Genomic DNA, 55,061 nt, shown 5'->3' with positions numbered 1-55,061 from the left:
GCGTGTTGTGCCTGCAGGACGACGTGGCCGACCACACGCTGAAGATGCTGCGTGGTGCCATGGCCGAGTGCCGCATGGGCAACCCGGGCCGCCTCACCACCGATATCGGGCCGGTGATCGACGCGGAAGCCAAAGCGAATATTGAAAACCACATTCAAGCCATGCGTGCCAAAGGCCGTCCGGTGTTCCAGGCCGTGCGCGAGAACAGCGAAGATGCCCGCGAGTGGCAGACCGGCACCTTTGTGCCGCCTACGCTTATCGAACTGGCAAGCTTCGACGAGCTGAAAAAAGAGGTCTTCGGCCCGGTCCTGCACGTGGTGCGTTACAACCGTAACAACCTGAATGCATTGATTGAGCAGATCAACGCCTCCGGCTATGGCCTGACGCTCGGCGTGCATACCCGTATCGACGAAACCATCGCCCAGGTCACCGGCAGCGCCAAAGTGGGCAACCTGTACGTCAACCGCAACATGGTTGGCGCGGTCGTGGGCGTGCAGCCGTTCGGCGGCGAGGGGCTCTCCGGCACCGGTCCTAAAGCGGGTGGCCCGCTCTATCTGTACCGTCTGCTGGCGAACCGTCCTGAGCGCGCGCTGGGCGTGACGCTGGCACGCCAGGACGCGGACTATCCGGTGGATGTCCAGCTGAAAACCGTGCTGACGCAGCCGCTGGAAGCACTCATCACCTGGGCGGAAAAACGTACTGAGCTGCGCGCTGTCGCACAGCAGTACGGCGAGCTGGCGCAGGCTGGCACGCAGCGTCTGCTGCCGGGTCCTACCGGCGAACGCAACACCTGGACGCTGATGCCGCGTGAACGCGTGCTGTGCGTGGCGGATAACGAACAGGATGCGCTGGTTCAGCTGGCCGCCGCGATGGCAACAGGTTGTGAAGTGCTGTGGCCGGAAGACGGTCTGCACCGCGATCTGGCGAAGCAACTGCCGAAAGCGGTTTCTGCCCGCATTCACTTTGCGAAGCCTGATGCCCTGCTTGCGCAGCCGTTTGACGCGGTTATCTACCACGGTGATTCCGATCAGCTGCGCGAACTGTGCGAGCAGGTTGCGGCCCGCAGCGGGGCGATTGTTTCGGTGCAGGGCTTCGCCCGCGGTGAAACCAACCTGCTGCTGGAGCGCCTGTACGTGGAGCGTTCGCTCAGCGTCAACACCGCGGCAGCGGGCGGTAACGCCAGCCTGATGACAATCGGGTAATCGTGTACACTCTCCCCGGTGACGCTACGCTAACCGGGGCTACAACTTCACCTTAGGCCGGATAAGCACAGCGCATCCGGCTTTTTTACACGGAGGGGATGATGAAAAGAGTATTTCTCGCAGGCGCCGCCCTGCTGCTGAGCGCCAGCGCGCTGGCCGACGAGTGCGACAACGCCACTACGCAGCTTGAACTGAATACCTGTAGCGCGCAGCAGTACCAGGCCGCTGATAAAAAGCTCAACCAGACTTATCAGTCCGCCATTAAGCGTGCGGCGGCCCCACAGCGTGACCTGCTGAAAAAGGCGCAGCAGGCGTGGATCGCCCTGCGCGATGCGGATTGCAATTTTATCGGTTCTGGTACCGAGGGAGGCAGCGTGCAGCCTATGATCATTAGTCAGTGCCTGACGGAGAAAACCGTGGAACGCGAGGCGTTTCTGGCCTCGCTGATGCAGTGTGAAGAGGGCAACTTAAGCTGTCCCCTCACCCCATAGGGGCGAGGGATAAAAGACAGCACAGAACAGTCCCCTCTCCCCGTGGGAGAGGGTTAGGGAGAGGGAAACTAGCGCACGCGGATCCCTTCAATAATCATCCGCTGCACGTTTTCGAGAGTGCTCTGGAAAAACGCTTCGTCCTGCAGCGTCTTTCCGGTTACCGCTTCAACCTGGGCCGCAAAGTCAGCGTAGTGCTGGGTGGCGGCCCAAATCATAAAGATCAGATGCTGCGGATCGACAGGTGCCAGTTTGCCGCTGGCGACCCACCCGGCGATGATCGCGGATTTATCGTCCACCAGCTGTTTTAAATCCCCCGTCAGCTCTGCCTTCAGCAGCGGCGCGCCCTGCAGCATCTCCAGACAGAACAGCCGGGATGCCTGCGGATAATCACGGGACACCTCCAGCTTCAGGCGAATGTACTCTTTGATCGCCACCAGCGGGGCGAACTCCTGACGAAAGGCCTTTAGCGGCGCCAGCCAGATATCCAGGATCTGCTGCATTACTGCCACATACAGCGCCTCTTTCGACGGGTAATAGTAGAGCAGATTGGTTTTGGACACCCCGGCCTGCTCCGCCACCTGTTCCAGGCGCGTGCCGTGAATGCCGAACTGTGAAAAGGTCTCCAGCGCCGCACTGAGGATGGCGTGCTTTTTGGCGCTCACCGCCTGCGAACGTTTACCTGCTGTTTTCACTGCGCCTTGTGTCATCCCGCTCTCCTTATTCTGCGTTGCCAACAGCATAGCAAAACCCCCGCCTCGCCACGACATTCTGCACTCCCATCGCGCATGAATGCCTGTTTTGTGTGCAATGTTTTTGACCAGTTAGTCCACTTTTGTCACGTTCAATTCATCAACCATTGATTAACACATTAATAACAAAGCCATTTTGAAAACTGGCACTCCCTTTGCAAAACCCTGTTCACCTGCAACGTAGTGAAGAGAGGTTCGTGATGAAAATTGGCGTATTTGTACCCATCGGCAACAACGGCTGGCTTATCTCGACCACTGCCCCGCAATACATGCCGACCTTTGAGCTGAACAAAGCCATCGTGCAAAAAGCGGAGCACTACCATTTCGACTTTGCACTTTCGATGATCAAGCTGCGCGGCTTTGGCGGCAAAACCGAATTCTGGGATCACAATCTGGAGTCCTTCACCCTGATGGCGGGCCTGGCGGCGGTGACGTCACGGATTCAGATCTACGCCACCGCCGCCACGCTCACCCTGCCGCCAGCCATTGTCGCGCGGATGGCCTCCACCATCGACTCCATCTCCGGGGGGCGCTTTGGCGTCAATCTGGTCACCGGCTGGCAAAAACCGGAGTACGACCAGATGGGGCTCTGGCCGGGAGATGAGTACTTCTCGCGCCGCTATGAGTACCTTACCGAATACGTGCAGGTGCTGCGCGATCTGTGGGGTACCGGCAAGAGCGATTTCAAAGGTGACTACTTCACCATGCATGACTGTCGCGTCAGCCCGCAGCCTTCTGCGCCAATGAAGGTGATCTGCGCCGGGCAGAGCGACGCGGGAATGGCGTTCTCGGCAAAATACGCCGACTTCAATTTCTGTTTCGGTAAAGGCGTCAACACCCCCGCCGCCTTCGCCCCAACCGCCGCACGCATGAAAGAGGCCGCCGACAAAACCGGCCGTGATGTGGGCTCTTACGTGCTGTTTATGGTCATTGCCGACGAAACCGATGAGGCCGCGCGCGCCAAATGGGAGCGTTATAAGGACGGGGCCGACGACGAGGCCCTGAGCTGGCTCACCGAACAGAGCCAGAAAGATACCCGTTCCGGCGCGGACACCAACGTGCGCCAGATGGCCGACCCGACCTCTGCCGTCAATATCAACATGGGCACGCTCGTCGGCTCGTATGCCAGCGTTGCCAGAATGCTCGACGAAGTGGCCGCCGTTCCCGGCGCGGAAGGTGTTCTGCTGACCTTCGACGATTTCCTCACCGGTGTGGAGACCTTCGGCGAGCGCATTCAGCCGCTGATGCAGTGCCGCGCCCACATTCCTGCCATCACCAAGGAGGTGGCGTAATGACAACCCTTAATGCCCGTCCGGAAGCCATCACCTTTTCTGCACCGCAGAGCGCGCTGATTGTAGTGGATATGCAAAACGCCTACGCCAGCCCCGGCGGTTATCTGGATCTGGCGGGGTTTGACGTCTCCGCCACCCGGCCGGTAATTGAGAACATCAAAACCGCCGTCGCCGCCGCACGCGCCGCCGGGATGCTCATCATCTGGTTTCAGAACGGCTGGGACGATCAATACGTGGAAGCCGGTGGCCCCGGCTCGCCCAATTTTCACAAATCGAACGCCCTGAAAACCATGCGCAAACGGCCCGAACTGCAGGGCAAGTTGCTGGCTAAAGGTGGCTGGGATTATCAGCTGGTGGATGAACTGGTGCCGGAGGCAGGCGATATCGTGCTGCCCAAACCGCGCTACAGCGGCTTTTTCAACACGCCACTCGACAGCCTGCTGCGCAGCCGGGGCATTCGTCATCTGGTCTTTACCGGCATTGCCACCAATGTCTGCGTGGAGTCGACCCTGCGCGACGGCTTCTTCCTCGAGTATTTCGGCGTGGTACTGGAAGACGCCACTCATCAGGCGGGGCCGGAATTTGCCCAGAAAGCGGCGCTGTTCAATATCGAAACCTTTTTTGGCTGGGTCAGTAACGTCGCCGATTTTTGCGACGCCCTGAACCCGCCGCTCGCCCGTATCGCCTGAGGAGACATACGATGCCGAAATCCGTGATTATTCCACCGGGCACCAGCACGCCGATTGCGCCGTTTGTCCCCGGCACGCTCGCCGATGGCGTGGTGTACGTCTCTGGCACCCTGCCGTTTGATAAAGACAACAACGTGGTGTTTATCAACGACCCAAAGGCGCAAACGCGCCACGTGCTGGAGACGATCAAGACCGTGATCGAAACCGCGGGTGGCACGATGGAGGATGTGACGTTCAACAGCATCTTTATCACCGACTGGAAAAACTACGCCGCGATTAACGAGATCTACGCGGAGTTCTTCCCCGGCGATAAGCCGGCCCGCTTCTGCATTCAGTGCGGGCTGGTAAAGCCGGACGCGCTGGTTGAAATCGCCACCGTTGCGCACATTGGAAAGTGAGGCTGCCATGAAGCTCTCCGTCTCACCGCCCCCGTTTGACGGCGCGCCCGTCGTGGTGCTGATTGCCGGACTCGGCGGGGGCGGCAGCTACTGGTTACCCCAGCTAGCCGCGCTGGAACAGGAGTATCAGGTGGTCAGTTACGACCAGCGTGGCACCGGCAATAACCCTGACACCCTGCCGGAAGAGTACACCCTGGCGCAGATGGCCGGTGAGCTGGCACAGGCGCTGACCGCGTTCGGCATCACCCGCTACTGTGTGGTCGGCCATGCGCTGGGGGCGCTGATCGGCCTGCAACTGGCGCTCGACCACCCCGATGCCCTCACGGCGCTGGTGTGCGTCAACGGCTGGCTGACGCTGAATGCCCATACCCGACGCTGCTTTCAGATCCGCGAACGGCTGCTGCATGCCGGTGGCGCGCAGGCGTGGGTAGAGGCGCAGCCGCTGTTTCTCTATCCGGCAGACTGGATGGCCGCCCGCGCACCGCGTCTGGAGGCAGAAGAAGCACTGGCGCTGGCGCACTTTCAGGGCAAAAACAATCTGCTGCGCAGGCTGAACGCGCTGAAAAAGGCCGATTTTAGCCGCCATGCCGCCCGCATCGCCTGCCCGGTACACCTTATCTGTTCCGCCGATGACCTGCTGGTGCCCTCTGTCTGCTCGTCTGAGCTGCAGGCGGCGCTCCCGCACAGCCACAGCGTGGTGATGCGCCAGGGCGGTCATGCCTGCAACGTCACCGAGCCGGAAACGTTTAATACCCTGCTGCTGAACGGGCTTGCCAGCCTGCTGCACAGCCATGAACCCGCTTTATAAGGAGTTTCGATGAGCGAAGCCATTACCTCTGCCGCGCTGGATTCACTGTTCACCGGCGCACGCACCCACAACGGCTGGCTGGACATACCGGTCAGCGACGAGACGCTGCGCGAGATCTACGACCTGATGAAATGGGGGCCTACCTCCGCTAACTGTTCCCCGGCCCGTATTGTGTTTGTGCGCAGCGCAGAGGGTAAAGAGAAGCTGCGCCCCGCACTCTCCAGCGGCAACCTGGAGAAAACCCTCACCGCACCGGTCACCGCGATTGTGGCGTGGGACACGGAATTTTATGAGCGTCTGCCTGAACTGTTCCCGCACGGGGATGCGAAGAGCTGGTTTACCACCAGCCCCGCGCACGCTGAAGAGACCGCCTTTCGCAACAGCTCCATGCAGGCCGCTTATCTCATTTTTGCCTGTCGCGCCCTGGGGCTGGACACCGGCCCGATGTCCGGTTTTGACCGGCAAAAAGTCGACGAAGCCTTTTTCACCGGCACGCTGCTGAAAAGCAATCTGCTGATCAATATCGGCTATGGCGATGTGGGCAAACTCTACGGCCGTCTGCCGCGCCTGGCCTTTGAAGATGCCTGCGGGCTGGCGTAAGGAGCCATCATGACGACACCCGATAAACAAACCTTTCGCGATGCCATGGCCTGTGTGGGCGCGGCGGTCAATATCATCACCACCGACGGCCCTGCTGGCAGAGCGGGCTTCACCGCCAGCGCCGTATGCAGCGTCACCGACTCGCCCCCGACGCTATTGGTGTGTCTTAACCGCGGCGCGTCCGTCTGGCCGACGTTTAGCGAAAACCGCACCCTGTGCGTCAACACCCTGAGCGCCGGACAGGAGCCACTCTCCAACCTGTTTGGCGGCAAAACGCCGATGGAGGATCGGTTTGCCGCTGCCCGCTGGCAGACGGGCGAGACGGGCTGCCCGCGTCTGGAGGAGGCGCTGGCCTCGTTTGATTGCCGTATCAGCCAGGTGGTCAGCGTCGGCACCCACGACATTCTGTTTTGCGACATCCTGTCCATTATCCGCCACCCCGCCCCGCAGGGGCTGGTGTGGTTTGACCGCGGCTACCACGCGCTTATGCGACCCGCCTGTTAACCCTTCTTAAGGAAGCAGCTCATGGCAATGTTCGGATTTCCCCACTGGCAGTTGAAATCGACCTCTACAGAACCTGGCGTGGTCGCGCCGGATGAACGGCTCCCGCTCGGGCAAACCCTGGTGATGGGCGTCCAGCACGCGGTCGCCATGTTTGGCGCAACGGTGCTGATGCCGATGCTGATGGGCCTTGATCCCAATCTCTCCATTCTGATGTCGGGTATTGGCACCCTGCTGTTCTTTTTTGTCACCGGCGGGCGCGTGCCCAGCTATCTGGGCTCCAGCGCCGCCTTTGTCGGCGTGGTCATCGCCACCACCGGGTTTAACGGTCAGGGGATCAACCCCAACCTCAGCGTCGCCCTCGGCGGCATTATCGCCTGTGGTCTGGTCTATACCCTGATTGGCGTCGTGGTGATGAAGATCGGAACCCGCTGGATCGAGCGAATGATGCCGCCAGTGGTTACCGGCGCGGTGGTGATGGCGATTGGCCTGAACCTGGCGCCAATTGCCGTGAAGAGTGTCTCCGGCTCGCCGTTTGAGAGCTGGATGGCGGTGATCACCGTGCTGTGTATCGTTCTGGTGGCGGTATTCACCCGCGGCATGGTCCAGCGTCTGCTGATTCTGGTCGGGCTGATTGTGGCCTGTCTGATCTACGCCCTGCTGGCCAATGTCTTTGGTTTCGGCAAGCCTGTCGACTTTACCCTGCTCCATCAGGCTGCCTGGTTCGGTCTGCCGCAGATCACGTCGCCAACCTTTAACACGCAGGCCATGATGCTTATCGCCCCTGTCGCGGTGATCCTGGTGGCGGAGAACTTAGGGCATCTGAAGGCCGTGGCGGGCATGACCGGGCGCAGTATGGATCCGTATATGGGGCGCGCGTTTGTCGGGGATGGCCTGGCGACGATGCTCTCCGGGTCGGTGGGCGGCAGCGGTGTCACCACCTACGCCGAGAACATTGGCGTGATGGCGGTAACGAAAGTCTACTCCACGCTGGTGTTCGTGGCGGCGGCGGTCATGGCGATGCTGCTCGGCTTCTCACCAAAATTTGGTGCGCTGATCCACACCATTCCCTCGCCGGTCATCGGCGGCGCATCAATTGTGGTGTTCGGGTTGATTGCCGTGGCGGGAGCGCGCATCTGGGTACAGCATCGCGTCGATCTCAGCCAGAACAGTAACCTGATTATGGTGGCGGTCACGCTGGTGCTGGGTGCAGGTGATTTTGCCCTGACGCTGGGCGGATTTACGGTTGGCGGGATTGGTACGGCGACCTTTGGGGCGATTCTGCTTAATGCCCTGCTGAGCCGCCGGAAAGGGGATGAAGCGCAAGGGGAAGCCATCACCCCCTCCACCTGATATAAAGGCCCCTTACTTGCCGGGTGACGCTGCGCTTACCCGGCAATCGCCTTACGTCGTTTTTTGAGCTTTAGCTCACTCACCAGCACCCCAACAACGATAAACGCCGCGCCGACCAGCGCCAGCAGCGGTAAGCGCTCTCCGGCAATGCGTCCAAAAATCCCCGCCCAGACCGGTTCACCGGTGTAGATCACCGTCGCCCGCGTCGGCGACACGCTGCGCTGTGCCCAGTTCATGGTCACCTGAATAATGGCGCTGAAAATACCCAGCCCCAGCGCCACCACCACCAGCCCGGCAGACATCGGCGGAACCGACTCCCCTGCCGGAACCATCGTCGCGAACGCCACCAGCGACGCCGTGGCAAGCTGTACCACCGTGACGCGCTTAACGTCGACCTTCCCGGCCCAGGCGCTGATGAGGATAATTTCCGCGGCAATCGCAATGGCTCCCACCAGGGTAATGATCTCGCCCGGCCCCAGTGCCAGCAGGTTATTTTCCGGCCCGGCCAGCAAAATCAGGCCGATGAACGCCAGGACAATGCCGATGCAGGACATCACACCCGGCAGGCGTCCCAGACACAGCCATTGCAGTAACGGCACCAGCGGCACATACATGGCGGTGATAAAGGCCGATTTACTGCTGGAGATTGACTGTAACCCCCACGTCTGCAGGCTATACCCCATGGCGATCGCCACGCCAATCGCCACCCCGGCCTTGAGCTCCTGCAGGGTCAGCCCGCGCAGGGTTTTCAACGAGATCAACCCCACGGCAATCGCTGCCGTCGCAAAGCGCAGGCCGACAAAGAAGAACGGATCGCTCAGGGTGACCGCATACTGGACGGCGAGAAAGGTTCCGCCCCAGAACATGGTGATCAGAATGAGGATCGCTTCCTGAGGTTTGACGGAGAAGGTAAAACGAGAAACAGACATGAGGCACCAGAACGTAGAATGAAGGGACTAGTGTGCGATGCCTTTGATTGCAGTTCAATGTTACAGAAATAAAAAAACCGCCGGGAGAACCCGGCGGCAGAGGTCTTTCAACCCGGCGACTTACTTATTGCCGCCATGGCTGTTTTTACCCCCTTTTTTGCCAGCCTCAGATGCGCGCTGAGGGTCATTTTTAAAATTACCCCCGCTATGCTGGCCACCTTTACGGCCTGCTTCTGATGCTCTTTCACGATCTTCGGCGAAATTACCTGAACCACCACGATGGTTTGCCATCTCTAACCTCCAGTATGTGAAACATTAGACATCATATTGCATTCAGTAAAAGAGGATTCTTTCACCTCGCGGCTAAAGGACAGCGCCTTTATCTGTGCCGCGTGAAACTAAGCTTAGTGGACTGAGGGTATCCGGCAAGCTGTAGTTAATATTCTGCAACAAGATCTCAGTCTTTTGGGTGAGAAAACGCGGCGGTCATCCATAAGCCTTTCTTATCATTTCAAAAATCGTCGGCGGTAAAAATGTTTCATTTTGCTACAAGCCGCGATGGTCAGCATATTGTTATAAATCAAAGAAATGCCGTTCATTTTTGCAGTCTGGCTGTGATGTCATATCTTTAAATGAACGCAGCGATTCGCTGTCAGAAAAAACAAACGAGGAGTGATGCAAAATGGCTAAAGTTCTGGTGCTCTATTATTCCATGTATGGACACATTGAAACCATGGCTCACGCGGTAGCAGAAGGTGCAAACAAAGTGGACGGCGTGGAGGTTGTGGTAAAACGCGTACCGGAAACCATGCAGGCAGAAGCGTTCGCCAAAGCCGGAGGAAAAACCCAGAATGCGCCGGTCGCCACGCCTCAGGAGCTGGCGGATTACGACGCCATTATCTTCGGCACCCCCACCCGTTTTGGCAATATGTCAGGCCAGATGCGCACCTTCCTCGATCAGACGGGCGGGCTGTGGGCCTCTGGCGCGCTGTACGGCAAACTCGCCAGCGTGTTCAGCTCCACCGGGACCGGCGGAGGCCAGGAACAGACGATTACCTCAACCTGGACTACCCTTGCTCATCATGGGATGGTGATTGTACCGATTGGCTATGGCGCGCAGGAACTGTTTGATGTCTCTCAGGTACGTGGCGGCACACCTTACGGTGCAACCACCATTGCCGGTGGCGATGGATCCCGACAGCCGAGCAACGAAGAGCTCGCTATCGCCCGCTATCAGGGTGAATACGTCGCGGGTCTGGCCAAAAAACTGAACGGCTAACTCAACAGGAGGACAAGCATGCCAACTCAAGAATCCAAAGCTCACCACGTGGGCGAATGGGCAAGTTTACGCAATACCTCTCCGGAGATCGCCGAAGCCATTTTTGAAGTCGCGAAATACGATGAAAAACTGGCAGAGCAGATTTGGGAAGAAGGCAATGATGAAGTGCTGGTACGCGCCTTCGAAAAAACGGACAAAGACTCGCTCTTCTGGGGTGAGCAAACCATCGAACGTAAAAACGTCTGAGCGTTTCCCCCCGCCTGCGCGGGGGGATTATCTTATTTCGCCGCGTCGTTCATCACCGTATTAAATTTATCGATCGGGCAAAAACCGTTCGCATCCACCGGACACCCCTTCAGTTCCAGCGTCACGCGCTGCGCCGGAGACTGCAGCGACAGCACGCTGGCGTTACGCAGCTGCTCTGAGCTCTGATACACATACTCAATTTTCATCAGCTCGCGGTTGCCGTTTTTGTCGTGCCAGCGCTGGAAGACAATTTTGCCGCCGATTGGGGTGCGCTCCTGCTGGTCATGTAGCTGGTACGGCTTGAAGTCCAGCGCCGTCAGCAGAGAGGCAATGTTGGAGTCATGCCCCACCAGCAGGGTGATTTTCGGCGCTTTTGCCTGATCGGTCACCAGGGCTTTATCGATATACTTCACCAGCGGTTTGGCGACGTTTTGCGCCACCTCGGTTGAGGTAAACAGCGAGTCCTGATATCCGTTTTTCAGCTTCGACAATACGCGCCACTGCTGGTCGGTTTTAATCTCTCCCCAGGCCACCTGGTCGGCCGGGAAGCCTTCGTAATACTGCAGCGTGAACGCATCCACCAGCGAGTTGCCCACTTTCAGCGGCCCGGAAACGCCCGGTTCTTTTTCGTAGTCGGCGCTGAAGGTATCTTTCGCGTCTGCCAGTGAACAGACTTTTTTCTCTTTGCACGACGGCGAATCGGCGTAGTTCGTCATCTGCTCCAGCAGCCGGTAGCTTTCAGCAAGCTGCATTTTCTGGCGCTCGGACTCCATCGCCTTAAGCGCTTTTTCGCGGAATTCCGGTGAGTTATCGGTAATCACCGGGTTAAAGGTTGGGTCCATGGTGCCCATTTTGTCCTGATGATGCACAGGAACATCGCACCCCGGGAACGCGCCGGTAATGAAGAACTGCGCGGTAGCCACGGTGCGCTGCAGGCTGTTGGCGTAAGCATAAACGCTCTCCGCCGGTGGACATTCTCCCGTCTTCACCATCCCCTGCTGAGCCAGCCACTCGCGCATGTAGTGCCCCATGTAAACCTCCAGCACGCCACCTTTGGTGGTGAGCTGACCGCCCGGCACTTCCCATTCAGGCCATTGCTTTGGCGTGGACTGCTCCAGCACGCTGCCGTTATTGGCGAGCGGTGCGCGCAGGTTGTGACGGCTCATAATTAAAACTTGCTCCAGCTGATACCCTTCCGGCGTCTCTTGCGCCTGCACCCCGGAGGCTGCTGAAAAGAGACCGGCTACGGCCACCGCGAGTAGTGCTTTTCTCATCCCTAATTCCTCACTCGTTTTAAAATGTCGCGTTCAGTGTGACAGATCCGTGACAATTTTCCGGGAAGCATTTCTCAAACTGATGAATAACACGCTTACCCGGTGAGCAGATTAGTTTTATAATAAAACTACATACGCCCGGAGATTTGCCTGTGAAACGCACCCGTCTTGAAGAGAGTACCTGCCCTGTCGCCCGTTCGCTGGATATCATCGGCGACTGGTGGTCGCTGCTGATTGTTCGCGACGCATTGCGTGGGATTAAACGCTTCGGCGAGTTCCAGAAAAGCCTCGGTATCGCGAAAAACATGCTGACCGCGCGGCTAAAACTGCTGGTCGATGAAGGCATCCTCCGGCTCCAGCCCGCCTCCGACGGCAGCGCCTGGCAGGAATACGTTCTGACCGACAAGGGACGCGCACTCCAGACGGTGCTGGTTGCCCTGTCCCAGTGGGGCAATGAATTTTTGTTCGCGGAAAACGAATGCGGCACCGTTCTCGTTGATAGCGAACAGCGCAAACCGCTGCGTAAACTGCTGCTTATTGCCGACGATGGCCGCGAACTTAAGCCTGAAGAGATCGTGGCTAAACTCCCCTCCTGATCGTTCCCGACGGCAAAAGCACAAAATGACCACCAATATAGTTGCATTATAAAACCAAATAGCAGACAGTGAATTCAGTTTCATATTGAAACCAAATAACTCACTTTGCTTTGAGGTAACACACGATGATTATGCAAATCACTACCGCCCTGATTACGGGTGCCTCTTCCGGGATTGGTGCCGTCTATGCCGATCGCCTTGCCGCGCGCGGCGCTAACCTGGTCCTGGTCGCCCGCCGCGAGGATCGGCTGCAAACCCTCGCCGCCGACCTGCGCGCGCGCTATGGCGTGACCGTCGATATTCTGGTGGCCGATCTCACCGATGAAACCGGGATCCGCGCGGTAGAAGACGAACTGCGTAGCAATACCGCCATTGATGCGCTGGTTAACAACGCCGGCACCGCGCAGATGGCGCCGTTCCTCGCGGGCGATGTGGCCCAGCATCAGGCCATTAACACCCTCAATACCACGGCGCTGATGCGCCTGACCTATGCGATCCTGCCGCGCCTGGCGCAGAATAACCACGGTACGCTTATCAATATCGCCTCGGTGTTGTCCCTGCACGTGCGTGCAGGCAGCGCGCTGTACAGCGCCACCAAAGCCTGGGTGCTCAGCTTTACCCGTGGGTTACAGGAGGAGTTTGCCGACAGCAACCTGCGTATTCAGGCCGTCTTACCCGCCGCAACGGCAACAGAAATCTGGCAGCATTCCGGCGTGACGGTGAACGATCTGCCGGAAGGCTCGGTGATGACCACTGACGATATGGTGGATGCTTCGCTGGCGGGTCTGGATCAGGGCGAGCTGATTACCATTCCGCCAATGCATGATGCCAGCCTGTGGGATCGCTACGAAACGGCACGTCTGGAACTGTTTAACAGCGCCCGCACCGGCATCCCGGCGCCGCGCTATGTAAAACAGTAGGCTAACGCTCAAGCTGGTCGCCGTACTCACTCATCCAGGCGGCCAGCGGCGAGAGCGCCCCTTGCAGGGTCAACCCCAGCCCCGTTATCTGGTACTCCACGCGCGGTGGGATCTCCGGGTAAACCGTGCGCGACACCAGACCGCGCTGTTCGAACAGCCTGAGCTGCTTCGTGAGTTCTTTTTGCGTGATGGGGGCGGTAGCGCGCAGCAGATCGCCAAAGCGTACCGGCGCATTGAGGATAATCAGGCGATAAAGAACAGGGATCGCCCACTTCCCGGAAATCAGGTTCACAAACTGCGTCATCGGGCAGACATAAACCTCAGAATTTTTTTCACAACGTATATCGAGCAATTCCGCCATAGCACACCTCTTGCCGCATTAGTATCCAATTGGTACCTAGTTTCCTTTCGATACTAACGTTTCTATAGTGCTTTCTCCAGAGACATTTCAGGAGAAGAACATGGGTCGTTTAGCAGGTAAATATACGCTGATTACCGGCGGAACCAGCGGCATTGGCCTTGCCACTGCGCAGGTGTTTCTCGCCGAAGGGGCGCATGTCGCCGTCACCGGTCGTAACCCGGAAACGCTCGCCGAAGCAGAGCGCATTCTGGGCGATAAGGCCTGGGTGATCCCGACCGATGCGGGAGATATTGCTTCGCAAAAAGCGCTGGCGGAGACGCTTGCCACCCGCTGGCCACGCCTGGACGCGGTGTTTCTCAACGCCGGCGACGTGACGCACGCACCGCTGGAAGCGTGGCAGGAAGAGGCCTGGGATCGTCTGATGGGCATCAACCTGAAGGGACCGTTCTTTTTAATTCAGGCGCTGCTGCCGCTGCTGAATAATCCGTCCTCGGTGATCCTGTGCGGCTCCGTAAGCGCGCGCATCGGCCTGCCCACCAGCAGCGTGTATGCCGCGAGCAAGGCCGCCCTGCTGTCGCTGGCACGCACACTGTCGGCAGAGCTGTTACCGCGCGGCATTCGCGTTAACGGTCTGAGCCCCGGCCCGGTAGAAACCCCGGCCTTTACGAAAACGGGCTTAAGCGAAGAGACGCTTAACGCGATGATGGCGGAGATCATCAAGCTTGTGCCGCTGGGCAGAATGGGCTCGACGACGGAGCTGGCAAAAGCCGCGCTCTATCTGGCCTCCGACGAATCCAGCTACACGGTAGGAACGGAACTGCTGGTGGACGGCGGAATGGGAAGTTTGTAACTCAAAAGGCGCTGATGCCGGTGACAATGCCGACATACAGCGCCGCCCAGACGGCGGCAGAAAACAGGCTGACCGCGTAAACCTTCACCCGGTTGAGCCTGAGCATGCCCGCCGCCAGCGGCACGATATAGCGCAGTACCGCCAGAAAACGGGCGGTGAAGAGCACCAGCACGCCGTTTTTCTGTAGCTGATGCTGCACCCGCAAAAATGTATCGGCATGTTTTGAGGTAATGCGCGTCACCAGCCGCGTATGCCCCATCAACTGACCGATATGATAGTTCAGCAGCGAACCGAGCGTGGCCCCCATTACCACCGCCAGCCACGTCAACGCCGGATGCAGGCTCGCCTGGCTGACGGTGATCCCGGTCAGCAACATCACCGAGGCGGGCGGCAGCACGGAGGAGATCAGCACCGTGGATTTACTCAAAGCCAGCACGAAGAGTAGCGCAAAGAGATGCGTCGGATAATGCGCAAAATGATTGAGCAGATTGTCAAACCACGCCACCTTGTTCTCCTCGTGAATATTTATCCTCCCATTAAAGTCGAGCAAGTTTAAATAAAGGCTCAACGCGTCATGAATAATGAATACATAAACATTCCCTAAACATTTTTTAAATTCCAGAGCGGGAAAATAAAATAAGCGTATTATCCCGCTGGTTTACAACGATCTCGTTATGGCGAGGCTCCTGTACAAATACACGTTATCGCTCTGGCAGGTTCGAGAGAACCCGCACAGGGTAAAACAGGCACTGTCGAATCAAGGCTTTGTCAGTATAACTTCCCTTACGGGATACGGTGTACAGTGCTGAACCCAGGACGTGGGGATCTCCTCTTCGACATGCCCTGTCTTGCTCGCCCCTGAGAGATTTTTTATTCAAAGGGAATTCACTATGTCTTACGCTATTCACAACCAGAACCCGGTATTCAATGACAGCGCCATCGCGCAATATATGAATACCGATTTTATCGTCCTCGATATTTCATTATGCGTGGCGCTGGCGCGCGAGCAGTTTTTCGAAAAATTAAAAGACGATGATATTCCGTCGCATATTTTCATTGAAGATCAGGGTCGCCTGGCAGGCATGATTGCGGTACGCAAATTACTGCAAACCACCGATACCGTACAGCCGGTAAAATCGCTGATGCTGTCGCAATTTCTGCAGGTCAAACCGGAAGATGAGCGGGCCGATGTCGCCGGACTGCTGGCTCACAGCGGTGCGGATGTAGTGCCTGTTGTCACCCACGGCAAGCTGGTTGGCTGCCTCACCGAGCGCGAAATGGCTCACCTGCTGGAAGACGATGTCACCGAAGATGCCCAGCGCCAGGGGGCCACGCTGCCGCTGGAAAAGCCCTATCTGGAGACCAGCGCCTTCAGCCTGTGGAAAAAACGCTCCGTCTGGCTGCTGCTGCTGTTTGTCGCGGAAGCCTACACCAGCTCGGTGATCCAGCACTTTGAAGAGGCGCTGGAGTCCGCCATTGCGCTGGCATTTTTTATCCCGCTGCTGATTGGCACCGGTGGGAACAGCGGAACGCAGATCACCTCCACGCTGGTGCGCGCCATGGCGCTGGGTGAAGTGCATCTGCGCGATGTCGGTCGCGTACTTTGCAAAGAGATGACCACCTCACTGATGATTGCCGTCACGCTCGGTATTGCCGGGTGCATCCGCGCATGGATGATGGGGATTGGGCTGGAAATTACCCTTATCGTCAGCCTGACGCTGGTGTGCATTACGCTGTGGAGTGCCATAGTCTCGTCCGTTATTCCCATGGTACTCAAGCGCTGCGGCATTGACCCGGCCGTCGTCTCCGCGCCGTTTATCGCGACGCTTATCGACGGTACCGGGCTGATTATCTACTTCAAAATCGCCCAGTATACGCTGGGGCTGGAGTAATCTTACGAGCACCTCTTTCCTGTGATTGAGGTGCTCACTCCGCTACACATCACCCAGTTGATGCGCAATCTCGCGCAGCTGCTGGGCCAGCGCCTGGAGGTTTTTTCCCTTCTCCCCTTTCGGCCCGGTGGACTGTCGCACCACCAGACGGGCAGGTAAAATCGAAGACATGCGCAGGGCACTCTCTTCGCCGCTGTCCAGAATGCGGCGCACCGCCTCTTTGCCCTGCAGATCTAAATCCAGTGAGACCGTCGTCAGCGCCGGGTAGAAGAACGAGCTTTCGTAGGTATCATCGTAGCCAATCACCGACTTCTCGCCAGGAATGGAAATCTGCTGCTGGTGGAAGGCGCTCAGTACGCCCAGCGCCATCTGGTCGTTGGCCACCAGTACAGCGGAAAACTGCGGCGTTTCGCGCAACATCTGCAGCGCACCGGCATACCCGCTCTGCGCATCCCAGTTGCCGCGGATCACCGAAGCGGGCTCCAGCCCGTAACCCTTCAGGGTTTCGATCCAGCTTTTTAGCCTCAACTGTGCCGACACAGAGGACTCCGGCCCCGCCAGCAGGGCGATGTCGCGATGGCCCAGCTCATAAAGGTATTTAACGCTGGCGCGGGTCCCATCCGCCGGGTTAAACGAAACGTTAAACACAGAACTGTACGGGTCGACATCCAGGAAAAGACAGACGATATCGTCGTTGTCGGTGGCGATTTTCTGCGCCTCTTCGGCCTCCAGAGGCACGTTAATGATCACCTTGCTCACCAGCTGGGACTTCAGTTCGTTGATAGAGTCCTGAATACTTTGGTTGACGTTCTCATCTATCATCGAGATCAGTACCTGGTATCCCTCCACGTTCGCATAGCGTTTTACCGCTGCCGCCACCTGAGAAGGCGCGTGCAAAGCCAGTGAAATGGTCACCAGCCCGACGGTCTGGCTCTGCTTGCCTACCAGTTGCTGGGCCAGGCGATTCGGCACATACCGCAATAACTCTATGGATTTCTCAACCTTGTGGCGCGTGGCCTCGGATACATTGGCAGATTTATTCAGTACCCTGGACACGGTCTGATAGGAGACGCCTGCATGGCGTGCGACGTCCTCTAACGTTGCGCTTTTCGACTTCATGGTCCGGTTCCTTATGTTGTTATGCGATGATTGTAACAGGGGCGCTGTAAAAAAACGCTCACTGCCCTCACTTCGCAGACATAACACCATCAAAAAGTATTACGTTCACAGTGCCATAATTTGTGGCACAGCTCATCACTCGTAACAAAATTGTCTATTTTATTTGCAGTTAATCACACATTTAGGATCGTTCAATTGCCAGCCAGAAGGTTTAGGCATTTTATGACAGCTGTTTTGTGAGCGTATTACAAAAACAATAAGAGGGTAACAATAAACACGACGATCCGCTCTGTATCCGTTGCGCTGGCTGCCGCGTTAGCGTCTCCATCGCTGTTTGCTGCGTCTTCAGTACCGATTGATTTTCATGGCTATCTTCGCTCCGGCGTGGGCGTCTCACGGGATGGTGGGATGGAGGAGTGGCAGAAGAATAAAATAGGCCGTCTGGGTAACGAAGCCGATACCTACGGCGAGCTGGAACTGGGCTCTGAGGTCTACAAAAAGAACGACGTGAGCTTTTATCTCGACAGCATGGTGAACATGGTGTCTGACGGCTCTAACGATAACGAAACCACCTTTGGCGACGACGCTCAGTTTGGCCTGCGTCAGCTTAACCTGCAGATCAAGGGGTTGATCCCGGGCGATCCGAATGCGGTTATCTGGGGTGGGAAGCGCTATTACCAGCGTCATGATCTGCACATCATTGACACCAAATACTGGAACATCTCGGGATCCGGTGCAGGTATTGAAAACTATACGCTCGGCCCTGGCGCGGTCTCTGTGGCCTGGATCCGCGGCGATGCCAACGACGTGGACTACCGCGTTGACGGTGATAACGACGTGAACATCAACTATATCGATCTCCGCTATGCGGGCTGGAAACCGTGGGCAGGCGCGTGGACGGAAGTGGGTATTGACTATGCCATGCCAAACCCGACCAACAAACAGAAAGAGTATGGCGGACTGTACGAGGCCGACAACGGCGTGATGGTAACCGGAGAGATCAGCCAGGATATGCTGGGTGGCTATAACAAGCTGGTGCTGCAGTATGCCAACAAAGGTCTGGCGCAGAACATGGTTTCCCAGGGGGGCGGCTGGTACGACATGTGGAACTATGTGAACGATGCCAGCGGCTACCGCGTGATTAATACCGGCTTAATTCCCATTACCGATAAGCTCTCCTTTAACCACGTCCTGACCTGGGGCTCGGCGGATGACACCACGCAGTATACCGATAAATCGCGCCTGATTTCGCTGGTGGGCCGCGCGCAGTATCAGTTCACCGAATATGTGCGTCTGATTGGTGAAGTGGGCGGGTTCTACCAGAAAGATACCTATACCGACGGTTCAAACTACAAGCAGAGTGGTGAGAAGTACACGATCGCCTTAGGTCTGGCGGACGGACCTGATTTCATGTCACGTCCCGAGCTACGCGTGTTTGCCTCTTATCTTAATGATTCCGAACATGGGAAATCCTTCGAAGACGGCACCGCCAGTAATACCTGGAACTTCGGCGTGCAGGTTGAAGCCTGGTGGTAATATTTATTTCTAAAATGCGTTAATCGTTATTGTATCTCCAACAACTGGCAGTTTATTCGCCTTTTTCGGGATAGCCATTATTTTGGCTATCCCTTTTTTTATTTACTGATTAAAATGTTCATCTAATAACTGACGTAAGGCATCAGACTGCCTGCCAAAAATGGCATGCACCTGCTGGCCAATAATAATTACCCCCAGCGCCCCTTCATTCTGTAATGCCTCTGAGTCAACTTTATTTAAATCTTTTACCGTCACGCGCAGGCGGGTAATACAGGCTTCGACGTGTTCGATATTATCGTCGCCGCCAAATGCGGGAATTAAACGCTGGGTAATTTGACTGTCCATAATACGCCTCATTATATGCAGATAAAAAAATGCCTGCTCGTGGAGCAGGCGTTCTGTGCCTTTTTGCCCGGACGGTGCGGTCTGATGCCCTCACCCCAGTCCTCTCCCACAGGGAGAGGGAGAAAATCAATTACGCTTTACGCCTGAGCACACGACAGTCCCAGGGCAGCAGAGCGGTATCGCCCGCAGCAGCGGCGTCTGTCATGCAGTCGGTATACCCCTGTGGCAGCGTGATGTACTGCTGCTGTGCCGTGTAGTTCTGCACAAACACCCAGGTGGTTTCGCCATCCGTGCGTGCCGTGGCAACCACGCCCGGCGGGAGTTCACCCTCAATGGCGCGCGGTAGTGCCAGCTCGTTGATAATCCCGGCGAAGAAATCGCGCTGGAACGGCAGATCGTTACGTGAAGCGACATGCCACGCCTTGCCTTTACCGACGCGGTTGACCGTTACCGCAGGGCGACCTGCGTAGAAATCATCGCGGTAGGTCGCCAGCACCTGTGCGGACTCAGCGTGGATCAGCTCGCATAAATGCCGCACCTGATACGGCCCCTGCAAACCTGCCGCGTTGCCTGCCAGCCCCTGAATCAGGTTGCGTTCCCCCTCGCCCAGGCACTCGATTTCTTCCGCCCAGATGCCCAGAAGCTTGCGCAGCGGGCCAGGGAAACCGCCCAGATGACAGAGATCGGTCTCATCCACCACGCCGGTCCAGTAGGTCGTCACCAGATGCCCGCCATTAGCCACAAAGGCTTCTGCCCGCTCGGCAAACCCTTCGCGTACCATATAAAGCATGGGGGCCACCACCAGCGCGTAGTCGCTCAGATCGCCGTCAGCGTCAATGACATCCACCGCAATGCCTTTTTCCCAGAACGGACGATAGTGCTCGTTGACGGTTTTTTCGTACTCCATTCCCATATTGCGCGGACCTTCGGCATCATCCAGCGCCCAGCGGTTTTGCTGGTCGAAGACAATCGCCACCCGGGCCTCGGTACGGCAACCTGCGACCTCCGGCAGGCGTGCCAGCATCTCGCCCAGGCGCGTCACTTCACGCCCGACGCGGGTATCCAGATGACCCACGTGGTCGATAACCGCGCCGTGGAATTTCTCCACCGACCCGCGGCTTTTACGCCACTGGAAGTACTGCACCGAATCCGCTCCGTGCGCCACCGCCTGCATTGACGAGAGAATATGCATCCCCGGCTTTTTCAGCTTGCTGGTTGGCTGCCAGTTGGTGGTGCTCGGCGTCGACTCCATCAGCACGAAGGGCTTACCGCCCTTCAGGCTACGCATCATGTCGTGATACATGGCGGTGTAGCAGGCGAGCGCCGTTTCGTCTTTCTCCTTGTGCCACATCGGATAGCTGTCCCAGGAGATAAAGTCGATCGCCTTCGCAAGCTGCCAGTAGTCGTAGTCGTAGAAATACTCCATAAAATTGGTGGTTACCGGCAGTTCCGCATTCGCTACTTTTAGCGGGGCCACTTCATGGCGGCAGAAATCGGTCACCTGTGCGGTATTGAAGCGACGCCAGTCGAGGTTGAGGCCGTGAATCGACACTTCTCCCTGCGGCGCAGGGGACTCTATCTGCGACCAGTCGGTGTAGGTGTGGCTCCAGAAGGTGCTCCACCACGCGTGGTTCAGCGCGTCCAGGGTTTTATAGCGCGCCTTCAGCCAGTCGCGAAAACGTGCCTGACACAGGTGACAATGACATTCGCCGCCGTATTCATTAGAGATATGCCAGCCCAGTACCGCCGGATGGTGTGAATAACGCTCCGCCAGCAGGCGGTTAATGGTGAATGTCTTCTCACGGTACACTGGCGATGACATGCAGTGGTTATGCCGGCCTCCGTGCAGCGCGGGCACGCGGTTGCGCCCGACGCGCAGCACCTCAGGGTATTTTTGCGACATCCACGCCGGACGCGCGCCGCTTGGCGTAGCAAGGAAAATATGAATACCTGCCGCATACAGTTTTTCAATAATATTATCCAGCCACGCAAAATCATATTCCCCTTCACGCGGCTCCAGCTTTGCCCAGCTAAATATGCCCACCGACATCACATTACATTTTGCCTGCTGCATCATGGCAATATCTTTTTCAATAATACCGGGATAATTCTCCCATTGCTCCGGGTTATAGTCGGCGCCATGCAATAACGCCGCGACCTTTGGGCTTAAAGGCGCAAATTTATTCATATTAAAAACGTCCTGAATGAAGATAAAAATTATTTAAATACCGTTATTGATGGCAGCACTTTTCCCTGGCAATCAAATAACGCCTGATTCTCGCGGGCATTCCCCTCTTTCCATTCGTCATGGATATATTTCATGCCGGCTTTGGTCGCCCACGTGGTGCCCGGTACGGCAATCCAGGTCGGCTCCCAATAAAAGATGCCTTTGCCACGGTGGTCCGGAACATCAATAACGGACTGCATTAAATCGTGAATATAATCGTACTGGCCCTGAACGGTACCCGGATAGCCGCCGTCTTTTTCTTCTTTCGCCTGGAAGCTGTTCTCAGCGTTATCGCAGTTGTCCAGCGTATAGCCATATGCCGCTTCCACCACAATCACGTCTTTGTTATAGCGCTTGCTGATGTCATCCATATTGGCCTTCAGCGCGCTAATCGGGCCGTTCCAGTAGGTGTACATTGACAGGCCGATGATATCGAATGGCACGTCGCGCTTCGCGATTTCGTCAAACCACCAGCGGAAGGTGTCATTTTTAGTGCCTTCGGCCAGGTGCAGCATGATTTTCACCTGCTCGCCGCCGGTCAGATTCTCTTTTAGCCCGCCAATCGCGGCGTTGAGCAGTCCGACCAGACGGTCAAACTCGCCGCCGCCCTGCCCCCAGCTTTTGCCTTCCGGCCACAGCATGCCGCCGTTGATTTCGTTACCGATCTGCACCATGTCCGGCAGGACGCCCTCTTTCTTAAAGCGGGCGATGGTGTCGCGGGTGTAGTCATGGATCGCCGTTTTAAGCTGCGGGTAGTCCATTTTCTCCCAGGCTTTCGGCTTGAACTGTTTGCCCGGATCGGTCCAGAAATCGCTGTAGTGGAAATCGAGCAGCAGCTTCAGGCCCTGCGCCTTCACGCGCTTCGCCAGCGCAATCGTGTTTTCCAGGTTGTTACTGCCACCGCCATAGGTCTTGCCGCTCGCATCCTGTGGATCAACCCACAGGCGCAGGCGTACGGTGTTCACGCCGTTGGCCTTCAGGATCGCAATCGCATCCTGCTGCTGGCCGTTCTGGTTATAGAATTTCGCGCCGTGTTGTTCGGCTTCCAGTAGGGTCGAAATATCCGCCCCCTTAATAAAATCTGCAGGCATGGCGTTAAACGGACGCGTTTTCACCGCGTCGGCAGCAAAAGCACTCGCGGCAAGGCCACATGAGAGGCAAACGGCGAGCAAAGCGGGTTTGAGTCTTTTCATGGTTATCCTTTGGTACTCCCGGAGGTCAGGCCGGAGACGAAGTATTTTTGTAACGCCAGGTAGAGGATCGCCACCGGCACCGCAATCAGGACCGCGCCTGCCGCGTAGGTGGTGTAGCTGGCCCCCATTTTTTGCGCCACCAGGTTATAAAGCCCGATGGGTAAGGTGTATTTGTCCGGGGTGCGCAAAATGGTGCTGGAGAGGATGAAATCCCCCAGCGGCCCGGTGAAGGAGAACAGCGCCACCACCGCCACAATCGGCTTCGAAAGCGGCATGATAATTTCGATGAAAATCCGGAAATTACTGGCCCCGTCCATGCGCGCGGATTCATCCAGATCTTTCGGGATGGCATCGAGGTAGCCTTTCATCAGGTAAGTGTTCATCGGGATCATGCCGCCCACGTAGATCAGCACCAGCGCCAGATGGCTATTGATAAGGCCCAGCAACTGCGACAGCACGAAGATGGCAATCAGCGCCGAGAACTGGGGGATCATCTGCAGCAGCAGGAACAGCATCAGACCGTTCTGACGCCCCTTAAAGCGAAAGCGCGAAAACGCGTAGGCGGTAAAGCTGACGCTGATTAAGGTCAGTACCATGGTCAGGAAGCTGATTTTCATTGAGTTCCAGTACCAGGTCATGTAGTTCACCTGGCCGTTGAACAGGTCGGCATAGTGCTGCACCGAGAAGTTCTCTGGAATAATCGACGAGCTCAGCAGGCTATTACCCGCGTTAAACGACGCACCGACCGTCCACACCAGCGGGTAAATGATGATTATCGAGACCAGCACGATAACCAGCCAGGAGAGCGAGAGGCGAACCCACTTCTCACGTTTAATACTTTGTGATTGAGCCATTGTTACGTTCCTTACGCCATGTCGTCATTTTTGAACGATTTCGTGGCGCGGAACTGCCACAGCGCCAGCCCGACGACAAAGATCGACAGCAGGATAGTGATGGTCGCCGCAATCGCATATTGCGAAGAGGACATCGTCAGTTTGTAGATCCACGACACCAGGATATCCGTCCCACCCGCATTCGACCCTACCACCGCCGGTCCGCCGTTATTAAACAGGTAGATGATGTTGAAATTATTGAAGTTGAAGGTGTATTGCGTGATCAGAATCGGCGCAATCGAGTAAAGCACCAGCGGCAGCGTGATGGTACGCAACTTAGTCGCGCTGCTGGCGCCGTCCATGGTCGCCGCTTCGTACAGATCGTCCGGAATGGCCTGCAGCACGCCGGTGGTCATAGCGAAAACAAACGGGAAGCCGAGCCAGGTCTGCATCATAATCAGCGCCGTTTTGGTCCAGAACGGATCGGTCATCCAGGCTTTTGGCGCGATGCCGAAGAAGGCCAGAATGGCGTTGTTGATCACCCCAAAGGAGTCGTTAAACATTCCGGCAAACACCAGGATGGTGACAAAGCCCGGCACCGCCCAGGGCAGAATGAAGATGGTGCGGATCAGCGGTTTAAAGCGCAGATCTTTCTGGTTCACCAGAATGGCCAGCAGCACGCCTACTGAACATTGCAGCGTGGTAGCGAGCAGGGTCCAGACCACCGTCCACTGCAGCACGTCGAAGAAGGTCGAACGCCAGATGGAGAGCGTGAAGATATTGATGAAGTTCTTAAACCCAACCCAGTCCACCAGCTTAGCCGGCGGCGTGTGATAGAGGTTGTAGTTGGTAAAGGCAATGGCAAAGCCGAACAGGATCGGGAAAACCACTACAAACACCAGCAGGATAAAGCCGGGCGTGATCATAAGATACGGGAAGCCGTCGCTCAGCAACATCTGGTACTGCTTGCGCACGCTGTTAAGCGCAAGTCCCGCATCGCGTTTTCTGCCATTCACCCACGCATCACGCATCGACAGGTACCAGACCATCACGCCAAACGCGGCGATCAGCACGCTGATGATCCCCTCAGCCAGCAGGAAGATGGAGTTGTCCCGCGGCACCTCCTCGCCCAGCGTCACCAGCCCCCATAGCCCTTCGCGCAGAAAATCGGCAAATACGCCGAGAAAACTGACCAGCAGTACCAGGAAGATGATCCCTTTCAGCCACTGACGATGGTAGAACTGACCGAAGCCGGGGATGAACGCCAGCAGCAGGCCGGTCCAGGCATGGCGCCCGGCCCCGTGCGGTCTGGCAAAATTTTCCGGGATGATACTCACAGACAACTCCTTTCAAAAAAACGGGAGAGAGTCCTCCCGTTTTGCGACGGCAGAAAATTACTGGTTGCTGGCCTGCATGGCTTCGATTTGCATCTGGACCTGTTTTTCTGCGCTATCCAGCGCGGCTTTAGGATCCTGTTTGCCGGTCAGGCTCAACTCCAGCGCGGCGTTGGCTGGCCCCCAGACTTCACCCATTTCAGGGATGCCCGGCATGGCAGTTGCGCGCGCCGACTGTACCGCGACGGCACTCGCTTTTTCGTCGTTTTTGATAACTGGATCGTCGATCATCGCGGTAAGCGGCGGGATTTCACGCGTGGCGATGTAGCGCGTTTTCACATACTGCGGCTGGTTGATGAATTCGATAAATTTCTGCGCCAGGGCTTTGTCTTTGCTCCACGTGGAGACAACGTAGCCTTTCACGCCAAGGAAAGAACTCATAGGCTTGCCGTCGGGCAGCGTTGGCAGCGGCGCAACGCCGTAGTTGATCCCTGCTGCTTCATACGGCTGGAATGCCCACGGCCCATTGATCACGGCTACCGCTTTCTTCTCGGTGAACAGGGAGTCAATGGCGTTCAGACCGTTGTCACCGATTATCCCGGCCGGGAAGATCCCGTCGGCGTAGAATTTTTTAAGGTACGTCACGGCCTCTACCGCGCCCGGCTTGTTCAGGCCAACGTCGCTGGCGTTATAGCCGCCCTTGTCGTTATGACCGAAGATGTAGCCGCCCATCGGAGAAATTGCCCCCCAGCTGTAGTAAATCTGGTCGAACTTGGCGAGCAGGCCGTACTGGTTTTTCGCGCGCTGCTGTTTCGAAAAGTCATACCAGTCCTGCAGCGAATTGAGGGGCTTGTCGATAAGGTCTTTGTTGTAAATCAGCACCAGCGTCTCGACCGCTTTCGGTACGCCGTAGAGGGCATTATCCATTTTGAAGGCATTGATTGAGGCCGGGGTGTACTGTTCGGTCTGCTTAGCCTCCAGATTCAGGGGGGTCAGCAACCCTTGCACTACGGCGCCGCCCAGCTGATCGTTAGGGATCACCAGCACGTCCGGGCCAATGCCCGCCGGGCCGTCCAGACGCAGTTTTTCCAGCTGCTGGGCGTAAGGGGTTTCCTGGACGTTAACATTAACGTCGTACTGTTTTTCAAAGTCAGCCACCGCCTCTTTTATACCGGATGACTTCTTGATGTCTTCCCAGACGTTAAGCTGCGTGGTGGCATGTACCTGCACCGAGAGCGTAGAGAGGATCAGAGCGGCAAGTAGGTTCTTTTTCATTACAAACCTCATGTGAAGGTATAACAATTTTATGGTTGTTATGACATTTAACGCCTTATCTACCTCATCTAAAATTCAGCAAAATCAGATGCTGCATGTATGACGTCAAATATCTTTGGTTTGGTATACGCTACCCTTCACATCATGATAACTCTACAAAAAACTGTAAGTTGTGTGATCGTCATAACATTAATGGAAAATCTGTATAGGGCGCATGAATACTGGAAGTTATAGTCAATACAGACAAATTGCACCGTCCAGCCATGTTGAATCTGATTGTTATACGTAAAACATAGGCAGCGGTTTACTCGGGGAACACTGATGTCAAACATACAGTTAAGGAATGTCACCAAGCGCTTTGGCGACACCGTTACCTTGCACAACGTGAATCTTGAAATTGAAGACGGGGAATTCGCCGTCTTTGTTGGCCCTTCCGGCTGTGGTAAATCGACCATGCTGCGCATGATTGCCGGTCTGGAGGAGATTAGCGAAGGTGAAGTCTTAATCGGTAATGAGGTCATGAATGACGTCGCGCCTTCCCACCGCGGCGTGGCCATGGTGTTTCAGTCCTACGCGCTCTATCCGCACATGACGGTCGCCGAAAACATGGGCTACGGGCTGAAAGTGAATAAGGTTCCAAAAGAACAGATCCGTCACCAGGTGGAGATGGTGGCAAAAACGCTGCAGCTCTCCCACCTGCTGGACCGCAAACCTAAACAGCTTTCGGGCGGGCAGCGCCAGCGCGTGGCAATAGGCCGCGCCATCGTGCGTAACCCGCGCGTCTTTATGTTTGATGAACCGCTCTCTAACCTGGACGCCGAACTGCGCGTCGAGATGCGTCTGCACCTTGCCCGCCTGCATCAGGAGCTGAAAACCACCATGGTGTATGTCACGCACGACCAGATCGAAGCGATGACCCTGGCCGACAAGATCGTGGTCATGAACTATGGCAAGGTTGAGCAGATGGGCGCCCCGATGGATCTCTATTACAAACCGGCAAATAAGTTTGTCGCCGGGTTTATCGGTTCTCCGAAGATGAACTTTCTGCCGGCGACCGTTGAAGCCTGGCAGCCAGGTAAGCTTACCGTCAGGCTATCGCAACAGAAGTCGCTCACGCTCGCGATAACCACCACACCACTGCAGCCGGGAAGTCAGGTCACGCTGGGCATCCGCCCGGAACATTTAACCACCGACCTTTACCGCGGCACGCGGCTGGAATTTAACTGTGAAGTGGTGGAGCGACTGGGAAACAATACTTACCTGTTTGGGCAATGCTATGGCCATGACAACGTGAAGATCTTGCTGCCGGGCGACGTGAAGTTCGCGCCCTGGCAGAAGATAGACGTGGCGTTTGACGACCATCACTGCATGGTTTTTGACGACCAGGATGTACGGGTGAGCGCTGATATCGAAGATGCGGTGCGTTCGGTGGCTTAACGCGCGCCACCGTCAGCCAGCGCTCTCACCGCCCGCCCAAATGCCTCAATCGCCAGCGCAACATCCTCAGCCATCACCGACTCCGCCGGATGATGGCTGATGCCCCCCTTGCAGCGCACAAATAACATCCCCACCGGCCAGCGTTCTGCCAGCGCAATGGTGTCGTGCCCGGCACCGCTCGGCAGCGATAGCGTACGGCCCTGAACCGATGTCACGGCCTCCCCTAACAGCGATTGCAGTCTGGCATCGCAGGGCGTGGCGGCGATCCGGTAAAACTCCTCGGCGCTGAAACTGAGCCCACGTCGGGCTGCGATCTCTTCCGCCTGAATGAGCAGTTCAGTGAGCAGTGCGTCCAGCGGGGCATCCTGCGGGCCGCGAATATCCAGCGATAGCGCCACCTCGCCGGGAATCACATTGATCGCGCCGGGCAGGCAGCGTAACGCCCCCACCGTGGCAACCAGATTGCCGCCGCGCTGTCGGGTGGTGTTTTCAACCTGCACCATCCATTCGGCAGCCGCGGCCAGGGCATCTTTACGGTGAGCCATCGGCACGGTTCCGGCATGCCCGGCTTCGCCGGTAAAGAGACAGTTCAGACGCCGCGCACCGTTAATGGCTTCCACCACCCCCAGCGCCAGCCCCTCCTGCTCCAGACACGGCCCCTGTTCAATATGCAGCTCCAGACAGGCGCTGAAGTCGTCCTGATGTCGCGCGGCAAGCGATACCCTTGCGGGATCCAGCCCCGCCTGCACCATCGCCTGCGCCACGCTTATGCCACTGGTATCACAGGTATCAAGCCAATTCTCCGGCCAGGTTCCCGTCAGGCCGCGACTGCCTAACAGCGTGATGCCGAAGCGGGTTCCCTCTTCGTCGCAGAAGCCAACAATCTCGATGGCCTGCGCCAGGCGCACGCCCTGCTGATGCAGGCTGTCCACCACTTCAATGGCGGTGAGCACGCCGAGCATGCCGTCGTAGCGCCCGGCATTGCGCACGGTATCCAGATGCGAACCAAGCAGTATCGCCGATGCGCCCTCCTGCTGCGCCTCATAGCGCCCGCATATATTCCCGACGCTGTCCTGCCAGACGGTCATGCCCGCCTGGTTCATCCACTGCCCGACCAGCTGGTTGGACTGCAGATGCTGCGTGGAAAGATAAACCCGCGTCAGGCCGTCCGGGGTTTCGCTGATGGCGGCCAGCGCATCGGCACGGGCCATCACCCGCTCTGCCGCCGGGCTCATTGTGACGTCTCGCGGCGATAATGATCCCATGCGGCCTGCATCGCCGCCCCCTGGGGCGTAGTGAATTTCAGGTAGTTCAGCACCGACTCCAGCGCGCTCAGGGTGGTCATTACGCAGTCTTTACGGGCGTTATAACCCATGGTGCCAATGCGCCATACCTTGCCGTGCAGCGGGCCAAACGAGGTGCCAATTTCGATACCGAAATCTTCCAGCATCAGCTTACGCACCTGATCGCCGTTAACGCCCTGCGGGATCACCACGCCCAGCACGTTGTTCATCTTGTGCTTCAGATCGCCAAAGGTCTCCAGCCCCATCGCCTGAATGCCTTTCAGCAGCGCATCGCCGTGCAGCTTGTGCCGGGCGATGCCGTTGTCCAGCCCTTCCTGGAGGATCAGCCGCGCGCATTCGCGGGCGCCAAACAGCGCGGTGGTGGCTTCAGTGTGATGGTTCAGCCGCTCCGGCCCCCAGTAATCCATCACCATGCCGAGATCGAAATAGTTGGAGTAGATCATCTCCTCGTCGCCGTCGCGATGGGCGTCGGTGCGGATCCCCTCCTCGATGCATTTGCGGCGGCGGATCGCCTCTTCCATGCGTGGGCTCAGGGTGATCGGTGACGTGCCGGACGGGCCGCCGAGACATTTCTGCATGCCAGCGGAGACGGCATCCAGCCCCCAGGCATCGGTTTCCAGCGCGTTCCCCCCGAGCGACGCGGTGGCGTCGGTGTAAAACAGCACGTCATAACGGCGGCAAATCGCGCCGAGCTCGGCCAGCGGCTGCAGCATGGTGGTGGAGGTGTCCCCCTGCACGGTCAGCAGCAGACGGGGACGAATACGTTTGATGGCATCCTCCACCTGATCCGGGGTAAACACCTCGCCCCACGGCACCTCGATGGTATGCACTTCCGCCCGGCAGCGGCGGGCGATTTCGCACAGCAGATGGCCGAAGCGGCCAAACACTGGCACCAGCACTTTATCGCCCGGGCGAATGGCCGACACCAGAATCGCCTCAATGCCCGCGCGGGAGGTGCCGTCCACCAGCATCGTCCAGCGGTTTTCGGTGCGGAACACCCCGCGATAGAGCGCCATCACCTCGTTCATGTAGTGGGTCATCGCCGGGTCGTACTGACCAATCAGCTGGCTGGACATGGCGCGCAGCACGCGCGGATCGGCATTGATCGGCCCCGGCCCCATCAACAGACGCTGCGGCGGATTAAGTTGCGGAAATTGAGCGATATCCATTGTTAAGTCCTTATCAGTTGAGGCCGCGCACGGAGGAGATGAACTGCTTCAGTTCGGTGGTCTGCGGGTTAGCGAAAAGCGTTTTGCTGTCGCCCTGCTCCCAGACTTTCCCCTGGTGCATAAACACCACGCGGTCGCCCACTTCGCGGGCAAAATTCATTTCATGGGTCACGAGAATCAGGGTCATCCCTTCTGCTGCCAGCTGCTCCAGCACCTTAAGCACTTCGCCCACCAGTTCCGGGTCGAGCGCGGAGGTGATCTCGTCACAAAGTAAGACTTTTGGCGACATCGCCAGCGCACGGGCAATTGCCACGCGCTGCTGCTGGCCGCCGGAGAGACTCGACGGGTAGTAATCCAGACGTTCGCCGAGGCCCACTTTCTCCAGCATCTGCTGCGCCAGCGCCCGGCATTCGGCGGCGCTTTTCTTCAGCACCCGACGCGGGGCGAGCATCACGTTTTCCAGCGCCGTCATGTGCGGGAACAGGTTAAAGTTCTGGAACACCATCCCGACCGAGCGGCTGATTTCACGCGCCTGGGAATCCCGGTCGGTAATGGTCATGCCGCCAAGCTTGATGCTGCCGTCCTGATACCCTTCCAGACCGTTGATGCAGCGCAGCAGGGTGCTTTTGCCGGATCCGCTGCGCCCGATAATCGAAATCACCTGGCCCATGTCGATATCGAGATCGACCCCCTTCAGGACATGGTTATCGCCGTAGTACTTCTGCACCTGATTAATGGTGATGAGAGGCATTGAATTTAGTCTCCAGATAACGGCTGTAACGCGACAGCGGATAACACAGAATGAAGTAGCCCAGCGCCACCAGCGCAAAGACCTTAAACGGTTGATAAGTGACATTGGTGAGCATCGTCCCGGCTTTGGTCAGCTCGATAAAGCCGATGATTGACGCCAGCGCCGTGCCCTTAATCACCTGGACGGCAAAACCGACCGTCGGCGCAATCGCAATCCGCAACGCCTGCGGCGCGACCACCCGATAAAGCGTCTGGCCAAAGGTCAGCCCCAGACAGCGCGACGCTTCCCACTGCCCTTTGGGCAGCGCGCGAATGCTGCCAAACCAGATATCAAGCAAAAACGCGCTGGTGTAGAACGTGAGGGCCAGCGATGCGGCGGTCCATGGCGAGACATCGATGCCGAACAGCGCCACGCCGAAGAACACCAGAAATAGCTGCATCAGCAGCGGTGTACCCTGAAACAGTTCGATATAGCCGCGGATCAGGCGCATGATCATTCGCCCGCCAGTGAGACGCAGCAGCAGCAGCGGCAGGGTCACCACCGCGCCGCCGACAAACGCCACCAGCGACAGCAGTATCGTCCAGCGCCCGGCCAGCAGCAGGTTGCGAATAATGTCCCAGTCGGTAAAGGTGGTCATCATGCCTGTACCCCCAGCCATTTGCGTCCTGCCGCCATCATCAGCTGACGCAGGGTAATCGACAGCGCTAAGTAAATCCCGGTTGTCACCAGATAAACCTCAAAGCTCAGAAACGTTCTGGACTGGATCAGGTTGGCGGCAAAGGTCAGCTCTTCATACGAGACCTGAGACACCACTGACGAGCCGAGCATCACGATAATGCACTGGCTCACCAGCGCCGGATAAATACGCTGTAGCGCAGGCGGTAACACCACGCGAATGAAGGTCTGGGTGCGGGTCAGCCCCAGCACGCGTCCGGCCTCCCACTGCCCTTTTGGTGTCACCTGAATGCCCGCCCGGACAATCTCCGTGCTGTACGCGCCCAGATTGATCACCATCGCCAGCAGTGCCGCCTCACCCGCCGTCATCTTCAGCCCCATATTGGGCAGGCCAAAGACGATAAAAAACAGCTGCACCACAAACGGCGTGTTACGGATAATCTCCACGTAACCGCCCCAGACCCGGCTAAACCACGTCGCCCGCCCGCTGCGAATAGCCGCCCCGAAAATACCAATCGTCAGACCGCCCAAGGTCGCCATCACCGTCAACTGGATGGTGACCCACAGCCCGGCCAGCAGCGCCGGCCAGTGCGGCCAGAGCTCAGAGAAATGGAGTTGCTCTGTCATTGCCTTACACGCCGAGGCTTGCCGGCAGCGGCGCCTTGAGCCACTGCTCAGAGAAGCCGTTCAGGGTGCCGTCTTTAATACCCTGTTCAATCAGCGCATCCACTTTCGCCTTCAGCGCTGGTTCATTTTTCTTCAGCCCGATAAAGCACGGTGAATCTTTCAGCATAAAGCTCGGCACCGGAGCTTTCTCCGCGTTCTGGCGCGAGATGGCCGCCACTACGAGGTTGCCGGTGGCCACATACTGTACCTGTCCGGACAGATACGCCGACAGCGTGGTGTTGTTGTCCTCATAGCGTTTTACGTCTGCGTCTTTCGGCGCCAGGCTGGTCAGCACCATGTCCTCGACCGCGCCACGCGTCACGCCGATGGTTTTACCGCTCAGGGCGGCGGCATCTTTCAGCTCTGCGCCTTTCGGGCCAAACACCCCGAGGAAGAACGGCGCATAGGCGCGGCTGAAATCGATCACCTTTTCACGTTCCGCATTCTTACCGAGGCTTGAAATGACAAGGTCAACTTTGTCGGTTTGCAGATACGGCACGCGGTTGGCGCTGGTCACCGGGACCAGTTGCAGCTTGACCTTCATCTGTTTGGCCAGATAACGCGCCATATCGATGTCATAGCCCTGCGGCTGCAGATCGGTTCCGACCGAGCCAAACGGCGGGAAATCCTGCGGCACGGCAATGCGAATGGTGCCGCGTTTTTCAATATTTTGAAGCTGGTCCGCCTTTGCCGGCAGGTTAGTGAAGAGACAAACGGCCCCGGCCAGTGCAATCAACAATTTTTTCATGGTGCTTCCCCGTAACGTTAACATGAAACAAAAGATTCTTTGAATTTGATTTTGCAACTAATGTGCCAGATAAAGCGAAACGCGGGATTTTGTTGTAAAGCCTGATAAAAAAAAGGCGGGGCGTAAAAGCTCTCTCTTTTTCGCCCCGCCTCACTGCACCATTTCAATGCAAAGCACCACACCGATGCCCCATTATCGTTGTTCGAGCTCGTCCAGGTGCTGATAAAGGGTGGCGATCTCATGAATGCGCGGACGGCCTTTATCGAGGATTTCATGCAGGAAGGCGTTTGCCAGCAGGTTGATCAGACTGTTGACCGAGGCGTAGCTGTCATAGGCTGAGACGCTGTCCAGCGGAGCACAGAGCTGCCAGCTCGCCAGCGGAAACAGACTGTGCGCCTGCGGCTCGCACATCAGCAGCACCGGAATACCACTGCTCTGAAGCTGCTGCAGCAGCGGGCGGATAATGCGCGGTCGGCGACGAAAGGCCATCATCACCACCAGATCGTCAGGGGTGAGATCCACCAGCTCTTCGCTCAGGCTCTGACCGGGCTGCGGCAACACCAGCACCTGCCCGCGCGCCTGCAATAGCTGCTGACGCAGGTGCAGCGCCGCGGGATAGGCATTACGCATCCCTATAATGACGATGCGCTTCGCCTTAACCATGCACGCCATCGCGTCGGCAAACTGCCGGGCATCCAGGGCATTCACCCACTGGGTCAGGTTAGCCATCTCCTGCTTATAGTGACGCGCCAGCAGCGTATTGCCCTGCACCGCGTCGCGGTTGTCCGTCAGCGGCATACCGCTCTGGCGCAGGGTACGCAGCTCATCGCGCATGTCCTTATACTTCTCATAGCCCAGACGCTTAAACAGGCGGCTCACCGTGGCTTTCGACACCCCGCTCAGCTGTGCCAGCTCGGCGCTGTTGTAGCTGATCAGGTCGTCGAAGTGATCGAAAATAAAATCCGCCACCCGCTGCTCCTGCGGCGACAGTGACGCGTATTGTGCTTTCAGTCGTTCATCAAGCTGTTCCATAACGCCTCTGTAACGTTTGTTTCATCTCTTGCTCTCTATTCATTAAGCATGCCAGCTTATCAGCCGGGATGACATGAAACTTTTCTTTCATACCTGGAACAGCTTTTGCAGCGCCTTGTGACTTTCAGGGTTATGAGGACTGTTCATGCAAAGTAATGTCTCCGTACACGGAATGGCGGTTGCCCCCCATCATCTTGCCAGCCAGAGCGCGCTGTCTGTGCTGCGCGATGGCGGTAGCGCGATTGAAGCGATGGTCGCGGCAGCGGCCACCATTGCCGTGGTCTATCCCCATATGAATGGCCTGGGCGGTGATGGCTTCTGGCTTATCGTGCCCCCCGGCGGCGAACCGATTGCCATCGATGCCAGCGGCGCGGCGGGATCGCTGGCGACGCTTGCCGCCTATGGCGATCTGGCGCACATCCCCCACCGCGGCCCCCGTGCGGCGCTGACCGTGGCGGGTACCGTCAGTGGCTGGGCGGAGGCGCTTAAAGTCTCACACGCGCTGACGGGCAACGCCCTGCCGCTGACGCGCCTGCTGGCAGATGCCATTGACTATGCCCGCAATGGCACGCCGGTCACGGCCTCGCAGGCCACTGCCACCGCCAGTAAATTCGACGAACTGAAAGACCTGTCCGGCTTCGCAGAAACCTGGCTGGTAGACGGCAAAACACCGGAGGTCGGCAGCCGGTTTTATCAACCGGCGCTGGCCTCCACGCTGACGCAACTTGCCGAAGAGGGTCTGGAGAGTTTTTATCGTGGTCCGCTGGCGGCGCGTCTGGCCCGTGGGATGGAGACGCTCGGCCTGCCCATTACGCTGGCGGATTTGAACGCGCATGTCGCCCGGCGCACCACGCCGCTGAAATTAGCGCATCAGCAGGGTGAGGTCTGGAACCTCGCCCCACCGACGCAGGGGCTGGTCTCGCTGGCGATCCTCGGCATCACCGACCGTCTGGCGATGGCCGATGCCGACGACGCCGGGACAGTGCACCGCATTGTGGAAGCCACCAAACTGGCCTTTGGCCTGCGCGATGCCCACATCACCGACCCGCGCGAGCTGAAAACCGATATCCAGAGCCTGCTGGATCCTGCGGCGCTTCAGGCGCTCGCCGACCGGGTTGACGATAACCATGCCGCGCCGTGGGGCACCGGCAAAGGCTCTGGCGATACGGTGTGGATGGGGGTGATGGATAACAGCGGCCTGGCCGTGTCGTTTATCCAGAGCATTTATCACGAGTTCGGCAGCGGGGTGGTGCTCCCGGATACGGGTATCGTCTGGCAGAACCGGGGGGCGTCGTTCAGCCTCGATCCCGCACATCTTCTGGCTCTCGCGCCGGGCAAACAGCCGTTCCATACCCTGAACCCGGCCGCGGCGCGTCTGAACGACGGACGGGTGATGGTCTACGGCTCCATGGGCGGTGACGGCCAGCCGCAAACTCAGGCCACGCTCTTTACCCGCTATGTGGTGCAGGGTCTGCCGCTGCAGGAGAGCATCTCCCGTGCGCGCTGGCTGCTGGGGCGCACCTGGGGACAAAGCTCAGACACCTTAAAGGTGGAAGGCCGGTTTTCCCCCGAAACGATCGCACGCCTGCAGGCGCTGGGTCACGAGGTGGAGATCTTCCCGGACTTTAGCGAAGCCATGGGCCACGCGGGCGCGATTGTCCGCCACCCGAACGGGCTGTTTGAAGGCGCGTTCGACCCGCGCAGCAACGGCGGCGCCGCCGGATACTGAGGAGAAAACCATGACAACACAACAACCTGACTGGCATGCCTACCTGGCGCAGATGGAGGCCGTGCTGGGCATTGAGCTGGATGACGCCCGCCGCGCGGAGCTTCAGCAGCAGTTTAGCCGCATTGCCGCCATGGCCGCCCCGCTGATGGCGCTGCCGCTTGATGACCGTCTGGAGATCGCAGGAGTATACAAAGCATGAGTCTACACGAGATGAGTATCAGCGCGATCCAGCAGGCGCTGAGTGCAGGCGAGTTAAGCGCCCGCGAAATCGCCCGTCAGACGCTGGAAGATATTGCGCGCATCAACCCGCAGATCAACGCCTGGACGGCGGTTACCGAAGCGCGGATGCTGGCCGAGGCAGAAAATATCGACACCCTGCGCCGGGAAAAGCGCCCCCTGCCGCCGCTGGCGGGCGTGCCTTACGCGGTAAAAAACCTGTTTGATGTGGCCGGGCACACCACCCTCGCCGGAGCCGAGCTGTTCAGCCAGCGTTCCGCTGCCAGCGCAGACAGCTTTGCGGTTCGCCAGCTACGCAGCGCAGGAGGACTGTTGTCCGGGATGGTCAATATGGATGCCTATGCCTACGGCTTTACCACGGAAAACAGCCACTACGGCGCCACGCGTAATCCGCACGATCTGACGCGCATTGCAGGCGGCTCCTCCGGTGGCTCTGCCGCCGCCGTCGCCGCCGGGCTGGTCCATTTTTCACTGGGTACCGACACCAACGGGTCGATTCGCGTCCCGGCGTCCCTGTGCGGAATTTACGGCTTAAAACCGACCTTTGGCCGCCTGTCACGCTCCGGCAGCCACCCGTTTGTCGCCAGTCTCGATCATATCGGACCGTTTGCCCGCCGGGTGTGCGATCTGGCGTCCGTGTACGATGCGCTACAGGGACGAGACACCAGCGACCCTTTTCAGGCAGAGTCCTCCCGCGAGCAGACGCGGCCTTTGCTCGATCGCGGTCTGGATGGCTTGCGCTGCGCCGTCCTCGGGGGGTATTTCAGCACGTGGTGTAACGACGACGCCCGGGAAGCCGTCGCGCGCGCGGCACGTGCTCTTGACGTCCAGGAGGAGTTGCAGTTCCCTGAAGCCGCGCTGTCCCGCTCTGCCGCGTTTATCATCAGCGCCTCCGAAGGGGGGAACCAGTACCTGCCGTCACTTCGCCGTGAACCGGAGCGTTTTGAACCACACTCCCGCGAACGCCTGCTGGCTGGGGCGATGATCCCTTCCGCCTGGTATATTCAGGCCCAGCGTTTTCGCGCCCACGCCCGACAGGCCTGTAAAGCGCTGTTTGAGCAGGCCGACGTGCTGATCGCTCCGGCAACCCCGCGCAGCGCCACGACGATTGGCGAGCAGATCATGGAGATTAACGGGGAACCACTGCCGGTGCGCGCCAGCATGGGGATGCTGACGCAGCCGATCTCATTTCTGGGTTTGCCCGTCACCACCGTTCCGCTACGCACCGCCCAGGGGGCACCGATTGGTCTGCAACTCATCGCAGCGCCGTTTAATGAACAAGCCTGCCTGCGCGTGGCGCGGGTCCTGGAAGCGAGCGGGATAACCGATGCCCGTCCTGCGGAGATGGCAGAATGATGAATCACGACGACATTAACCTTCCCTGGGTGGTGGCGGACGTCACGGCCGCGTTTTATCGCTATGAAGATGCGCTGGTGAGCAACAACATTGCGGTGCTGGATGAGTTGTTCTGGCACGACAAAAACACGGTGCGACTGGGCGCGGGGGAAAACCTTTACGGCATTGATGAAATCCGCGCCTTTCGGGCGGCGCGCCCCTCCGCCGGGCTGCAGCGGACGTTGCGCAATACCGTGATCACCACCTTCGGAGAAGATTACGCGGTGTGCAGCACCGAATTTACCCGCGAGGGGACGGAACGCATTGGCCGCCAGCAGCAGACGTGGGTGCGGTTTGCTTACGGGTGGCGGATCGTGGCGGCGCAGGTGAGTTTGATGTCGTGACGCTGAAAAACCTGCCTGGTGGCGCTGCGCTTACCGGGCCTGCAATGTCCCGTATGCCCTGCGGGTGCTGTAGGCCGGGTAAGGCGCAGCCGCCACCCGGCACAATACGACACCGCTATTTCTGAAACGGATGCACGTCCCGCCAGTGGTCAGCAATCTGCTGGCGGGTACAGACCCAGACCCGCTCATGCTGCTGCACATAATCCAGGAACCGCTGCAGCGCGCGAAAACGGCCCGGACGCCCCAGCAGGCGGCAGTGCATGCCGATGGACATCATCTTCGGCGCGCTTTCACCCTCTTCATACAGCACGTCAAAGCTGTCTTTCAGATAAGTATAAAACTGCTCGGCGGTATTAAACCCCTGGGCGGTGGCGAAGCGCATGTCGTTCGCGTCCAGCGTGTAGGGCACGATCAGGTGCGGTTTACGGCTGCCATCGCTGCAGGCCACTTCCGTCCAAAAGGGCAAGTCGTCGCCATAGTAGTCGCTGTCGTAGTCAAAACCGCCGTGCTCGACCACCAGCTGGCGCGTGTTGGGGCTGTCGCGCCCGGTGTACCAGCCCGCAGGCGGCTTGCCAAACAGATCGGTCAGCACGTGCACCGCTTTGTGCAGATGTTCCCGCTCCTGGTTGATATCCATGTTCTGATAGTGGATCCAGCGCCAGCCGTGGCTGACCACGTCGTAATCCGCCGCCTTAATCGCCGCGACAATCTCCGGGTGACGCGCCAGCGCCATCGCCACGCCAAAGACCGTCAGCGGCAGGCCGCGTTTCTGAAATTCATGATGAATTCGCCAGAACCCGGCGCGGCTGCCGTATTCGTACAGGGAGTCCATGGACATGTGTTTGTCGGGATAGCTGGCCGCTCCGATGATGTCCGAGAGAAACTGTTCCGACCCGGCATCGCCGTGCAGGACGTGGTTTTCTGCCCCCTCTTCATAATTGAGCACAAACTGCACGGCGATGCGTGCCTGATTCGGCCACTGCGCATGCGGCGGGTTGCCTGCGTAGCCACGCAGATCCCGCGGATAACCCTCTTCAAAAAGCCCCATTGCTACCCCCCAAAAATTAAAATGGATTCAATGCCTGAAAATGTCCGCTTAACGGTTTGTTCTCCGGGAAGGCCAGATCCCCGTGCTTGCTGGTTGACAGCCCCAGCGCCACCAGCGATTCCACCATCTTCACCGCCGCACTGACGCCGTCGATCACCGGCACGCGCAGCTCGCGCGTCAGCTCCTGGGCGAGCGTTGCCATCCCGCCACAGCCCAGTACGATGGCGCCGCAGCCATCCTCTTTCAGGGCCTGTATACAGCGCGCGCGCACCTTCTCCTGCGCCAGGCCGCTGCCGTCTTCCAGGGCCAGCACCGGGAGATCAATCGCGTGCAGGGCCGCGCAATGATCCTGAAAGCCATACTGCTGCAGCAGATGACGGGCGATAATCAGCGTGCGCGGCAGCGTGGTGACAATGGAAAAGCGCGTCGCCACCAGCGTGGCCATGTGCATGGCAGCTTCGGCAATGCCGACAACCGGCCCTTGCGCCAGCTCGCGCGCGGCCAGCAGCCCTGGGTCGCCAAAGCAGGCAATCACGTGCCCTTCCACCCCCTGCTCTTGGCCTTTTTTGATTTGCTCAAGGACACCCACGGCAGCAATGGCTTCATCAAAATGGCCTTCGATTGAGGGCACACCCGCACTGGGACAGACCGCGAGGATCTCCGTGCCCGGCGCAGCCACCGCGCGGGCGGCCGCGCCGATGGTTTCCGTCATCGCGAGGCTGGTATTGGGATTAATGACTTGTATACGGACAGACGACATTACGACTCCTTGTGGCTGGCGAACAGCCGGGCAAAATCGGGCAGGCATTCACCTGCCCGTTCGAAACAGAGGCTGGCGACGATATGTTCAAAATGGTGCATTAAGGCATCACTGAGGGGTTGCAGCGCTTTCTGACGCAGCAGCTCCACAAGCTGTTCGTGATCATTGCAGCGACACCCCTGACGCCACGGCGCGCCCCAGGTGGCAATCACCAACGAGGAGCGCTGGCTCAGGCGGGTCACCATCTCCGTCAGGACCTGATTGCCGGAGATGGCCTGCAGCTGAATATGGAAATTTGCGGAGTGGCGGATCGCCGCCGGGCCCTCGTAAGCCTCATGCGCCTGCTGCTCCTGACGGATGATTGACGCCAGCGCCGCCAGATGCGGCGGCTGACAGTGCGCCAGTACGTCCGGTAGATTGGCGACCTCCAGCAGCGCGCGGGTGCGAAAGATCTGCCGGGCCTCTTCGACCGTCGGGCTGGCAACGTGTGCACCACGTTTGGGCGTTAAGGTGACCATTTGCACAGCGGCGAGTCGCTGCAGCACCTTACGGATGCCCGTACGGCTCACGCCAAAGACCTCCGCCAGCGCCTCTTCTGGCAATTTGCTTCCCGGCAGCAGTTGATGTTCGACAATCGCGGTCATCAGCGCCTGAAAGATGGATTCGTCTTTGTCTTGCAGGTCTGGCGCGGCGTGCAGACTGTTCACGTTGTTCATTAACCACTCCACTTTTTACTTTTCGCTATCGAATCGTATACATAAAAATAAAATATTGCATACAAGATTTATTATTTTGGCCTGAATCCTGCAACACCGTCTGCACTCCCACTCAACGGGTTTTCATTCACAGGAGCAGGTTTCATGCCAAACAGACAAAATATGCAACACGGTACGGCCGCTGATTCCGGTGCGGTATACAGCCCACGGCTTTGCAATGAGGATTTGGCACCGACGCGTGACCAGAACTGGAGCTGGTACAACATCTTTTCTTTCTGGATGTCCGACGTCCACAGCATGGGGGGATACGTGGTCGCCGCGAGCTTCTTTACGCTCGGGCTGGCAAGCTGGCAGGTGTTGCTCTGCCTGCTGGTGGGAATTTGCATTGTGCAGTTGTGTGCCAACCTGGTGGCGAAACCGAGCCAGATGGCGGGCGTGCCGTATGCGGTGATCAGCCGTCAGGCCTTTGGCGTGTTCGGGGCGAACATTCCGGCGGTGATCCGCGGGCTTATCGCCTTTGCCTGGTACGGCATTCAGACCTATCTGGCCGCTAACGCCCTGATGCTGGTGGCGCTGAAGTTCTGGCCGTCGCTCTCGTCGCTCACCACCGGCGCGTTCCTCGGGCTGTCGCACCTGGGCTGGGTCTGCTTTGCCATTATGTGGGTATTGCAGGCAATGGTCTTCTGGCACGGCATGAATGCCATCAAGCGCTTTATCGACATCGCCGGCCCGGCGGTGTATGTGGTGATGCTGGCGCTGGCAGGATGGATTGTATACAAGACCGGATTCGACGGGATCTCCTTTACCCTCGCCAGCAAATCCCTGAGCGCGGGCGAGCAGACCTGGCAGATGATCACCGCCACGGCGCTGGTGGTTTCCTACTTCTCAGGCCCGTTGCTCAACTTTGGTGATTTCTCCCGCTACGGCAAAAGCATGGGGGAAATCCGCCGCGGTAACCGCTGGGGCCTGCCGTTTAACTTCCTGCTGTTCTCCATCGTGACTGTGGTGATTGTCTCCGGTACCCAGTCGCTGTTTGGCCGCATGATCACCGACCCAATTGAAACCGTCAGCCGCGTGGGCAACGATCTGGCGGTGGCGATTGGTCTGTTGACCATGATCACCGCCACCATCGGGATTAACATCGTGGCCAACTTCGTCTCCCCGGCGTTTGATTTCTCTAACTGTTCCCCGCAGAAAATCAGCTTCCGCACCGGGGGAATGATTGCCGCCGTCGGCTCGATCCTGTTAACCCCATGGAACCTGTTTAACTCCCCGGAACTTATTCATTACACCCTGGATGTGCTGGGGGCGTTTATCGGTCCGCTGTTCGGTATCCTGATTGCCGATTTCTACCTGATTAAGCGTGGCAAGGTATCCGTGGACGACCTGTTCGATGACACGCCAGAAGGGAAATACTGGTACCGCAACGGCTTTAACCCGAAAGCCATCGGCGCGCTGATCCCCTCGGTTGCCGTCGGGCTGGTGATAAGCTTCATCCCGGCGCTGCATGAGGTGGCAAACTTTAGCTGGTTCATTGGCGTGTTCCTTGGCGGGGTAACCTACCGCTGGCTGGCGCGCGAAGAGCGCGAAGGGGCGTCCGCCGCTCACTTCACGGCACGCGAGGCCACGCAAACAATCAGACAGGAGCCGTGATGGATTACCAGACTGCGATACGCGGTGCATTTTTCGATATCGCCCGGGTCTGCGACAGCGCAGACCTGATTGCCGAACATGCGCGCTACCAGGAGGACGGCCTGCTGTTTATTTACCACGGGAAAATCGTGGCGCTCATGGCCTGGCAGGAGGGAGAGCAATATCTTGACCCGCACAAGGGTTACACCGACCTGCGCGGCAAACTGCTGCTGCCCGGCTTTATCGATACCCACGTTCATTACCCGCAGACCGAGATGATCGGCGCCTTCGGCGAGCAACTGCTGGAGTGGCTGACCACCTATATGTTTCCGGTGGAGAGCCAGTTTGCCGACGAGAGCTACGCAAAAGAGATTGCAGAATTTTTCATAAATCAACTGGTGAGCCACGGCACTACCACCGCACTGGTGTTTTGCACACTGCATCCGCAATCGGTGGATTCGCTGTTTACCGAAGCATCGCGCCTGAATATGCGCCTGATCGCCGGGAAGGTGATGATGGACCGGCACACCCCGGACTACCTGACCGAAACGGCACAACAGAGCTACCAGCAGACGCGGGATCTAATCCAGCGCTGGCACCACCATGGACGGCTGGGGTATGCCATTACGCCACGCTTTGCTCCCACCTCATCACCGGAACTGCTGGCAGCGGTTCGTTTACTCAGAGAGGAGTTTCCGGACACCTGGCTGCAGACCCATCTGAGCGAAAACCCGAACGAAGTGGCCTGGGTTAATGACCTGTGGCCGGAGCATGAACGTTATCTGGATGTCTATCACCACTACGGCCTCACCGGCGAGCGCAGCGTGTTTGCTCACGGGATCCATCTGCACCACAGCGAGTGGCAGTGCCTGCACGACACCGGATCGGCGGTGGCGTTTTGCCCTACCTCCAATCTGTTTCTTGGCAGCGGGCTGTTTCGGTTACCCGCCTGCTGGCAGCACAAGGTGCGGATGGGTATCGGCACCGACGTCGGCGCGGGTACCACCTTCAGCATGCTGCGCACGCTGGGGGAAGCTTACAAGGTGGGTCAGTTGCAGAGCTATCGCCTGCGCGCCAGCGAGGCCTTTTATCATGCCACGCTGGGTGGCGCGCATGCCCTGCGTCTGGATGACAAAATTGGCAACTTCGTACCGGGCAAAGAGGCCGATTTTATCGTGATCGACCCGGCCGTCACCCCGCTGCAGCGCCTGCGTAGCGGGCGCTGCAAGGATATCTACGAGCAACTGTTTGTGCTGATGACCCTGGGCGACGAGCGTAATATCAGCCAAACCTGGGTCAACGGCGAGCCAGTGTGGTCAGCTGCCGCGGTAGGTTGACCAGCCGCCAGGAGCAATCACAAACGGCAGATGGAAGTGCTCATCTGCCGTTTCGCCGATAAGAAAATCAATCTGCGCACAGGGATAGAGCGTGTCGCGCCCCGTTTCGCTAAACCAGGCGCCAGTCTCGGCCACCAGCCGATAGCGGCCCGCAGGCAGGACGGGAACAAATTCGGTGATGCGGCCCTGCGCGTTGGTCACGCCAGTTGCGATGATCTCCGCGTCCTGTTCAAGGCGTACCGTCACCCCCTGCGCGGGTTTGCCCGTCGAAATATCCAGAATATGTGTACTGAGCGTGCTCATGCGCCAATGACTCCTTCCAGTCGTAATAAGGTAATTTCCCGCAGCTGATCCAGTGCGGCCTGCACCTCCTGCGCATCGCTGTTTTCCAGCCGCGCGTTCAGGGCCTGGAGGATCTCCTCCCCGCTGCGGCCTTTGGCGCGGATCAGAAAGACGCGCCCGAAACGGCTTTCGTAGCGGGCATTGCCTGCCCGTAACGCCTCAGCAAGTCGGGCATCATCATGATTCACCGCTCCCTGCTCCCGACGCGACAGCGCCGCCTCCGCCTGCGTGCCCATGGGCTTCTCACCGATGCGCGGATGCGCGCTCAGGGCCCGCGTGAGCGCGTGTTCATCCCAGCTATGTGTCAGCGCCTGGGCCGCGTTAAACAAAACCTCCCGGCTCGGATAAGGCCGCCCGGCGACCAGCGCCTCGGCCCAGCCGGGAATGGCCACGCAAGGGTGTAATAGCGTAAGCACCTCTTCGAGACTTCGGTAATTAAAATCGTCCAGCGTTATCATGGTTCCTCCCGTGTCATCATCGTCCCTGAACATTGCACAAAACACGCCACTCTTGCCTGAGACCTGAAACAGTTGATTCCTTAACCCTAAACCGGAAATTATTGATTCATAAAAAGGCATTCCCACCGCGATAACGCACCTTAGCAGTGCAAACATCCCTCCCACAACGCCCTTTACCCCACTCTGCAGCCTGGTACGCAAATTGCTGATGTTAATGACACCCGGCAAAAGGAGAGAAGCATGAAAGCAATCGTCGTTGGTGCGGGCATTGGTGGCCTGAGCGCCGCTGTCGCGCTGGAAAAGGCGGGCATCGACTGTACCGTGTTTGAAGCAGTAAAAGAGATCAAACCCGTTGGCGCGGCCATCTCCATCTGGCCCAACGGGGTGAAATGCATGCAGCACCTCGGCATGGGCGACATTATTGAGACATACGGCGGGCCGATGCGCTTTATGGCCTACAAGGATCACCGGCGCGGCGACACGTTGACCCGCTTTAGCCTGGCCCCGCTGGTGGAGCGCACCGGGGGACGCCCCTGCCCCGTCTCGCGCGCTGAACTGCAGCGCGAGATGCTGGACTTCTGGGGTCGCGAGCGGGTGCAGTTCGGCAAGCGCGTCGAACACGTCCGGGAAGATGATGCTGGCGTCAGCGTAACATTTACCGACGGCAGCACGGCGACGGGCGATTTTCTGATTGCCGCCGATGGCAGCCATTCGGCGGTGCGCCCGTACGTGCTGGGGTATACCCCCGAGCGCCGCTACGCCGGTTACGTTAACTGGAACGGACTGGTGAAGATTGATGAAGAGATTGCCCCCGCCCACCAGTGGACCACGTTCGTGGGAGAAGGCAAGCGTGTGTCGCTGATGCCCGTCTCCGGTGGCCGCTTCTATTTCTTTTTTGATGTCCCGCTTCCCCTCGGTCTGGCGGAAGATCGCACCACCCTCAGAGCCGATCTCACGGGTTACTTCCGCGGCTGGGCGCCGCCGGTGCAGAAGCTGATCGCCGCGCTGGATCCGAATACCACCAACCGCATAGAAATCCACGACATTGAGCCCTTCGACAGCCTGGTACGCGGCCACGTGGCGCTGCTCGGCGATGCGGCGCACAGCACCACGCCGGATATCGGCCAGGGCGGCTGCGCGGCGCTGGAGGATGCGGTTGTGCTGGGTGATTGTCTGCGCGAAAACCACAACATTACGCTGGCGCTGCGGCAGTACGAAGCCCTGCGCTGTGACCGGGTACGCGACCTGGTGCTGAAGGCTCGCAAGCGCTGTGACGTCACGCACGGTAAAGATATGGCGTTAACCAGAGCCTGGTATCAGGAGCTGAGAGAGGAGACCGGGGAGCGCATCATCAACGGTTTGTGCGACACCATTCAGGGTGGACCATTAGGCTGAACGTAAGAGGAATACACATGAATAAAGCACCTGTACCACCCGCCCATTGCACGTTTGAGCCAGAGGACTGGCTGCGTCTGGCAAAGTGCTGGCATCCGGTTGCGCGCGCCTGCGACATTGGCGCGGCGCCGGTTAAGGCGACCCTGCTTGACGAAGCGCTGGTTATCTACCGCGTGAAAGGCCAGGTCGTGGTCGCCCGCGATGTTTGTCCGCATCGCGGCGTGCCGCTGACGCTGGGCTTTCATGATGAGCACGGGATTATCTGCCCCTACCATGGCCTGCGCTTCGGGGAAGATGGCCGCTGCAACCGTATTCCCTCCAGCCCCGACCAGCCAGTACCGGCGAAACTCAACCTGATTAACTACGCCGTGGAGGAGCGCTTTGGCTTGATCTGGACGTGTCTGGCGTTTGACCCGGATAACCCGATGCCGCTGCCCACCATGCCACACTGGGATGACGACGGCTTTCAGCAGATCAACTGTCCGGCGTTTGAGGTGAATGGCTTCGCTGGCCGTCAGGTGGAAGGATTTTTGGATGTGGCGCATTTTGCGTGGATCCACACCAGCACCTTTGCGGACCCGGATAACCAGCTCGTCCCGACCTATCAGCCACAGGAAACACCGTTTGGCTTTGTAGCGGACTACTGGAGTTCGGTGAGCAATTATCCCGCCAGCGCTGACGTGCAGGCGCCGGAAGGCTTCCAGTGGCTGCGCCATTTTGAAATGCATTTGCCGTTTACCGCCACCCTGACGATCCATTTTCCGGGCGAATCCCGGCTGGTGATCATGAACGCCGCGTCGCCGGTCTCGTCACGCGTCACCCGCATGTTTGCCCCGATTGCGCGCAACTTTGATCTGCATATCCCGGTGGAAGAGGTGCATGCCTTTAACCTGCGGATTTTTGAGGAAGACCGCCTGATGGTCGAGACCCAGCGCCCGGAAAGTTTGCCGTTGGATCTGACCCTTGAAGCCCATATTCCCGCGGATAAAAGCTCGATTGCCTATCGCCGGGGGCTGAAAAAGATGGGTTTTGGCGCGTTTTTCCTGGTCTGATGGAGGGCTGTCATGAGTGATATTTTAAGCGTTATCGTCGACGGGCTGTGGCGTCAGGGGAACAAAAGCCTCGCCGTCAGGCTGGTGGCGGAAAACGGTGAAGCGCTGCCAGAGTGGCAGCCCGGTGCGCATATCGACGTGCATCTGCCCTGCGGGGTAATTCGTCAGTATTCTCTGACCGGCCCATGCGGGAGTGAAGGCTATCTGATCTGCGTGGGCCGGGAGACCGCCTCGCGTGGCGGGTCGCGCTATATTCATGAGACGCTGCGTCCCGGTCAGACGCTGCTGATCTCCGCACCGCGCAATCTGTTTGCCCTGCAGGAGGCCGAACGGGTGTTGTTGCTGGCTGCGGGGATCGGGATTACGCCACTGTATGCCATGGCCCTGCAGCTGGAAGCAGCCGGAACCCCGTTCACTCTGCACTATTATGTCAGACACGCTGAAAGCGCGGCTTTCGCCCGCGAACTGGCGCAGTTTGAGCATGGTAAGTGCGTTATCCATACCACCAGCCCGCGCACGTTGCTGGCAGAGCATATCCCGGTGGCCGCGGCGAGTCTTCACGCCTGGGTCTGTGGCCCGGCTGGGTTTATGGAAAAAGTACGTGAGGTGGCGACGGCGAAAGGCTGGGATGGCGCCACGATCCACAGCGAGGCGTTTCAACCCGCTGCGCCTGATACCGGCGCTGAAAGTGGCGAGATCTTCACGGTTAAACTGGCCTCCACCGGAGAGCGCTGGCCTGTGCCGGCAGATAAAACTATTGCCCAGGTGCTACAGGAAAACGGTGTGGCCGTACCGCTCTCCTGCGAGATGGGGATCTGCGGTGCGTGTCTGACACCGGTGATTGACGGCGTGGTGGATCACCGGGACAGCGTACAGTCAGAGGCAGAGAAAAACGCCCCGAACCCGCATGTGGCGCTGTGTTGCTCAAGAAGTCATTCCGCTGAGCTGGTGATTGGGCTGTAAAACGAAAAAACCCTGCGATAGTGCTATCGCAGGGTTTTCGAATTTGGCGGAAGCGTAGAGATTCGAACTCTAGAACCCTTTCGGGTCGCCGGTTTTCAAGACCGGTGCCTTCAACCGCTCGGCCACGCTTCCAAAGTGAGGCGCACTATAAACATCTCTGAGCATGATGTAAAGCGTGAAATTGCATAAAGTTACACTTGCTCACCATCACCCCGCCCTCTGGCGTCATGACTCACTTCGGCGACGTTAATCTGAATATGAAGTTTCCCTCTCATTACAGGCACCGGCAAATGTCCGGCAGGCAGCGTGTTGCGCTCAATCACAATATATGTATTATGTTATAACATAACAACTTGGGATTGGTTCTTATGCTTCTGAAAAAAGGGTTATTACTGACAGTACTGCTGGCCATGGCACCAGCCACGTTTGCAGCAACAACTTACCCGCTGACGATTGAAAACTGCGGCGTCAGGCAGACCTTTACGCAAGCGCCACAGCGCGTCGTTACCGTGGGTCAGCATGAAACGGAATTGCTGCTCGCGCTGGGGCTGGAAAAATCTGTCGCCGCAACCTCAGTCTGGTTCGGCAAACTCCCGGATTCGCTGGCTGATGCCGGAAAAAAACTCCCCCGCCTTGCGGATAACTCCCCCTCTTTTGAAGCCGTGGTGGGACAAAAACCGGAACTCGTCCTCGCTCAGTATCACTGGCATATTGGCCCGCAGGGCGAGGTGGGAACACGCGAGCAGTTTGCATCACTGGGGATCAAGACGTGGATCTCCCCTGCCGACTGCACGGACAAAATGGTGACGGCAACCTCAAACGCTGACGGAGCACGGAGCACGCCGTTTTCACTGGCAGAAATAAAACACGAAGTCACAGACCTGGCCGCCATCTTTGATGTTCCCGCGCGCGGCGAGCAGCTCAATCGTGAGCTGACAGAACGGATTCAGAAAGCGCAGGCGCGCATCTCAGCAAAACCCCTGAAGGTTGTCTTCTGGTTTTCAAGCAGCCGCCTGAATGGCGATCCCTGGGTGGCAGGGAATTACGGCGCGCCTGGCTGGATAAGCCGCACGCTGGGGTTAAAGAACGTTATTGACTCGCATGATGAATGGCCCGCTGTCACCTGGGAACATATTGCCCAAATGCAGCCAGACGTTATCGTCATCGCTCAGATGTCACGCAGGCTCTACCCTGCCGATGACGCCGCGATAAAAGAGGCCTTTTTACGACGCGATCCGGTGACAAGAAACATTCCGGCGGTCAGGAATAATCAGATTATTATGGTGCCCGCAATGTCGTTAAACCCTTCTTTACGTAACGTCGACGCGGTTGAGCTTATCAGCGATCGGCTGGCTTCATTCCAGGGCGAATAATGAGTCATGTATCTTCTCCCCGCCGCCAGCAGGGGTTAATGGCGTCAGGCGCCGTGGCATTGCCGCTGATGCTGGTCTTTGCCGCAAGTATCGGCGATATGCCGGTATCGTATGCCGTTACCGGAAAAGCGATCCTCAATGGTCTTGGGCTGACTGCATACGTTCTGCCGCAACCCGAGGAAGGCATCGTCTGGCAGTACCGCATGAGCCGCGCATTAATGGCAGCATGCAGCGGCGGCGGCCTGGCGCTGTGCGGGCTGGTGCTCCAGTCAATACTGCGTAACCCCCTGGCGGAGCCCTATCTGCTGGGCATCTCCGCAGGCGCTTCGCTGGGGGCCGTCTGCGTGATGCTGCTCGGTATCGGGGGGAGCGTGATTGGCGTGAGCAGCGGTGCGTTTGTTGGCGCCTGCGCCGCTTTTGCGCTCATCATGTTGATTACAAACGGCATGAGCGCAAGCCCGTCGCGCATTTTGCTGGCAGGCATTGCGGGCACACAGCTCTTCAACGCCATGACCGCATATATCGTCAGCACCTCCGCCAATGCCGAGCAGTCGCGTAGCGTTATGTTCTGGCTAATGGGCAGCCTGAGCGGTGTGCGCTGGCCAGACGCGCTGCTGGCGCTGGCCGTTACGTTGACGGGCCTGCTGATGGTATGCCTCTTTGCGCGGGCGCTGGACACCTTTACCTTTGGAGACGAGGTCTCTACCACCCTCGGGATTCCGGTGACCGCTGTACGAATTATCCTGTTGCTGACCTGCGCGTTCGTCACCGCAACCCTGGTCAGCGCCATAGGCGCAGTGGGATTTGTGGGGCTGGTCATTCCCCATGTGACGCGCATGCTCAGCGGTCCGGGCCATCGCCGCACGATCCCGCTGACGTTTCTTATCGGCGCGCACTTTATGATCCTGGCCGATGTCGTGTCACGCACGCTGATTGTGCACCAGGTGCTTCCCATCGGCGTGGTGACGGCACTGGTGGGCGCACCTGTCTTTGTGGCGCTGCTTTATCAAAACCGGAAGGAGCATCCATGAATATTTCCGTCTCCGGGTTAAGTGTGACCCGACAAGCACAGACGGTGCTTGAGGATATCGATCTCGACCTGTCATCCGGGCAGATTGTCGGCCTGTTAGGGCCAAACGGCTCGGGCAAATCAACGCTGCTACGCTGTCTTGCCGGGCTGTTTCCACACCACAGTGAACGCGTCGCGCTTAATGGCACGTCGCTTAGCGTGATGCCGTTAAAAACGCGCGCGCGGCAGTTAGCCTTCGTCCCGCAACATGCCGACGTTGAGGGAGAACTGACCGTCGAGGAAATCGTGCGGCTGGGACGTACGCCTTACCGGAAGGCGTTTCAGAGAAGCACTCGCGATGATGATATGGCGGTGGAAGAGGCGATTAGCCTCATGCGGCTATGCGGATTACGCCAGCGGCGGTGGCAGCAACTGTCTGGTGGGGAGCGTCAGCGAACCCAGATAGCGCGAGCGCTGGCACAGCAGCCCCGGGTGTTGCTGCTTGATGAGCCGACAAACCACCTGGACATTCAGCACCAGCTGGAGCTGATGCGGCTTATATCGCAACTGCCTCTTACGGTGGTGGTGGCGCTGCACGATCTCAATCTGGCGGCCAACTACTGCCAGCGGCTGATCCTGCTGAAGGCCGGGCGTATCGCGGCCACGGGCGCGCCTGCGGAGGTGCTCACCCCTGAAAATATCGAGCAAACCTGGTGCGTCAAAGCGAACGTCTACAGGGCAGACGCCGGGATGACGATCGGCTACAACATGGGTGGCATGGCGGAGGTGTAGAGCCAAAGCAAAAAACCCTGCGATATTGCTATCGCAGGGTTTTCGAATTTGGCGGAAGCGTAGAGATTCGAACTCTAGAACCCTTTCGGGTCGCCGGTTTTCAAGACCGGTGCCTTCAACCGCTCGGCCACGCTTCCTAAGTGAGGCGAACTATAAACACCTCACCGCAGGCTGTAAAGAGCACGCGCATTCGTTCGCTTTAAAAATAGCCAAATTACGTTTAATCGGTTGAATAGACAACATATTGGCCATTTTGCCAGCATAATATCCAGCGAATGTCTTAGTGTTTTTTGATGTACATATCTTTCGTGTAGTAGTACCCGAGCTTATCCGGCGTGAATCCCCCCACCCACGGCTTCACCAGGTGCGTACGAACGTAGTGATAGACAGGGATCGCCGGCACATCACGCCCCAGCAAATCCTCTGCCTGTTGATAAAACTTACCGCGCTCTTGTGCCGTTTTCGACTTCGCCGCATTCACCAGCGCTTGATCGTACTCAGGATTGCTGTACTGCGTGGTGTTTTGGCTATCCCCGGTACGGAAGTTATTCAGGAATGTGGAGGCGTCATCGTAATCGGCAATCCAGGCGTAGCGCACCGCGTCAAAGTTATGGGTGTGCATGGTATCGAGCATGGTTTTCCACTCCTGGTTCTGCAGCTTCGCCTCGACGCCCAGATTTTTCTTCCACATTGAGCTGGCAGCAATCGCGATACGCTGGTGCGTTTCAGAGGTGTTATACAGCAGATTAAAACTCAGTGGATGGCTGGCGTTATACCCGGCCTCTTCGAGCAGTTTTTTCGCCTCGGCAATTCGTTTGTCCCGCGGCCAGCTTGCGTAATCCGGGTTCTGTAACTTAACGCCACCAATGTCCGGCTGGCTGATAAGCCACGCCGGACGCTGTCCCTGCCCCATCACTTTATCTGCGATGATGTCTTTATCGAGCGCCATATTGAGCGCCTTACGCACGCGCGCATCGTTGAACGGCGGGCGGGCGGTGTTGAATTCGTAATAGTAGGTGGCAAGCTGCGGAGAGACATCCAGCTGACTGCCCAGCGTTTTCTTAAGCTGGGCGAACTGGTTGACTGGCACCGTGTAGACAATATCGATTTCTCCCGCTTTATAGCGGTTCACATCAGCCGCCTCGGAGGTGATAGGCAGATATGTCACCTTGTTGATCACAGTATGGGCATTATCCCAGTAGCGCGGGTTACGCTCCGCCACAATGCGTTCGTTAACTACCCATGAGGACAGCTTATAGGCACCGCTGCTGACGATGTGCTCGGGCTTGGTCCACTTATCGCCGAAACGCCCCACCAGGACTTTATCTATCGGCACCAGAGACGGGTGTGCCAGCATCGCCAGGAAAGCAGCATTAGGCTGAGAAAGCGTGACCTCCAGCGTGGTGTCATTGATGGCTTTCACGCCCAGCGTATCGGGCGCTTTTTTGCCTTCGGCAATTTCATTACCGTTGACGATAAGCATGCTTCCGGGATAACTGGCATACGGTGAGGCGGTTTTTGGGTCAACCAGTCGCTGCCAGCTCCAGACGATATCTTCCGCGGTGATGGCGGTACCGTCGCTCCAGGTGATGCCCGGGCGCAGATGGAACGTCCAGACGGTGTTGTCCTTGTTCTCCCATTTTTCCGCCAGCCGTGGCTGGATTTCACCCGCCGGGGAGACACTGACCAGCCCGTCGAATAAATCGCTGATAATATTGAATTCGACGTCGCTTTCGACTTTATGCGGGTCGAGCGAAGCGGGTTCACTTCCGTTATTCCTGACCAGTTCCTGCTTATCGGCCAACTGCGTTCCTGCCGGCACGTTAGCCGCCCAGGTTGCCGTGCTGGCGCACAGGATCCCGGCCGCCAGTAAAGAGAGTGTAAAGTGAGTGCGTGTTTGTGGTTTCATTTCCTTCGCCTTATTGTCTGTTTTGTGACGATCCGGAAATAACTCTTAGCGGCCTTATGTTAATAAGGCAATATTTTTCAGTAACCTATAAGAGCTTGATCTGATTAATTGTGCCAAACCGCTGTTCATACTGATTAAACGTCTTTCTGCAGAATAAATAACCAGCTCCGGCGCTAACCTGCTGAGTAAAGATGGGTAAAACCACTTTAAGACTGGCGCGCCGTTTCCTATTCTTTCCGTTAATTACATCTGTCATAAGAGAGTGACTCATGGATCGTATAATTACTTCCTCACGCGACCGCACATCGCTACTCAGCACCCACAAGGTGCTGCGCAATACGTACTTTATGCTCAGCCTGACGCTGGCGTTTTCGGCGATCACCGCCACCGCCAGCACCGTGCTGATGCTGCCGTCTCCGGGGCTGATCCTGACGCTGGTGGGGATGTACGGTCTGATGTTCCTGACCTACAAAACCGCTGACAAACCGGTCGGTATTCTTTCCGCGTTCGCCTTTACCGGCTTCCTGGGTTATATCCTGGGGCCAATCCTGAACGCGTACCTGTCTGCCGGCATGGGTGATGTGATCGGTATGGCGCTGGGCGGCACCGCGCTGGTGTTCTTCTGCTGCTCCGCCTACGTGCTGACCACCCGCAAGGACATGTCCTTCCTCGGCGGTATGCTGATGGCAGGTATCGTGGTGGTGCTGATTGGTATGGTGGCTAACATCTTCCTGCAGCTCCCTGCCCTGCACCTGGCGATTAGCGCGGTGTTTATCCTGCTGTCATCCGGCGCGATCCTGTATGAAACCAGCAACATCATTCACGGCGGTGAGACCAACTACATCCGCGCCACCGTGAGCCTGTATGTGTCGCTGTACAACATCTTCGTCAGCCTGCTGAGCATCCTGGGCTTCGCCAGCCGGGATTAAGCCAGAGTGTTGTGTACCGAGCCCCGCTTATGCGGGGCTTTGTTTTTTGGTACACTGCGGCGGTTTTTGACTGATGCGTGAATAACTATGTTGAGCTTTGAAGGTAAAGAGATCGAAACCGATAACGACGGTTATCTGAAAGACAGCCACCAGTGGAGCGAGGCGCTGGCGGAAGTGATTGCAGAAAAAGAGGCGATCGCGCTCTCCCCTGAGCACTGGGAAGTGGTGCGCTTTGTGCGCGAGTTCTATCTCGAATTCAATACCTCTCCGGCTATCCGGATGCTGGTTAAAGCCATGGCCAATAAATTCGGTGAAGAGAAAGGCAACAGCCGCTATCTGTATCGTCTGTTCCCGAAAGGCCCGGCCAAACAGGCCACCAAAATTGCCGGCCTGCCTAAACCGGTGAAATGCATTTAGTAGCGAATACCGAAGTTCATGTATTCCCGGCCGGGTTGATGCGGTTCGGTTAAGACCTTATCAACCCGGGCACTGCGCGGCCCACCCGCTTTCAGCCACGCCATCAGTTTTTCAACCTGCTCTGCCTCGCCACAGGCGACCACCTCAACGCTGCCATCATCCATGTTTCGCGCATATCCCGTTAGCCCAAGCTGAACGGCCTCGCGCTGCGTGCTGTAGCGGAAGCCCACGCCCTGAACGACGCCGTGAACCCAGGCGATAGTGCAGACTTTTGACATCTTCCTTCTCCTTATCCGTCTGGCGCGTTGCATTTCCCCGGCGAACTCGGGAAAATGGCGGCCATTTTCTTGAATCGACAGAATAGCAAATTATGAGTGTACGTTTAGTGTTAGCCAAAGGGCGCGAGAAGTCATTACTGCGCCGTCATCCCTGGGTCTTTTCCGGCGCGGTTGCCCGTATGGAAGGTAAAGCCAGCCTCGGTGAAACCATTGATATTGTTGACCATCAGGGGAAATGGTTAGCACGAGGCGCCTACTCGCCAGCCTCCCAGATCCGCGCGCGCGTCTGGACCTTCGACAAAGATGAAACCATCGATATCGACTTCTTTGTGCGTCGTTTGCAGCAGGCGCAGCAGTGGCGCGACTGGCTGGCCAAACGCGATGGTCTGGACAGCTACCGCCTGATTGCCGGAGAGTCCGACGGTCTACCGGGCGTGACCATTGACCGCTTCGGTAACTTCCTGGTCCTGCAGTTACTGAGCGCTGGGGCGGAATACCAGCGCGCCGCGCTGATCAGCGCCCTGCAGTCTCTGTTCCCGGAGTGCGCCATCTATGACCGCAGCGATGTGGCTGTGCGTAAAAAAGAGGGAATGGAACTGACCCAGGGTCCGGTGACCGGCGAACTGCCGCCTGCCCTGCTGCCTATCGAAGAGCACGGCATGAAGCTGCTGGTGGATATTCAGGGTGGTCATAAAACGGGCTATTACCTCGACCAGCGTGACAGCCGTCTGGCCACGCGTCAGTACGTTGCCGACAAACGCGTGCTCAACTGCTTCTCTTACACCGGCGGCTTTGCGGTATCGGCTTTAATGGGCGGCTGCGCGCAGGTGGTGAGCGTGGATACGTCTCAGGAAGCGCTGGATGTGGCAAAA

Annotated in this window: 58 protein-coding genes, 2 tRNA genes, 1 pseudogene and 1 riboswitch (2 of these 62 cut by a window edge); of the genes and pseudogenes, 32 read left to right on the top strand and 29 right to left on the bottom strand. The window is 58.0% G+C overall.

What is annotated here, in order from left to right; all coding sequences use genetic code 11:
- Window positions 1-1,202 carry the 3' portion of a trifunctional transcriptional regulator/proline dehydrogenase/L-glutamate gamma-semialdehyde dehydrogenase gene (gene putA / locus HX884_RS01160; RefSeq protein WP_178327508.1) on the top strand. Its footprint begins 2,761 nt before the window's first position, so only the last 1,202 of its 3,963 coding nucleotides appear in the window; the start codon falls outside the window, past its left edge; the stop codon is at window positions 1,200-1,202.
- Between the two features lie 101 nt (window positions 1,203-1,303).
- A complete protein-coding gene (locus HX884_RS01155; RefSeq protein WP_029882762.1) occupies window positions 1,304-1,693 on the top strand; it encodes a lysozyme inhibitor LprI family protein in 390 nt (129 codons plus the stop codon).
- Window positions 1,694-1,761: 68 nt separating this feature from the next.
- Here the strand turns inward: HX884_RS01155 and rutR are convergent, their stop codons facing one another.
- Window positions 1,762-2,400, bottom strand: coding sequence for an HTH-type transcriptional regulator RutR (gene rutR / locus HX884_RS01150; protein ID WP_013097192.1), 639 nt, complete (start codon window positions 2,398-2,400; stop codon window positions 1,762-1,764).
- A gap of 242 nt (window positions 2,401-2,642) precedes the next feature.
- Here rutR and rutA point away from each other — a divergent pair, with 242 nt between their 5' ends.
- The 7 genes from rutA to rutG are packed head-to-tail and all read left to right on the top strand — an operon-like array spanning window position 2,643 to window position 8,083.
- Window positions 2,643-3,734: a pyrimidine utilization protein A gene (gene rutA, locus HX884_RS01145; protein WP_178327507.1), complete on the top strand. Its 1,092-nt coding sequence runs from the start codon at window positions 2,643-2,645 to the stop codon at window positions 3,732-3,734.
- Window positions 3,734-4,423 (top strand): pyrimidine utilization protein B, encoded by a 690-nt coding sequence (gene rutB / locus HX884_RS01140; RefSeq protein WP_013097194.1) that lies wholly within the window; start codon window positions 3,734-3,736, stop codon window positions 4,421-4,423. The genes rutA and rutB overlap by 1 nt, the downstream gene beginning before the upstream one ends.
- Before the next feature lie 11 nt (window positions 4,424-4,434).
- Entirely contained in the window at window positions 4,435-4,821 is a 387-nt protein-coding gene (rutC, locus tag HX884_RS01135; RefSeq protein WP_013097195.1) for a pyrimidine utilization protein C, read from the top strand.
- Between the two features lie 7 nt (window positions 4,822-4,828).
- Entirely contained in the window at window positions 4,829-5,629 is an 801-nt protein-coding gene (rutD, locus tag HX884_RS01130) for a pyrimidine utilization protein D (protein ID WP_062934252.1), read from the top strand.
- 9 nt (window positions 5,630-5,638) lie between these two features.
- Window positions 5,639-6,229, top strand: a complete 591-nt coding sequence (locus HX884_RS01125; RefSeq protein ID WP_013097197.1) for a malonic semialdehyde reductase — start codon at window positions 5,639-5,641, stop codon at window positions 6,227-6,229.
- Window positions 6,230-6,238: 9 nt separating this feature from the next.
- Complete coding sequence (gene rutF / locus HX884_RS01120; RefSeq protein WP_045902804.1) at window positions 6,239-6,733, top strand: NADH-dependent FMN reductase RutF; 495 nt, start codon at window positions 6,239-6,241, stop codon at window positions 6,731-6,733.
- A 21-nt stretch (window positions 6,734-6,754) separates the two neighbouring features.
- Window positions 6,755-8,083: a pyrimidine utilization transport protein G gene (gene rutG, locus HX884_RS01115; protein ID WP_178327506.1), complete on the top strand. Its 1,329-nt coding sequence runs from the start codon at window positions 6,755-6,757 to the stop codon at window positions 8,081-8,083.
- A gap of 35 nt (window positions 8,084-8,118) precedes the next feature.
- Here the strand turns inward: rutG and HX884_RS01110 are convergent, their stop codons facing one another.
- A complete protein-coding gene (locus HX884_RS01110; RefSeq protein WP_029882766.1) occupies window positions 8,119-9,012 on the bottom strand; it encodes a DMT family transporter in 894 nt (297 codons plus the stop codon).
- 120 nt (window positions 9,013-9,132) lie between these two features.
- Window positions 9,133-9,303 (bottom strand): general stress protein, encoded by a 171-nt coding sequence (locus tag HX884_RS01105; protein WP_013097201.1) that lies wholly within the window; start codon window positions 9,301-9,303, stop codon window positions 9,133-9,135.
- Between the two features lie 391 nt (window positions 9,304-9,694).
- Here HX884_RS01105 and wrbA point away from each other — a divergent pair, with 391 nt between their 5' ends.
- On the top strand, window positions 9,695-10,291 hold the full coding sequence (gene wrbA / locus HX884_RS01100) for an NAD(P)H:quinone oxidoreductase (RefSeq protein WP_013097202.1): 597 nt from the start codon (window positions 9,695-9,697) through the stop codon (window positions 10,289-10,291).
- An 18-nt stretch (window positions 10,292-10,309) separates the two neighbouring features.
- Entirely contained in the window at window positions 10,310-10,537 is a 228-nt protein-coding gene (locus HX884_RS01095) for a YccJ family protein (protein ID WP_008499832.1), read from the top strand.
- 32 nt (window positions 10,538-10,569) lie between these two features.
- Here the strand turns inward: HX884_RS01095 and agp are convergent, their stop codons facing one another.
- On the bottom strand, window positions 10,570-11,811 hold the full coding sequence (agp, locus tag HX884_RS01090; protein WP_178327505.1) for a bifunctional glucose-1-phosphatase/inositol phosphatase: 1,242 nt from the start codon (window positions 11,809-11,811) through the stop codon (window positions 10,570-10,572).
- A gap of 152 nt (window positions 11,812-11,963) precedes the next feature.
- On the opposite strand from agp, the gene HX884_RS01085 reads away from it, so the two are divergent.
- Window positions 11,964-12,407 carry a helix-turn-helix domain-containing protein gene (locus tag HX884_RS01085; RefSeq protein WP_020689657.1) on the top strand — a complete coding sequence of 148 codons (444 nt, stop codon included), beginning with the start codon at window positions 11,964-11,966 and terminating at the stop codon, window positions 12,405-12,407.
- A gap of 125 nt (window positions 12,408-12,532) precedes the next feature.
- Window positions 12,533-13,327: an SDR family oxidoreductase gene (locus HX884_RS01080; RefSeq protein ID WP_178327504.1), complete on the top strand. Its 795-nt coding sequence runs from the start codon at window positions 12,533-12,535 to the stop codon at window positions 13,325-13,327.
- A gap of 1 nt (window position 13,328) precedes the next feature.
- On the opposite strand, the gene HX884_RS01075 is transcribed toward HX884_RS01080, so the two are convergent.
- On the bottom strand, window positions 13,329-13,688 hold the full coding sequence (locus HX884_RS01075; protein WP_013097206.1) for a helix-turn-helix domain-containing protein: 360 nt from the start codon (window positions 13,686-13,688) through the stop codon (window positions 13,329-13,331).
- 100 nt (window positions 13,689-13,788) lie between these two features.
- Between HX884_RS01075 and HX884_RS01070 the strand changes: the two genes are divergently transcribed.
- Window positions 13,789-14,538, top strand: coding sequence for an SDR family oxidoreductase (locus tag HX884_RS01070; RefSeq protein WP_178327503.1), 750 nt, complete (start codon window positions 13,789-13,791; stop codon window positions 14,536-14,538).
- 1 nt (window position 14,539) lies between these two features.
- Here the strand turns inward: HX884_RS01070 and HX884_RS01065 are convergent, their stop codons facing one another.
- Window positions 14,540-15,043 carry a DedA family protein gene (locus HX884_RS01065; protein ID WP_023620983.1) on the bottom strand — a complete coding sequence of 168 codons (504 nt, stop codon included), beginning with the start codon at window positions 15,041-15,043 and terminating at the stop codon, window positions 14,540-14,542.
- A gap of 156 nt (window positions 15,044-15,199) precedes the next feature.
- Window positions 15,200-15,369: riboswitch (M-box (ykoK) riboswitch) on the top strand.
- A 59-nt stretch (window positions 15,370-15,428) separates the two neighbouring features.
- On the opposite strand from HX884_RS01065, the gene HX884_RS01060 reads away from it, so the two are divergent.
- Window positions 15,429-16,430, top strand: a complete 1,002-nt coding sequence (locus tag HX884_RS01060) for a magnesium transporter (protein WP_040021574.1) — start codon at window positions 15,429-15,431, stop codon at window positions 16,428-16,430.
- A 42-nt stretch (window positions 16,431-16,472) separates the two neighbouring features.
- Here HX884_RS01060 and HX884_RS01055 read toward each other — a convergent pair whose 3' ends face one another.
- Window positions 16,473-17,549 (bottom strand): LacI family DNA-binding transcriptional regulator, encoded by a 1,077-nt coding sequence (locus HX884_RS01055; protein WP_038419069.1) that lies wholly within the window; start codon window positions 17,547-17,549, stop codon window positions 16,473-16,475.
- A 270-nt stretch (window positions 17,550-17,819) separates the two neighbouring features.
- Here HX884_RS01055 and HX884_RS01050 point away from each other — a divergent pair, with 270 nt between their 5' ends.
- The gene (locus tag HX884_RS01050; protein ID WP_178327515.1) at window positions 17,820-19,085 is read left to right on the top strand and encodes a maltoporin; all 1,266 of its coding nucleotides are present in this window, start codon (window positions 17,820-17,822) and stop codon (window positions 19,083-19,085) included.
- A 102-nt stretch (window positions 19,086-19,187) separates the two neighbouring features.
- On the opposite strand, the gene HX884_RS01045 is transcribed toward HX884_RS01050, so the two are convergent.
- The 6 genes from HX884_RS01045 to HX884_RS01020 all read right to left on the bottom strand — a co-directional run bounded on the left by HX884_RS01045 (window position 19,188) and on the right by HX884_RS01020 (window position 26,292).
- Entirely contained in the window at window positions 19,188-19,430 is a 243-nt protein-coding gene (locus HX884_RS01045) for a PTS transporter subunit EIIB (protein ID WP_013097212.1), read from the bottom strand.
- 130 nt (window positions 19,431-19,560) lie between these two features.
- Window positions 19,561-21,618, bottom strand: a complete 2,058-nt coding sequence (locus tag HX884_RS01040; RefSeq protein WP_023620985.1) for a beta-galactosidase — start codon at window positions 21,616-21,618, stop codon at window positions 19,561-19,563.
- 29 nt (window positions 21,619-21,647) lie between these two features.
- The gene (locus HX884_RS01035) at window positions 21,648-22,850 is read right to left on the bottom strand and encodes an arabinogalactan endo-beta-1,4-galactanase (RefSeq protein ID WP_178327502.1); all 1,203 of its coding nucleotides are present in this window, start codon (window positions 22,848-22,850) and stop codon (window positions 21,648-21,650) included.
- Between the two features lie 2 nt (window positions 22,851-22,852).
- Entirely contained in the window at window positions 22,853-23,704 is an 852-nt protein-coding gene (locus HX884_RS01030; RefSeq protein WP_013097215.1) for a sugar ABC transporter permease, read from the bottom strand.
- 11 nt (window positions 23,705-23,715) lie between these two features.
- Complete coding sequence (locus HX884_RS01025; protein ID WP_029883250.1) at window positions 23,716-25,020, bottom strand: carbohydrate ABC transporter permease; 1,305 nt, start codon at window positions 25,018-25,020, stop codon at window positions 23,716-23,718.
- A gap of 57 nt (window positions 25,021-25,077) precedes the next feature.
- Complete coding sequence (locus HX884_RS01020) at window positions 25,078-26,292, bottom strand: extracellular solute-binding protein (protein ID WP_178327501.1); 1,215 nt, start codon at window positions 26,290-26,292, stop codon at window positions 25,078-25,080.
- 321 nt (window positions 26,293-26,613) lie between these two features.
- Between HX884_RS01020 and HX884_RS01015 the strand changes: the two genes are divergently transcribed.
- Window positions 26,614-27,729, top strand: a complete 1,116-nt coding sequence (locus HX884_RS01015) for an ABC transporter ATP-binding protein (protein ID WP_045902790.1) — start codon at window positions 26,614-26,616, stop codon at window positions 27,727-27,729.
- Here HX884_RS01015 and hpxK read toward each other — a convergent pair.
- The 7 genes from hpxK to hpxU all read right to left on the bottom strand — a co-directional run bounded on the left by hpxK (window position 27,726) and on the right by hpxU (window position 34,074).
- A complete protein-coding gene (gene hpxK, locus HX884_RS01010; RefSeq protein ID WP_178327500.1) occupies window positions 27,726-28,994 on the bottom strand; it encodes an allantoate amidohydrolase in 1,269 nt (422 codons plus the stop codon). The two genes, HX884_RS01015 and hpxK, sit on opposite strands and share 4 nt — an antisense overlap.
- The gene (locus tag HX884_RS01005) at window positions 28,961-30,202 is read right to left on the bottom strand and encodes an alanine--glyoxylate aminotransferase family protein (RefSeq protein ID WP_178327499.1); all 1,242 of its coding nucleotides are present in this window, start codon (window positions 30,200-30,202) and stop codon (window positions 28,961-28,963) included. The genes hpxK and HX884_RS01005 overlap by 34 nt, the downstream gene beginning before the upstream one ends.
- A gap of 13 nt (window positions 30,203-30,215) precedes the next feature.
- The gene (locus tag HX884_RS01000; protein ID WP_178327498.1) at window positions 30,216-30,953 is read right to left on the bottom strand and encodes an amino acid ABC transporter ATP-binding protein; all 738 of its coding nucleotides are present in this window, start codon (window positions 30,951-30,953) and stop codon (window positions 30,216-30,218) included.
- Window positions 30,934-31,590, bottom strand: a complete 657-nt coding sequence (locus tag HX884_RS00995) for an amino acid ABC transporter permease (protein ID WP_178327514.1) — start codon at window positions 31,588-31,590, stop codon at window positions 30,934-30,936. The genes HX884_RS01000 and HX884_RS00995 overlap by 20 nt, the downstream gene beginning before the upstream one ends.
- The gene (locus HX884_RS00990; RefSeq protein WP_178327497.1) at window positions 31,590-32,255 is read right to left on the bottom strand and encodes an amino acid ABC transporter permease; all 666 of its coding nucleotides are present in this window, start codon (window positions 32,253-32,255) and stop codon (window positions 31,590-31,592) included. The genes HX884_RS00995 and HX884_RS00990 overlap by 1 nt, the downstream gene beginning before the upstream one ends.
- Window positions 32,256-32,259: 4 nt before the next feature.
- Window positions 32,260-33,042: a transporter substrate-binding domain-containing protein gene (locus HX884_RS00985; RefSeq protein ID WP_023620992.1), complete on the bottom strand. Its 783-nt coding sequence runs from the start codon at window positions 33,040-33,042 to the stop codon at window positions 32,260-32,262.
- 192 nt (window positions 33,043-33,234) lie between these two features.
- The gene (gene hpxU / locus HX884_RS00980) at window positions 33,235-34,074 is read right to left on the bottom strand and encodes a MurR/RpiR family transcriptional regulator HpxU (protein ID WP_013097225.1); all 840 of its coding nucleotides are present in this window, start codon (window positions 34,072-34,074) and stop codon (window positions 33,235-33,237) included.
- A 145-nt stretch (window positions 34,075-34,219) separates the two neighbouring features.
- On the opposite strand from hpxU, the gene hpxW reads away from it, so the two are divergent.
- The 4 genes from hpxW to hpxZ are packed head-to-tail and all read left to right on the top strand — an operon-like array spanning window position 34,220 to window position 37,779.
- Window positions 34,220-35,803 (top strand): oxamate amidohydrolase, encoded by a 1,584-nt coding sequence (gene hpxW / locus HX884_RS00975; RefSeq protein WP_178327496.1) that lies wholly within the window; start codon window positions 34,220-34,222, stop codon window positions 35,801-35,803.
- Window positions 35,804-35,813: 10 nt separating this feature from the next.
- The gene (gene hpxX, locus HX884_RS00970; protein WP_023620993.1) at window positions 35,814-36,002 is read left to right on the top strand and encodes an oxalurate catabolism protein HpxX; all 189 of its coding nucleotides are present in this window, start codon (window positions 35,814-35,816) and stop codon (window positions 36,000-36,002) included.
- Window positions 35,999-37,396, top strand: coding sequence for an AtzE family amidohydrolase (locus HX884_RS00965; RefSeq protein ID WP_178327495.1), 1,398 nt, complete (start codon window positions 35,999-36,001; stop codon window positions 37,394-37,396). Before hpxX ends, HX884_RS00965 begins: the two co-directional genes overlap by 4 nt.
- On the top strand, window positions 37,393-37,779 hold the full coding sequence (gene hpxZ, locus HX884_RS00960; protein ID WP_020689671.1) for an oxalurate catabolism protein HpxZ: 387 nt from the start codon (window positions 37,393-37,395) through the stop codon (window positions 37,777-37,779). Before HX884_RS00965 ends, hpxZ begins: the two co-directional genes overlap by 4 nt.
- A gap of 115 nt (window positions 37,780-37,894) precedes the next feature.
- Here hpxZ and puuE read toward each other — a convergent pair whose 3' ends face one another.
- From puuE to HX884_RS00945, 3 genes and pseudogenes are all read right to left on the bottom strand, one after another.
- On the bottom strand, window positions 37,895-38,794 hold the full coding sequence (gene puuE / locus HX884_RS00955; RefSeq protein ID WP_226836439.1) for an allantoinase PuuE: 900 nt from the start codon (window positions 38,792-38,794) through the stop codon (window positions 37,895-37,897).
- Window positions 38,712-39,587, bottom strand: a pseudogene (gene hpxA / locus HX884_RS00950) (allantoin racemase). Before hpxA ends, puuE begins: the two are co-directional and overlap by 83 nt.
- Entirely contained in the window at window positions 39,587-40,303 is a 717-nt protein-coding gene (locus HX884_RS00945) for a GntR family transcriptional regulator (protein WP_178327494.1), read from the bottom strand. The pseudogene hpxA and the gene HX884_RS00945 overlap by 1 nt, the downstream one beginning before the upstream one ends.
- A 144-nt stretch (window positions 40,304-40,447) precedes the next feature.
- Between HX884_RS00945 and HX884_RS00940 the strand changes: the two genes are divergently transcribed.
- Both HX884_RS00940 and guaD read left to right on the top strand, forming a co-directional pair.
- Window positions 40,448-41,956, top strand: coding sequence for an NCS1 family nucleobase:cation symporter-1 (locus HX884_RS00940; protein ID WP_038419053.1), 1,509 nt, complete (start codon window positions 40,448-40,450; stop codon window positions 41,954-41,956).
- On the top strand, window positions 41,956-43,272 hold the full coding sequence (gene guaD / locus HX884_RS00935) for a guanine deaminase (protein ID WP_178327493.1): 1,317 nt from the start codon (window positions 41,956-41,958) through the stop codon (window positions 43,270-43,272). Before HX884_RS00940 ends, guaD begins: the two co-directional genes overlap by 1 nt.
- On the opposite strand, the gene uraH is transcribed toward guaD, so the two are convergent.
- Together uraH and uraD are read right to left on the bottom strand one after the other, a co-directional pair.
- The gene (gene uraH, locus HX884_RS00930; RefSeq protein ID WP_013097234.1) at window positions 43,252-43,575 is read right to left on the bottom strand and encodes a hydroxyisourate hydrolase; all 324 of its coding nucleotides are present in this window, start codon (window positions 43,573-43,575) and stop codon (window positions 43,252-43,254) included. The genes guaD and uraH overlap by 21 nt on opposite strands.
- Window positions 43,572-44,072 (bottom strand): 2-oxo-4-hydroxy-4-carboxy-5-ureidoimidazoline decarboxylase, encoded by a 501-nt coding sequence (gene uraD, locus HX884_RS00925; protein ID WP_178327492.1) that lies wholly within the window; start codon window positions 44,070-44,072, stop codon window positions 43,572-43,574. Before uraD ends, uraH begins: the two co-directional genes overlap by 4 nt.
- 240 nt (window positions 44,073-44,312) lie before the next feature.
- Here uraD and hpxO point away from each other — a divergent pair, with 240 nt between their 5' ends.
- From hpxO to HX884_RS00910, 3 genes are read left to right on the top strand one after another with little or no spacing between them, the layout of a single operon-like run.
- Entirely contained in the window at window positions 44,313-45,467 is a 1,155-nt protein-coding gene (gene hpxO / locus HX884_RS00920; protein ID WP_178327491.1) for an FAD-dependent urate hydroxylase HpxO, read from the top strand.
- A 17-nt stretch (window positions 45,468-45,484) separates the two neighbouring features.
- Window positions 45,485-46,519 carry a molybdenum cofactor-independent xanthine hydroxylase subunit HpxD gene (gene hpxD / locus HX884_RS00915; RefSeq protein ID WP_013097237.1) on the top strand — a complete coding sequence of 345 codons (1,035 nt, stop codon included), beginning with the start codon at window positions 45,485-45,487 and terminating at the stop codon, window positions 46,517-46,519.
- A 12-nt stretch (window positions 46,520-46,531) separates the two neighbouring features.
- Entirely contained in the window at window positions 46,532-47,482 is a 951-nt protein-coding gene (locus HX884_RS00910) for a PDR/VanB family oxidoreductase (RefSeq protein WP_178327490.1), read from the top strand.
- A 44-nt stretch (window positions 47,483-47,526) separates the two neighbouring features.
- Here the strand turns inward: HX884_RS00910 and HX884_RS00905 are convergent.
- A tRNA-Ser gene (locus tag HX884_RS00905) sits at window positions 47,527-47,614 on the bottom strand.
- A 236-nt stretch (window positions 47,615-47,850) separates the two neighbouring features.
- Between HX884_RS00905 and HX884_RS00900 the strand changes: the two genes are divergently transcribed.
- The 3 genes from HX884_RS00900 to HX884_RS00890 are packed head-to-tail and all read left to right on the top strand — an operon-like array spanning window position 47,851 to window position 50,656.
- On the top strand, window positions 47,851-48,855 hold the full coding sequence (locus tag HX884_RS00900) for an ABC transporter substrate-binding protein (protein WP_178327489.1): 1,005 nt from the start codon (window positions 47,851-47,853) through the stop codon (window positions 48,853-48,855).
- The gene (locus HX884_RS00895) at window positions 48,855-49,886 is read left to right on the top strand and encodes an iron ABC transporter permease (protein WP_178327488.1); all 1,032 of its coding nucleotides are present in this window, start codon (window positions 48,855-48,857) and stop codon (window positions 49,884-49,886) included. The genes HX884_RS00900 and HX884_RS00895 overlap by 1 nt, the downstream gene beginning before the upstream one ends.
- Entirely contained in the window at window positions 49,883-50,656 is a 774-nt protein-coding gene (locus tag HX884_RS00890) for an ABC transporter ATP-binding protein (protein WP_040021603.1), read from the top strand. Before HX884_RS00895 ends, HX884_RS00890 begins: the two co-directional genes overlap by 4 nt.
- A gap of 49 nt (window positions 50,657-50,705) precedes the next feature.
- On the opposite strand, the gene HX884_RS00885 is transcribed toward HX884_RS00890, so the two are convergent.
- A tRNA-Ser gene (locus HX884_RS00885) sits at window positions 50,706-50,793 on the bottom strand.
- Window positions 50,794-50,936: 143 nt separating this feature from the next.
- Window positions 50,937-52,565 (bottom strand): ABC transporter substrate-binding protein, encoded by a 1,629-nt coding sequence (locus HX884_RS00880; RefSeq protein ID WP_038985574.1) that lies wholly within the window; start codon window positions 52,563-52,565, stop codon window positions 50,937-50,939.
- A gap of 269 nt (window positions 52,566-52,834) precedes the next feature.
- On the opposite strand from HX884_RS00880, the gene yccA reads away from it, so the two are divergent.
- Window positions 52,835-53,494 carry an FtsH protease modulator YccA gene (yccA, locus tag HX884_RS00875; protein ID WP_013097244.1) on the top strand — a complete coding sequence of 220 codons (660 nt, stop codon included), beginning with the start codon at window positions 52,835-52,837 and terminating at the stop codon, window positions 53,492-53,494.
- A gap of 87 nt (window positions 53,495-53,581) precedes the next feature.
- On the top strand, window positions 53,582-53,911 hold the full coding sequence (gene tusE / locus HX884_RS00870) for a sulfurtransferase TusE (protein ID WP_013097245.1): 330 nt from the start codon (window positions 53,582-53,584) through the stop codon (window positions 53,909-53,911).
- Here tusE and yccX read toward each other — a convergent pair.
- Entirely contained in the window at window positions 53,908-54,189 is a 282-nt protein-coding gene (gene yccX, locus HX884_RS00865; protein WP_020689682.1) for an acylphosphatase, read from the bottom strand. The genes tusE and yccX overlap by 4 nt on opposite strands.
- A gap of 92 nt (window positions 54,190-54,281) precedes the next feature.
- Between yccX and rlmI the strand changes: the two genes are divergently transcribed.
- On the top strand, window positions 54,282-55,061 hold the 5' portion of the coding sequence (gene rlmI, locus HX884_RS00860) for a 23S rRNA (cytosine(1962)-C(5))-methyltransferase RlmI (RefSeq protein ID WP_178327487.1). 411 nt of this gene lie beyond the right edge of the window; the window shows 780 of its 1,191 coding nt (coding positions 1-780); the start codon lies at window positions 54,282-54,284; the stop codon falls past the right edge of the window.

Origin of the sequence: Enterobacter sp. SECR19-1250 (genome assembly GCF_013391025.1) — a bacterium.
Lineage (GTDB): Bacteria > Pseudomonadota > Gammaproteobacteria > Enterobacterales > Enterobacteriaceae > Enterobacter > Enterobacter cloacae.
This window is presented reverse-complemented; position numbering and strand designations above follow the sequence as displayed.

Excerpts from the sequence above, each read along its gene's own strand:
- HX884_RS01155 (WP_029882762.1), top strand. The coding sequence starts at position 1,304 with ATGAAAAGAGTATTTCTCGCAGGCGCCGCCCTGCTGCTGAGCGCCAGC.
- rutR (WP_013097192.1), bottom strand. The coding sequence starts at position 2,400 with ATGACACAAGGCGCAGTGAAAACAGCAGGTAAACGTTCGCAGGCGGTG.
- rutA (WP_178327507.1), top strand. The coding sequence starts at position 2,643 with ATGAAAATTGGCGTATTTGTACCCATCGGCAACAACGGCTGGCTTATC.
- rutB (WP_013097194.1), top strand. The coding sequence starts at position 3,734 with ATGACAACCCTTAATGCCCGTCCGGAAGCCATCACCTTTTCTGCACCG.
- rutC (WP_013097195.1), top strand. The coding sequence starts at position 4,435 with ATGCCGAAATCCGTGATTATTCCACCGGGCACCAGCACGCCGATTGCG.
- rutD (WP_062934252.1), top strand. The coding sequence starts at position 4,829 with ATGAAGCTCTCCGTCTCACCGCCCCCGTTTGACGGCGCGCCCGTCGTG.
- HX884_RS01125 (WP_013097197.1), top strand. The coding sequence starts at position 5,639 with ATGAGCGAAGCCATTACCTCTGCCGCGCTGGATTCACTGTTCACCGGC.
- rutF (WP_045902804.1), top strand. The coding sequence starts at position 6,239 with ATGACGACACCCGATAAACAAACCTTTCGCGATGCCATGGCCTGTGTG.
- rutG (WP_178327506.1), top strand. The coding sequence starts at position 6,755 with ATGGCAATGTTCGGATTTCCCCACTGGCAGTTGAAATCGACCTCTACA.
- HX884_RS01110 (WP_029882766.1), bottom strand. The coding sequence starts at position 9,012 with ATGTCTGTTTCTCGTTTTACCTTCTCCGTCAAACCTCAGGAAGCGATC.
- HX884_RS01105 (WP_013097201.1), bottom strand. The coding sequence starts at position 9,303 with ATGGCAAACCATCGTGGTGGTTCAGGTAATTTCGCCGAAGATCGTGAA.
- wrbA (WP_013097202.1), top strand. The coding sequence starts at position 9,695 with ATGGCTAAAGTTCTGGTGCTCTATTATTCCATGTATGGACACATTGAA.
- HX884_RS01095 (WP_008499832.1), top strand. The coding sequence starts at position 10,310 with ATGCCAACTCAAGAATCCAAAGCTCACCACGTGGGCGAATGGGCAAGT.
- agp (WP_178327505.1), bottom strand. The coding sequence starts at position 11,811 with ATGAGAAAAGCACTACTCGCGGTGGCCGTAGCCGGTCTCTTTTCAGCA.
- HX884_RS01080 (WP_178327504.1), top strand. The coding sequence starts at position 12,533 with ATGATTATGCAAATCACTACCGCCCTGATTACGGGTGCCTCTTCCGGG.
- HX884_RS01075 (WP_013097206.1), bottom strand. The coding sequence starts at position 13,688 with ATGGCGGAATTGCTCGATATACGTTGTGAAAAAAATTCTGAGGTTTAT.
- HX884_RS01070 (WP_178327503.1), top strand. The coding sequence starts at position 13,789 with ATGGGTCGTTTAGCAGGTAAATATACGCTGATTACCGGCGGAACCAGC.
- HX884_RS01060 (WP_040021574.1), top strand. The coding sequence starts at position 15,429 with ATGTCTTACGCTATTCACAACCAGAACCCGGTATTCAATGACAGCGCC.
- HX884_RS01055 (WP_038419069.1), bottom strand. The coding sequence starts at position 17,549 with ATGAAGTCGAAAAGCGCAACGTTAGAGGACGTCGCACGCCATGCAGGC.
- HX884_RS01045 (WP_013097212.1), bottom strand. The coding sequence starts at position 19,430 with ATGGACAGTCAAATTACCCAGCGTTTAATTCCCGCATTTGGCGGCGAC.
- HX884_RS01040 (WP_023620985.1), bottom strand. The coding sequence starts at position 21,618 with ATGAATAAATTTGCGCCTTTAAGCCCAAAGGTCGCGGCGTTATTGCAT.
- HX884_RS01035 (WP_178327502.1), bottom strand. The coding sequence starts at position 22,850 with ATGAAAAGACTCAAACCCGCTTTGCTCGCCGTTTGCCTCTCATGTGGC.
- HX884_RS01030 (WP_013097215.1), bottom strand. The coding sequence starts at position 23,704 with ATGGCTCAATCACAAAGTATTAAACGTGAGAAGTGGGTTCGCCTCTCG.
- HX884_RS01020 (WP_178327501.1), bottom strand. The coding sequence starts at position 26,292 with ATGAAAAAGAACCTACTTGCCGCTCTGATCCTCTCTACGCTCTCGGTG.
- HX884_RS01015 (WP_045902790.1), top strand. The coding sequence starts at position 26,614 with ATGTCAAACATACAGTTAAGGAATGTCACCAAGCGCTTTGGCGACACC.
- hpxK (WP_178327500.1), bottom strand. The coding sequence starts at position 28,994 with ATGGGATCATTATCGCCGCGAGACGTCACAATGAGCCCGGCGGCAGAG.
- HX884_RS01005 (WP_178327499.1), bottom strand. The coding sequence starts at position 30,202 with ATGGATATCGCTCAATTTCCGCAACTTAATCCGCCGCAGCGTCTGTTG.
- HX884_RS01000 (WP_178327498.1), bottom strand. The coding sequence starts at position 30,953 with ATGCCTCTCATCACCATTAATCAGGTGCAGAAGTACTACGGCGATAAC.
- HX884_RS00995 (WP_178327514.1), bottom strand. The coding sequence starts at position 31,590 with ATGACCACCTTTACCGACTGGGACATTATTCGCAACCTGCTGCTGGCC.
- HX884_RS00990 (WP_178327497.1), bottom strand. The coding sequence starts at position 32,255 with ATGACAGAGCAACTCCATTTCTCTGAGCTCTGGCCGCACTGGCCGGCG.
- HX884_RS00985 (WP_023620992.1), bottom strand. The coding sequence starts at position 33,042 with ATGAAAAAATTGTTGATTGCACTGGCCGGGGCCGTTTGTCTCTTCACT.
- hpxU (WP_013097225.1), bottom strand. The coding sequence starts at position 34,074 with ATGGAACAGCTTGATGAACGACTGAAAGCACAATACGCGTCACTGTCG.
- hpxW (WP_178327496.1), top strand. The coding sequence starts at position 34,220 with ATGCAAAGTAATGTCTCCGTACACGGAATGGCGGTTGCCCCCCATCAT.
- hpxX (WP_023620993.1), top strand. The coding sequence starts at position 35,814 with ATGACAACACAACAACCTGACTGGCATGCCTACCTGGCGCAGATGGAG.
- HX884_RS00965 (WP_178327495.1), top strand. The coding sequence starts at position 35,999 with ATGAGTCTACACGAGATGAGTATCAGCGCGATCCAGCAGGCGCTGAGT.
- hpxZ (WP_020689671.1), top strand. The coding sequence starts at position 37,393 with ATGATGAATCACGACGACATTAACCTTCCCTGGGTGGTGGCGGACGTC.
- HX884_RS00945 (WP_178327494.1), bottom strand. The coding sequence starts at position 40,303 with ATGAACAACGTGAACAGTCTGCACGCCGCGCCAGACCTGCAAGACAAA.
- HX884_RS00940 (WP_038419053.1), top strand. The coding sequence starts at position 40,448 with ATGCCAAACAGACAAAATATGCAACACGGTACGGCCGCTGATTCCGGT.
- guaD (WP_178327493.1), top strand. The coding sequence starts at position 41,956 with ATGGATTACCAGACTGCGATACGCGGTGCATTTTTCGATATCGCCCGG.
- uraH (WP_013097234.1), bottom strand. The coding sequence starts at position 43,575 with ATGAGCACGCTCAGTACACATATTCTGGATATTTCGACGGGCAAACCC.
- uraD (WP_178327492.1), bottom strand. The coding sequence starts at position 44,072 with ATGATAACGCTGGACGATTTTAATTACCGAAGTCTCGAAGAGGTGCTT.
- hpxO (WP_178327491.1), top strand. The coding sequence starts at position 44,313 with ATGAAAGCAATCGTCGTTGGTGCGGGCATTGGTGGCCTGAGCGCCGCT.
- hpxD (WP_013097237.1), top strand. The coding sequence starts at position 45,485 with ATGAATAAAGCACCTGTACCACCCGCCCATTGCACGTTTGAGCCAGAG.
- HX884_RS00910 (WP_178327490.1), top strand. The coding sequence starts at position 46,532 with ATGAGTGATATTTTAAGCGTTATCGTCGACGGGCTGTGGCGTCAGGGG.
- HX884_RS00900 (WP_178327489.1), top strand. The coding sequence starts at position 47,851 with ATGCTTCTGAAAAAAGGGTTATTACTGACAGTACTGCTGGCCATGGCA.
- HX884_RS00895 (WP_178327488.1), top strand. The coding sequence starts at position 48,855 with ATGAGTCATGTATCTTCTCCCCGCCGCCAGCAGGGGTTAATGGCGTCA.
- HX884_RS00890 (WP_040021603.1), top strand. The coding sequence starts at position 49,883 with ATGAATATTTCCGTCTCCGGGTTAAGTGTGACCCGACAAGCACAGACG.
- HX884_RS00880 (WP_038985574.1), bottom strand. The coding sequence starts at position 52,565 with ATGAAACCACAAACACGCACTCACTTTACACTCTCTTTACTGGCGGCC.
- yccA (WP_013097244.1), top strand. The coding sequence starts at position 52,835 with ATGGATCGTATAATTACTTCCTCACGCGACCGCACATCGCTACTCAGC.
- tusE (WP_013097245.1), top strand. The coding sequence starts at position 53,582 with ATGTTGAGCTTTGAAGGTAAAGAGATCGAAACCGATAACGACGGTTAT.
- yccX (WP_020689682.1), bottom strand. The coding sequence starts at position 54,189 with ATGTCAAAAGTCTGCACTATCGCCTGGGTTCACGGCGTCGTTCAGGGC.